The organism is Rhodococcus maanshanensis NBRC 100610 (assembly GCF_001894865.1).
Classification (GTDB): domain Bacteria; phylum Actinomycetota; class Actinomycetes; order Mycobacteriales; family Mycobacteriaceae; genus Rhodococcus_G; species Rhodococcus_G maanshanensis.
Map to the genome: position 1 here is coordinate 1 of NZ_BCXA01000031.1, position 56,117 is coordinate 56,117.

A 56,117-nucleotide genomic window follows, 5' to 3' on the forward strand; every position below is an offset into this window, starting at 1 on the left:
GGCTGCCCGCGCTTATCGCGGGCATCGTGACCTGGCTGGTGCTCAGCCGTGAGGTGGTGCCCCGCCTCGGCGCGGCGGCGCGTGCCAACCGGTTGGCCCTGTGGACCGGCGGGCTGGTCTTCCTCGCCGTCTGGCTCCCGTACAACAACGGGCTGCGCCCCGAACCGGTTGTCGCGGCGGGCGTGCTGCTGACCTGGTGCTCGGTCGAGCGCGCCATCGCCACCCGACGGCTGCTCCCCGCCGCGGTCGCGATCCTGGTCGCCGCCATGACCCTCTCGGTCGGACCGTCCGGGATCATCTGCTTCGCCACGCTGATCGCGGGCCTGCGCCCCATCGCCCAGATCGTCGTCGCCCGCGCGAAGACGGTCGGCTACCTCGCGCTGTTGCTGCCCCTCGTCGCGTCGGGCACCGCGATCCTGGCGGTGATCTTCGCGGGCCAGACACTGGCGGCGGTCTTCGAGATGCAGCGCGTGCACGAGGTCGCGGGGCCGAACATGAAGTGGTTCGACGAGTACCTGCGTTACCAGTGGTTGCTGAACATCTCGCCGGACGGATCGCTGGCCCGGCGGTTCGGCATCTTCCTCATGATCCTCGGGGTGGCAGTGAGCATCCTGGCGATGCTCCGCAAGGGCGGCCGCATCCCCGGTATCGCGGCAGGACCGGCGCGACGGATCCTCGGGATCACCCTCGGCGCCATGGTGTTGATGATGTTCACGCCGACGAAATGGACGCACCACCTCGGGATCTACGCCGGACTGGCCGGGGCGGTGGCCGTGCTGACCACGGTCGCCGTGAGCGTCCACGTGCTGCGGTCGCCCCGCAACCGTGCGTTGTTCGCAGCGGCGGTCCTGTTCGTGCTCACCATGTCGTTCACCGGCAGCAACGGCTGGTGGTACGTCTCGAGCTACAGCGTGCCGTGGTGGGACAAGCCGGTCTCGATCGGCGGACTCGGCGCGGGCACCGTTCTGCTCGGCGCCACGATGGCGATGCTGCTCGTCGCGGTCTGGTACCACGTGCGAGAGCCGCACTCCGGCAACGGTTCGCGGGAGGGCGGCCGACTCTGGGCCATGCCCCCGCTCACCGTCGCCGCCGCCGCGATGGTGCTCTTCGAGGTTCTCTCGCTCGCCAAGGGCGCCGTGGCGCAGTACCCGGCGTACTCCGTCGGCCGTGCGAACTTCAACGCGCTCGGCGGCCAGGTCTGTGGTCTCGCCAACGACGTGCTGGTCGAGACCGACCCGAATGCCTCCATGCTGCAACCGCTCTCGGGTAGCCCCGCGACCGCACTGGCCGGGCCGGGCACTGTCGGCTTCGAGCCGAACGGTGTCGCCGCCGACCTGAGTGCAGACAAGGAATCGGCCTCGGTCACGGCGAACTCGGTCGACTCGAACACCGACCAGGCGAAGACGGGCAACGCGGCGGGAACGGCAGGCGGGGCCGGGCGGGTCGGCATCAACGGCAGCGCGGTTGCCCTCCCGTACGGCCTCGACCCGGCGACCACGCCGGTGCTCGGCAGCCATCAGGCCGGCGACACCCCCGCCCTGACGACCGGCTGGTACCGGCTCCCGCCCGCGGGTTCCGACGGTTCGAGGGGCGACCTCATCTCCATCGCCGCGGCAGGCCGGATCCGATCCGTCGACGCCGACGGAATCGTCACGGAGGGGCAGAACCTCGTGGTCGAGTACGGAACCGGGCAGGGCGACGGCACGGCGGTCGCCCTCGGCGCGGTGGCCCCGCTCGACCCGGGCCCCGCGCCGTCATGGCGGAACCTCCGGGTCCCGCTCGACGCGTTGCCTGCCGAGGCCGACGTGGTCCGGATCGTCGCGTCCGACAACGACCGGGATCCGGAGCAGTGGCTCGCGGTGACCCCGCCGCGGGTGCCCCTGACCCAGACGCTCAACTCGGTGGTGGGGTCGCAGACGCCCGTCCTGGTCGACTGGTCCGTCGGACTCGCGTTCCCGTGTCAGCGTCCGTTCGACCATCACGACGGTGTGGCCGAGATCCCCGAATACCGCATCCTCCCGGACCGGGTCGGCGCCATGACGACGAACCTGTGGCAGGACCACTTCGGCGGCGGGCCGCTCGGCTGGACCCAGATGCTGCTGACGGCCAGGACCATCCCGTCCTACCTGGATCAGGACTGGGGCCGGGACTGGGGCGAGATCGAGCAGTTCACGCCGCTGGACCCGACCGCCGATCCCGCGACCCTCGACGTCACCACCACGCCGCGATCCGGGCTGTGGACCCCGGGGCCGATCAACACCACGTTCTGACGCGGGACCGCCTGCCGGCGGTCACGTCGCCGGTTGGGGCCCGCAGCTCAGGAGTGTTCGTTCCGTCGCGGATCGGACGACCTCCTCGACGCTGTGGCTCGAGGCCAGCCTCCGGCGCTGCCAGACCGCGCCGTTGCCGTGCGCGAGTTGGTGTTTGAGCGCGGACTCGACCCACGGGAACTCGCCGAGCTCGTCCAGCGCATCGTGCACGTGGTCGAGCAGCAGTTCCAGCTGGCGTGCATAGGGGACGGGGCTGGAGGTGCGCGGGTCGAGGCCCTCCCCGGTCAGGCCGTCCCTCGCGGCGATCCAATTGGCCACGCGCAGCGTCTCGAGTCCGACATCGGGCGGCATGTCGCCGCGTTCGACCGATCGCGTCGCCGTCATCACCAGGGCGCGAACCAACGTTGCCAGCAGGACGGTCTGGTCGACTGTCGGCATCACGTCACCGACCCGCACCTCGACGGTGGGCAGGTGGGATGAGGGACGGATGTCCCAGTAGATCATTCGCTCGTCCAGCAGGCTGCCGCTGTCGACCAGCATCGCGACGAACGAGTCGTAGCGCTCTGCCGAGGCGAAGAGGGGCGGCGGCCCCGAGACCGGCCACCGCGACCAGAGGATCGTGCGCCAGCTCGAGTAGCCGCTGTCGGCTCCCCGATGCAGGGGTGAGTTGGCGCTGAGGGCCAGCAGTGCGGGCAGCCAGGACCGGACGTGGTTGCAGACCTGGACGCCGGTCTCGCGGTCGTGGACGTCCACGTGGACGTGGCATCCGCAGATGCCCTGCTCGAGCGCGAGCGTCCCGAAGCGGCGCGCCATCCGCCGATAGCGCTCTGAATCGCTCACCGGCATGCGGGACGGTCCGAGGGGTGGGGTCCCGGCCGCGAGCAACCTGCTCCCGTTGCGGGCCGCGGCGTCGGCGGCGGTCGCGCGCATCGCGAGCAGGTGCCTGCGCAGCCCCTGACTGTCCCAGCACACCGGCGAGTTCGTCTCGACCTGACACTGCGAGAGCTCGAGCTGGAGGGGGACCCCGAGTTCCGTCGCCGTCGACACGACCTCCGCGTTACGCATCTGCGGTTGTCCCGTTGCTGGATCCACCAGCAGGAACTCCTCTTCGACCCCCACCGACGGATACACAGGAAAATTCATGCCGGACTCACGCTGATCGGACCCCATCTCAGATCCATGAGCGACGAACGCCCGAGGCGATCGCCCGATATGTCCAATTCAAACATGTGGGGTCAGGCGGTGGAAGTGGCCGACGCGGGTCAGTCGCGCCGATAGCGCAACGGAAGCACGATCCAGAAGTAGCCGAAGGCGAACGCGGCGCAGCCGCCTGCGATCGCGCCGACGATGGGGTCGACCACCGTTCCGACGATCAGCATGACCACTCCGGTCAGCGTCAGTCCGAGCAGGACCAGGCCCCACAGTTCGAGTCGGTGCGCGGACGCGACGAGGGTGCCCAGCTTTCGCCGCCGGAAGAGGATCCGATGCATACCAACCGGGGCGATCAGGAGCACGGTGGCCGCGATCGAGAGGAGCACCGTCGCCAGGTACACGCATTGTTCGTAGGTGGACAGCTCGCCGAATCGCTCCTGGAACGGGAGGATCAGCAGAAATCCGGTCAGCAACTGAACGCCGGTCTGCACGACACGGAGTTCCTGGAGGATGCTCGCCCAGTTACGGTCGAGCCGCTCCGTCTCCGTCTCGTGGCGTGCTTCTCTGTTCCACTCCGCGTCCCGTTCCGGGTGGTCGGCCGCGTCGTGGCCCATCGTCATTCTCGAAGCCTACGACGCCCGAGATCGCTGGGAGGCGTCCTCCGCGCAGCGGCAGCCGAGCGGGACGTCGGCGCAGTCCAGGACCAACGGATGCCGCATCAGGGCCAGGTCGGCGCAGTGCTCCTCGGTGCACTCGGCCGGGTCGGTGCGGTGCACGATCAGGGTTCCGTGGCAGTGGTCGAGCGAGTCGGCACACGCGGCGCAGGCCATGGGTGGTACCTCCGGGTCGGGGCGATCGGAATCCTGCCTCTGTTGGTACCACCTGTCGCCGACAGCGCGGGGATTCCCCTGGCGTGTCAGTCGACCGGAGAAATCGGGCCTGCCGCTTTCGCGGAGCCGCCGATGGGGCGGACAATCGAGGGACAAGAAATGAGGCCTCGACCACCGAAGGAGGGGCAGCGGTGAACCGGACCGAGCTCCCACAGACAGTGCGGCGATCGTCCAAGGAGGCGCAGGCGGCCTTCGCGGCGGCACGCGACACGGCGATCAAACGGTACGGGGAGGGCGAGGACGCCGAGCGTGCGGCGTACGGCGAGCTCAAACACCATTTCGAGTTGGAGGTCGATCACTGGGTGCCCAAACAGGGTTGACCTCGGCGCTACCGGGTCCGCGTCGCGGTGAGACCGCGACGCGGTGCGTCTGATCCTGTGCCGACGCGGTGCGTCTACCCTTGTCCGTATGTCAGTTCGCACCCAGCTCAGCCCCGGAACCGTCTCCGCGACGCTCGCCGTCCCCGCCAACATCGAGCGGCCGGAATATGCGTGGAAGCCGACCGTCAACGAGGGCAACGAGCCGTGGGTGCAGACGCCGGAGACCATCGAGGCCATGCGGGTGGCGAGCAAGATCGCCGCGCAGGCCCTGCAGGAAGCGGGCAAGGCGGTCGCGCCAGGCGTGACGACCGACGAGCTCGACCGCATCGCGCACGAGTACATGATCGACCACGGTGCCTATCCGTCCACGCTGGGCTACAAGGACTTCCCCAAGTCCTGCTGCACCTCGCTGAACGAGGTCATCTGCCACGGCATCCCCGACTCGACGGTCATCCAGGACGGCGACATCGTCAACATCGACGTCACCGCATACATCGGCGGGGTGCACGGCGACACCAACGCCACCTTCCTGGCCGGTGACGTGTCCGAGGAGAACCGCCTGCTCGTCGAGCGCACCCGCGAGGCGACGATGCGTGCCATCAAGGCGGTCAAGCCCGGCCGCGAGCTCAACGTCATCGGCCGGGTCATCGAGGCCTACGCCAACCGCTTCGGCTACGGCGTGGTGCGCGACTTCACCGGCCACGGCATCGGCGAGACCTTCCACAACGGGTTGGTCATCCTGCACTACGACCAGCCGAACGTGGACACGATCATCGAACCGGGCATGGTGTTCACCATCGAACCGATGATCAACCTGGGCACCGTCGACTACGACATCTGGGACGACGGCTGGACCGTCGTGACCAAGGACCGCAAGTGGACGGCCCAGTTCGAGCACACCATCGTCGTCACCGACACGGGCGCGGAAATCCTCACGCTGCCGTGAAGGGTGCGCTGCTCGTCGCCGGAACGACCTCCGACGCGGGCAAGAGCGTGCTGGTGGCCGGGCTGTGCCGGATGCTGGCCCGGCGCGGGGTGTCGGTTGCGCCGTTCAAGGCGCAGAACATGTCCAACAACTCGGTGGTCACCCTCGACGGCGGCGAGATCGGGCGGGCGCAGGCGCTGCAGGCGCGGGCCTGCGGGCTCGAGCCGAGCGTGCGCTTCAACCCGGTGCTCCTCAAGCCGGGCAGCGACCGCACCTCCCAGCTGGTGGTCCGCGGCCGGGCGGTGACGAACGTGGGGGCCCGCGACTACATCGAGCACCGGGAGTGGCTCAGGGGCGTCGTCGGCGACGAATTGGCCTCGCTGCGAGCGGAATTCGACGTGGTGATCTGCGAGGGCGCCGGCTCGCCCGCCGAGATCAACCTGCGCGCGACGGACCTCGCGAACATGGGGCTGGCCCGGGCGGCGTCGCTTCCGGTGATCGTCGTCGGGGACATCGACCGCGGGGGCGTGCTGGCACACCTGTTCGGCACCCTCGCCGTGCTCTCGCCCGAGGACCAGGCGCTGATCGCCGGGTTCGTGGTCAACAAGTTCCGTGGCGACGTGGGGCTGCTGGAGCCGGGTCTGGTCCAGCTGCGGGAGATGACCGGGCGGCCGACCCTCGGGGTGGTGCCGTTCGCCGAGGGACTGTGGATCGACGCCGAGGACTCGCTGTCCACGGTCGTGGACGCCCCGGTCGGCAGGCCTGCCGCGCCCGCGGGCCAGGGATGGCTGCGGGTGGCCGCGGTGCGACTGCCGCGGGTGTCCAACGCGACCGACGTGGAGGCGCTGGCCTGCGAACCGGGCGTCTCGGTGCACTGGGTCGGCGAGCCGTCGCGGTTGCAGGATGCCGACCTGGTGGTGATCCCCGGCAGCAAGTCCACCGTCTCGGACCTGGCCTGGCTGCGGTCGAGCGGGATCGCGGACGCGCTGCACGCGCGCGCCGAGGCCGGGCTGCCGATCCTCGGCATCTGCGGCGGATACCAGATGCTCGGCCGCACCATCGTCGACGACGTCGAATCGGGCGCGGGGACGGTGCCCGGGTTGGGCCTGCTGGACATGGAGATCGAGTTCGCGCCCGAGAAGGTGCTGCGGCAGGTCGCCGGGACCGCCGACTCGGTTGCGGTGTCCGGCTACGAGATCCACCACGGCCGCGTCGTCCGCAACGCGGACCCGCCGCTGCTGCGCGGCGCGGACGGCGATCCGGAGGGCAGCGTCCGGGGGCAGGTGTTCGGCACCCACTGGCACGGTCTGCTCGAGTCGGACGAGTTCCGCCGCGGGTTCCTGACCCGGGTCGCGGCCGTCACCGGGCGGCAGTTCACGGTCGCGCCCGACACCTCGGTGGCGGCGGAGCGGACCGCGCAGTTGGACCTGCTGGCCGACCTGGTGGAGCGGCACCTCGACGTGGACGCGATCGGGGAGCTCATCGATGGCGGTGCGCCGCGGGATCTTCCGGTGATCACCCATGGCCGCGCGGCGGTGGACCCGGCCCGCTGACCGCCGGCTCAGTCCGTCACGGGGTCGCCCGACGCAGCGCCAGCCAGGCGATGGCCGTCGCGATCGCGGTCGCGGCCAGGGGCAGCGCCACCAGGGGGAGTACCCGCGGTGAGTCGACGAACCAGTCGCCCACCGCGGACCACCACCCCGCCCAGGTGACCAGGATCGCGGCGAGACCACCGAGGCCGAAGACGCCGACGCCTGCGGCCAGCAGGCCGGTGGCCCGCCAGCGCTGATAGATCGCGCCCGCGGCCATGGCGACCGCCGTCGTCAGCAGCAGGGTCGAGAAGATGGTCAGGAACTGCAGGAGCGGGTTGTCGGTGAGGTATCGGGCCAGCCCGAACATCCGCATCCACACGCCCCAGCCGTCGGTCGCGGCCTCCACGACCGAGAGCAGGTAGAGCGTCGCGGCGAACACCGCGGACTGGGCGAGCGCCAACAACGCTGTGGCGGAGAAGAACTCGCGGCGGGTCACGCTCATGCCGAGCGTGAAGGGGAAGGTCTGGGCCATCGCCTGCAGGTAGAACGCCAGCACGAACCCGAAGACCGAGAACACGCTGCCGGTGAAGCCCTCTTCCTGATCGTTGTCGATCAGGAAGTAGATCGTGTAGCTGATCAGGAAGGAGGTGGCGAGGATGCCGACCGGCCAGGCGATCAGCAGCGGCCATGCCACGGTGTGCACTCGGAGCACGGCGCCGATTCGGGAGCCGGACTCCGGCTGGGTTCTCGACGATGTCGTCGTCACGTCGACGGTCTGCGTGGTCATGCGGTGATCTCCCTGGCTCCTGTGGTGGTCGCGATGACGAGGTCCTGCATCGACACCGGTTCGAGCTCGACGCCCGCAGCGCGCAGCCCGGCGCGTTCCGGCTCGGTCGCCGAGCGCTGGACCGTGGCGCGGACCTGCGAACCGAGCGATTCGCGATGCAGCACCCTTGCGCCTGCCGCGAAGGCGTCGACGGCCTCCGCCGGCCCGGTGGCGACCACGGCCCGGCTGCGCAGCTCGTCGGCATCGTCGTCGACGATGATCCGGCCGCGGTCGACGACGATGACGTGCTCGAGCAGATTGCTGACCTCGTCGATGAGGTGCGTGGACAGCACGATCGTGCGCGGGTGTTCGGCGTAGTCGGCGAGAAGTCGGTCGTAGAACAGGTGTCGGGCCACGGCGTCGAGGCCGAGGTACGGCTCATCGAACAGGGTGAGCGGGGCCCGCGCGGCGAGCCCGATGATCACGCCGAGCGTGGATTTCATCCCCCTGGACAGCTTCTTGACCTTGCGGCCGAGGGGGAGTTGGAAGTCGTCGAGCAGTCGGTCGGCGAAGTCGCGGTCCCAGCAGGGCATCAGGTGCCCGGCGGCGGTGAGCACGTGCTTGACCCGGAGGTCGTCCACGTACGTCTGACTCTCCTTGATGAAGCAGATGTTCCTCAGGACGCGCGCGTTCTCGAACGGCGTGTCCCCGAGAACCGTTACGTCGCCGGACGTCTGGGTGTCCTGCCCGGTCAGTATCTGCATCAGGGTGGTCTTGCCCGCGCCGTTTCGGCCCAGCAGGCCGTAGATCTTGTCGGGTTCGATGGTGAGGGAGATGTCGTCGAGCGCGGTGACGTCGCCGAAACGCTTGCTCATGCCGCGAACCGACACGATCGGTTCCGGATCGAGGGCGGTCACGGTCATCTGATTTCCTCCCGGTTGTCGAGCATGGACTTGAGTTCGGTGATCGACATGCCGAGCTTGTCGGCCTCCGCGATGAGCGGGTCGATGTACTGGCGCACGAAGTGCTCGCGGCGCCGGAATCGCAGCGCGTCCCGCGCGCCGATCGTGACGAACATCCCGATCCCTCGCTTCTTGTAGAGAATCCCCTCGGCCACGAGCTGTCCGAGCCCCTTCGCCGCGGTGGCGGGGTTGATCCGGTGGAATGCGGCGAGCTCATTGGTGGAGGGAACCTGTCCGTCCTCCGGCAGGGATCCGTCGATGATGGAGTTCTCCACGAGCTCGGCGATCTGCTGAAAAAGCGGCCTACCGTCGTCGTTCACCGGAACCGCCGCCCGCAAGGCTCACTGGTTCATTACTCATGTAATGAACCATAGAGCTGACGGGTGCGGTGCGCAACTGATGGTCGGCGGAGCTGCATGGCGTACCGTCCGTAGCCATGGAATTGACGCAAGTTCCCGTCGGGGAGGGCACCTACACCGTTCGCGTCGACGGCCCCGAGAGCAGGCACACCGTGCTGCTGCTCCCGGGTGCGGGGGAGTCCGCATCCGTGTTCGACGCGGTGTGCGAGAGACTGCACAACTCCGACCTGCGCACGGTCGTGCCCGAGTCGATCGAAGGACTCGACGAGACCGGTGCGATCGCGTTGCTCGACGCGCTGAAGCTGCCGTGGGTGAACCTCGCGGGCAACCGCGAGGGTGCCGCGATGGCCTGGCTTCTCGCCGCCAAGACCTTCGGTCGGTTCGCGAGTCTGGTCGTCGCGGACTGCCCGCACCCCGCGGTGCCGGATCTCGACGGCGTCGTACGTGAGTCCGGTTGTGCACCAGTGGAAATGCCGACGACGCTGCTGATCCGGAACTCGCTGGGCCGGCCGATGGCCGACACCAGCGGTCGGCACGTCTACTCCGATTTCCGGGTCGTCCAGCTCGACGGTGTCGACTCGGTGCCGCAGGGCGCGGCCGCCGAGATGGCCACCGAGATCGTGCTCCGCACCAGCAGCTGGTAGGCGCTCCGCGCCCGTGCGCGGTTGACGAGTCCCTGGACTCGTCAACCGCGCACGGGCGGCGCAGCCGCCTATTCCAGGCCGAGCAGGGCGTTCTCGACAACCTCGGGCAGGCCAGGGTGAATCCAGTACTGGCCCCTTGCCATGTCCTGCGCGCTCAGCCCGAAGCTCATCGCCTGGATCAGCGGCTGGATCACCGTCGGCGCCTGCGCGCCGATGACGTGGGCGCCGAGCAGCCGGCCCGTGCCGCGCTCGGCGATCACCTTGCACAGGCCCTCGGTGTCCTCCATCGCCCAGCCGTAGGCGACGTCAGAGTAGGTCTGCACCTTCACCGTGATGTCGAGGCCCTGATCGCGGGCCTGCTCCTCGGTGAGCCCGACCTCCGCGATCTGCGGGTCGGTGAACACCGCCGCGGGTACGAACCGGTGATCGGTGCGGACCAGGTCGGCGCCCTCCGCCCACGCGTTGCGCAGCAGGTTCTCCTGCACGACCCGGGCCTCGTGGTTCGCCACGTGCTTGAGCTGATAGGGCGAGGACACGTCGCCGAGCGCGAACACGCCCTCCGCGGTGGTGCGCTGGAACCGGTCCACCAGCACCCGTCCCTCGTCATCCACGTCGACCCCCGCGTTCTCGGCGCCGAGCCGGTCGCCGTTCGGGGCCCGCCCCACCGCGACCAGCAGGGTGTCTCCGGTGACGACGCTGCCATCCGTCAGTTCCACCTCCACGTGGCCGTCGTCGCCCCGCACGGACCTAACCGGATTGCCCAGTCGCACATCCCATTTCTCGCGCGCGAGGGCGGTGAAGTGTGCCGAGATGTCGCCGTCGAGGTGTCGCAGCAGGCGGTTGCCGCGGCCGATGATGGTGACCTTGCTCCCGAACGCGGAGAAGACGTGCGCGAACTCGGAGGCGATGAAGCCGCTGCCGATGATCACCAGGTGCTCGGGTAGCTCCGGCAGCCGCATGATGTCGTCGTTGGTGTAGTAGCGGACGCCGCTGCGGCTCACCACCTCCGGGATGATCGGCCGCGATCCGGCCGCGATCACCACCTGGTCCGCGGTGATCACCTCGCCGGTCCCGGTCTCCAGGCGTCGCGGTCCGATGAACCTCGCGTGGCCGGAAAACAGTGTGGTGCCAGGACTCTCGTCGCGCCGATAGCGTTCGCCGCCCGCGGAGATGGGATCGATCCGGTCGAACACCCGGCTGACGATGTCGGGCCAGCGCACCTTGTCGATGCGCGAGTCGATTCCGTACCTGCTCGAGTGCTCGATGGTGCGGGCGACCTCGGCGGCGTAGACGAACATCTTGGTCGGGATGCAGCCGACGTTCAGGCAGGTGCCGCCGAAGACGCCGTCCTCGAGCAGCGCGACCCGCATGTCGGCGTACCGGTCGTCGAGAATGGTGTTGCCGGAACCGGATCCGATGATCGCGAGATCGAAGTGGCTCATGCGCCGTGTCCGTGCAGCCAGGTCAGCCACAGGTCCACCTCGTCGAAGGCCTGCTTGCGCGGGACCTCGGTGGAGAGGAAGACGTCGTGCCGGGCGCCCTCGATCGGCACGATCGTGGTGCGGTCGCCGAGGCAGCCTGCCCAGCGGGCGATCTGCCTCACGTCGAGCACCAGGTCGGCCTCGTCGGACTTGGCGGTGTACCGGGAGGAGTAGTGCGTCTTCTGGGACCGCAGGATCAGCGAGGGGACCCCGACGTCGAGCCCGCGGTGCAGCTTCGCGTGCCCCTGCCGGATGGCCCGCAGCCAGCCGAAGGTCACCGGGAACCCGGTCAGCGGCTTCCACTCGAGGTCGTAGTCCCATTCGCCGCTCGCGCCGACGTGCAGGCTGCGCCCGTAGACGTCGATCGGCGGCTGCTTGACGGCGAGCCGGTTCTTGACCCGGCCGACCGCCTTGACGGCCACGGTGCCGACGGTGCGGAGATAGGACGGGCCCTGCAGGTCGAACCACGGGCTGTTGAGGATCAGTCCGGCGATGCCCGCGCCCGCGCTGCCGCCCGGCTGCTTGTTCAGCCGGTCGAGCCACAGCGGCAGGATCAGCCCGCCGGTGGAGTGCGCCACCAGCAGAACGGTGCCCCCGCCGATCTGTTCGCGCACCAACGCGAGCGCGCGGCCCAGTTCCTCGTCGTAGAGCGCGAGATCGGTGACGAAGTGCGGGGTCTGGCCCTGCTTCAGCGAGCGGCCGCATTTGCGCAGGTCCAGGGCGAAGAACGAGTAGCCCTGGTCATGGAAGTGCTCGGCCATGTGGTGCTGGAAGAAGTAGTCGGTGAAGCCGTGCACGTAGAGCACGGCCCGCGCGGGCGTGCGGTCGATCCCGCCCTCGGGCTGATACCGGACCAGTGTGGCGTCGATCTCACCTTCGCCGTCGGGATCGATTCCGAGTGGGATGGTCAACTGCTGATATCCGTCGCCGAGGACGTCGGGAGCCCAAGTAGTCACAGATCACAATGTAATGCGCAGGAATGCCCCCCGCAGTGGCGCACAATTGGGTGAGGTGAACGACGCGTATACGCGCGGGTAACCTATCCGCTGCAGTCGGCGCGACTGCCCACTGCCAATGGACAAGGAAGTCGATTTTCCAGTGTCAGACAACAACGCGGTAGAGACCAAGGCCGATGTAGTGCTCGTGGGTGCGGGCATCATGAGTGCGACCCTCGGAGCCATCCTGCGGCAGCTGCAGCCGGACTGGTCGATCAGCGTGTTCGAGCGGCTCGATGCCGCCGCCGCGGAGAGCAGCGACCCGTGGAACAACGCGGGCACCGGACACTCTGCTCTGTGTGAGCTCAACTACACCCCCGAGAACAAGGACGGCTCCGTCGACATCGCCAAGGCGATCACGGTCAACGAGCAGTTCCAGGTCTCCCGGCAGTTCTGGGCGCACGCGCTCGAACAGGGCATCCTCACCGCCCCCAAGGAGTTCATCAACCCCATCCCGCACGTGAGCTTCGTGCACGGGGCGGACAACGTGAAGTACCTGAAGGCGCGCTACGACGCCCTCGCCGGACACACGCTGTTCAACGGCATGGAGTACACCGACAGCGCGGACGAGTTCGCCCGCCGCCTGCCGCTGATGGCCAAGGGTCGCGACTTCTCCGACCCCATCGCCCTGAACTGGACCGAGGGCGGCACCGATGTCGACTTCGGCGCGCTGACCAAGCAGCTGCTCAACCACGTCGCCTCCTCCGGCGGCACCGTGCACTTCGGTCACGAGGTCACCGGCATCAAGAAGCAGTCCGACGGCAGCTGGACGCTCAAGGTGCACAACCGTCGGACCGGCGGCCGCAAGACCGTCAAGGCCAAGTTCGTCTTCGTCGGAGCCGGCGGCGGCGCGCTGCACCTGCTGCAGCAGTCCGGCATCAAGGAGGCCAAGGGCTTCGGCGGCTTCCCCGTCAGCGGCGCCTTCCTGCGCTGCACCAACCCGGAGCTGATCGATCAGCACCGCGCGAAGGTGTACGGCAAGGCGGCCGTCGGTGCCCCGCCGATGTCGGTGCCGCACCTCGACACCCGCGTCATCGGCGGAAAGCCGGGCCTGCTGTTCGGCCCGTACGCCGGTTGGTCGCCGAAGTTCCTCAAGGAGGGCCGGGTCACCGACCTGCCCGGGTCGGTCAAGCCGAACAACCTGCTGTCCATGCTCGGGGTCGGCGTTTCCGAGCTCGGCCTGGTCAAGTACCTGGTCAGCGAGCTCGCGAAGAACGCGGAGGGTCGCATCGAGACCATGCGCGAGTTCGTCCCCGAGGCGCTCGGCGCCGACTGGGAGCTGATCACGGCGGGCCAGCGCGTCCAGGTGATCCGCCGCGACAAGCGCAAGGGCGGCGTGCTCGAGTTCGGCACCGCGGTCATCAGCGCCGCGGACGGCTCGATCGCCGGTCTGCTCGGCGCCTCGCCCGGCGCCTCGACGGCGGTCCCGGCGATGCTCGACGTGCTCAAGCGTTGCTTCGCGGACCGGTTCGCCTCGTGGGAGCCGCAGCTCAAGCAGATGGTGCCCTCGCTCGGCGTGAAGCTCTCCGACGACAAGTCGCTGTTCACCGAGGTCTGGGACTGGTCCAGCCGCGTGCTCGAGCTCGACACCGAGGTTCAGGAGACCGCCTCCGCCGCGGTGTGATAGTCACACCGTATGACGGCAACAGCGGCGCTGCACCGTGCCTGGGCGCTCGATCTGGACCTCCGCACGCTCTATGACCTGCTGAGACTGCGGGTCGACGTGTTCGTCGTGGAGCAGGCCTGCCCGTACCCGGAACTCGACGGGCGGGACCTGCTCCCCGGCACCAGGCACCTGTGGATCGAGCAGGACGGTCAGGTCGTGTGCACGCTCCGCCTGATGGAGGAGCACGACCGCGGCACCTCGTACCGCATCGGACGGCTCTGCACCCGGGCGGATGCGCGGGGGCACGGGCACACCACCAGGCTGCTGCGCACGGCGCTGGCGGAGGTCGGGTCGGCGCCGTGCAGGCTCAGCGCGCAGAGCCACCTGGTGGACATGTACGCCAAGCACGGGTTCACGCCCGACGGCGACGAGTTCATCGAGGACGGGATCCCGCACGTGCCGATGCGGCGCGGTGGCGGCGAGCCCTGGCGCGAGGTCTAGAGTCAGCATCCGTAGTTCCCTGCCGCGGGGAAGTCCTGTGTGAACCAGGCACGGTCCCGCCACTGTGATGGATCCGGCCACGTCCGGATCCGGAGTCAGATCGCCGCGGCAGCGGGTCAAGGTCCGAACCCTCGGCGTGGACACCGGGGAGTGAAGGGAAATTCGCTGTGGCACAAGCTGGTACCGGGTCCGAACCGGGCTTTCCGTTCAGTGCGATCGTCGGTCAGGACACGCTCCGGCTCGCCCTGACCCTCTGCGCCGTCCACCCCGGCATCGGGGGCGTGCTGGTGCGCGGCGAGAAAGGTACCGCGAAGTCGACGGTGGTGCGCGCGCTCGCCGCGCTGCTGCCACCCGTCGACGACGGCAACGGTGGCAGGCCCGCCAGGCTGGTGGAGCTGCCGGTCGGCGCCACCGAGGACCGGGTGGTCGGGTCGCTGGACCTGGAGAAGGTGCTGCGAGACGGGGAGCGGGCCTTCCAGCCCGGACTGCTGGCCGCGGCCCACGACGGCGTGCTCTACGTCGACGAGGTCAACCTGCTGCACGATCACCTCGTGGACGTGCTGCTGGACGCCGCCGCGATGGGGCGCGTGCACATCGAGCGCGACGGCGTCTCCCACTCCCATCCCGCGCGGTTCGTCCTGGTGGGGACCATGAACCCGGAGGAGGGCGAACTCCGCCCGCAGCTGCTCGACCGCTTCGGCCTTGCCGTCGACGTGGCGGCCTCGCGCGAGGTGGACGTCCGCATGCAGGTGGTGCGCAGGCGCCTCGACTTCGAGGCCGACCCCGCCGGATTCGCGGCCCGGTACGCCGACGAGGATTCGGCGCTGGCCCGCCGCATCGCCGCGGCAAGGGCCGCCCTGCCCGCCATCGAACTCAGCGACACCGAGCTGCGCCGCATCGCCGCGTTGTGCGCGTCGTTCGATGTGGACGGCATGCGCGCCGATCTGGTGCTGGCCCGCACCGCCACCGCGCACGCCGCCTGGCGCGGCGCGGCGGCCGTCGCGGAGGAGGACGTGCGGGTCGCCGCCGAGCTGACGCTGCCGCACCGGCGCCGCCGCGACCCGTTCGACGAGCCGGGCCTCGACCCGCAGCAGCTCGAGGACGCGATGCGGGACGCCGCCGAGCAGGCGAACCAGCCCGAGCCGGAGCCCGAGCCCGATCCCGACGGACCCGGCGGCGGCGCGCCCGAGCCCGAGTCCGACGGGGCCGCGTCCCCCGACGGTGCCCAGCAATCCGCGGAGCCGAGCGAGAGCGAACAGCCCGGCCCGGTTCGTGCCCCCGAACGCCCGGCCGCGGCGCCCTCGGCGCAGTTCAAGACCCGGCTGCTGACCATTCCCGGTGTCGGCGAGGGCGCGCCGGGTCGGCGTTCGCGTTCGCGCTCTGCGCAGGGCCGGACCGTGCGGCCGACCACCGAACCGGGCCGCGGTCTGCACCTGGTCGGCACCCTGTTCGCGGCCGCCGAGCACCAGGTCGCCCGCGGACGGCGGGACGGCCGGATGGTGTTGGCGCCCGGCGACATCCGAGGAGCGCACCGCGAGGGCCGCGAGGGCAACCTGGTGGTCTTCGTGGTCGACGCGTCCGGTTCGATGGCCGCGAGGGACCGGCTCTCCGCGGTCACCGGCGCCGTCGTCTCGCTGCTGCGCGATGCCTACCAGCGCCGCGACAAGGTCGCGGTGATCACCGTGCGAGGCGCCGCCGCCGAGCTGGTGCTGCCGCCCACCTCGTCCGTCGACGTGGCGGTCCGGCGACTGCGCTCGTTGCGCACCGGCGGCAAAACCCCACTGGCGCAAGGATTCCTGAAGGCCCGCGAGGTGGTGCTGCGGGAGAAGGTGCGCGACCCCCAGCGTCGGGCGATGGTGGTCGCGTTGACCGACGGCCGCGCGACCGGCGGAGTCGACCCGGTCCATCGCGCCCGGGTGGCCGCGACCCTGCTCGCGGGCGAGTCGGTGGCCTCGGTTGTGGTGGACTGCGAGTCCGGCATGGTGCGCCTCGGCCTGGCCCGTGACCTGGCGACCGCGCTGCGGGGTGCCTACATCCGGCTCGGCGAGCTCTCGGCGGAGCAGGTGGCGGGCGTCGTCCGGGCCGGCACCGCGAAGCTCGCGGCCTAGAACGGAAAGAGGAGTAAAGACGATGCCCAAGGGTGTACCGCTTCCCGAGAACGTCCCCGACGACGGCCTGACCACCAGGCAGCGCCGCAACGCGCCCGTGCTGGCCGTGCACACGGGTCCGGGCAAGGGGAAGTCGACCGCCGCGTTCGGGATGGCGTTGCGGGCCTGGAACCAGGGCTTCGACATCGGGGTGTTCCAGTTCGTCAAGAGCGCGAAGTGGAAGGTCGGCGAGGAGTCGGCGTTCCGCGCGCTCGGCGAGCTGCACGAGTCCACCGGCGTCGGGGGACCGGTGCAATGGCACAAGATGGGCGAGGGCTGGTCCTGGACCCGCAAGAAGGGCGAGGACGAGGACCACGCCCGCGTCGCGCTGGACGGCTGGCGTGAGGTGGCCCGCCGGATCGCGAACGAGGAGCACAAGTTCTACGTCCTCGACGAGTTCACCTACCCGCTCAAATGGGGCTGGGTGGACGTCGACGAGGTGGTCGAGGTGTTGGGATCGCGGCCGGGGAACCAGCACGTGGTGATCACCGGAAGGGATGCGCCGCAGGCCCTGATCGACGCGGCCGACCTCGTCACCGAGATGACCAAGATCAAGCACCCGATGGACGCAGGACGCAAGGGCCAGCGGGGCATCGAGTGGTGAACGCCGTTCCGGCGGTGGTCATCGCCGCACCCGCTTCCGGTAGCGGAAAGACCACCGTCGCAACGGGTCTGATCGGTGCCCTGCGTGCGGCGGGTGATCGGGTGGCGCCGTTCAAGGTGGGGCCCGACTACATCGACCCGGGCTATCACGGCCTCGCCGCTGGGCGGGTCGGACGCAATCTGGACCCGGTGCTGGTCGGCGCGGACCGGATCGGCCCGCTGTACCGGCACGGCAGCGCGGGCTGCGACATCGCCGTCGTCGAGGGCGTGATGGGCCTGTTCGACGGCAAGATCGCGGACCCGGCGCCGGAGGGCGCCGCGGAGGGGTCGACGGCCCAGGTCGCCGGGTTGCTCGGTGCCCCGGTGGTTCTCGTCGTCGACGCCCGCGGCCACAGCCAGTCGCTGGCCGCGGTGCTGCACGGGTTCGCGACCTTCGACAGCGGCGTCAGGATCGGCGGGGTGGTCCTGAACCGGGTCGGCAGCGAGCGGCACGAGCAGGTGCTGCGTCAGGCCTGTGATCGGGTCGGGGTGCCGGTGCTCGGGGTGGTGCCCCGGCTCGCGGAGTTGGCGGTGCCCTCCCGGCACCTCGGCCTGATCACCGCGGTCGAGCACGGCAGGGCCGCCACCGACGCGGTCGACGCGATGACCGAGCTGATCGCCCGGCACGTCGACCTTTCCGCGGTGCGGGCGCTGGCCCGTGCGAGCGTCGCGGCACCGGCATGGGATGCCGTGGACGAGGCCGGTACGGACGAGCAGGGACCCGCCCCCGTGGTGGCGCTGGCGGGCGGCTCGGCGTTCACGTTCGGCTATGCCGAGCACCGCGAGTTGCTCGAGGCGGCGGGCGCCCGGGTGTGCACCTTCGACCCCGCCGTCGATCAGCTTCCCGACGGCGCGGCCGCGTTGGTGCTGCCCGGCGGGTTCCCGGAGGAACACGCGCCCGAGTTGGCGGCGAACATCCCGCTGCTCACCACCGTCCGGGAGCTGGCCCGCCGGGGTATGCCGATCCATGCCGAGTGCGCGGGCCTGCTTTACCTGGCGCGCCGCCTCGACGGGCACCCGATGGCGGGGGTGATCGGCGTGGATGCGGAGTTCGGCAAGACGCTGACGTTGGGCTACCGGGAGGCCGTTGCGCTGGGGGAGTCGGTGCTGTTCGAGCCGGGGACGCGGGTGGTCGGTCACGAGTTCCACCGGACCCGGCTGGAGTCGGCGTCGGTGGACGGCTGGGCCCCGGCCTGGGGCTGGCGGGCGGCGGGGACGTCGGCGCGGGAAGGTTTCGCGGGCGGCGGTGTGCACGCCTCCTACCTGCACACCCATCCCGCGGGGAACCCGGCCGCCGTGCGCCGGTTCGTCACTGCGGCAAGAGCTTTCGAGGCCGCCAATGGGTGATCTGGTGGTGGGCATCGGTGCCCGCGACGGGGTGGACCCCGACGCGGTGCTGGCCGCGATCAGCGCCGTCGTGGACGACCCGACCGAGCTGCACGCGCTGGCCACCCTCGAGCGCAAGGCCACCGAGTCCTCGATCGCCACGGCGGCGGCCGAGCTGGGTGTGCCGGTGCTCGGGTTCACGGCCGACGAACTCTCGGCCGTGGACGTACCGACACCGTCGGGACGGGTCGCGGCCGAGGTGGGGACGCCGAGCGTCGCCGAGGCCGCGGCGGTCCTCGGTGCGGGCGGCGGCGACCTGCTGGTGCGCAAACGCGCCCGAAATGGCGTCACCGTGGCGGTCGCCCGTAATGTTTGGTAGCCCGAGGACCCCGACATCCCAGTCAAGGAGTGTGAAGTGCCAGCAGCGGCCGGAGACGAGCCCAACTACCTCGTAGGGCTCAACCTGACCGATCGACGGGTTGTCGTCGTCGGCGGCGGCACCGTCGCGCAGCGGCGCCTCGGCCTGCTCGTCGCCTGTGGGGCGCGGGTACACGTGGTCAGCCGCGCCGTCACCCCCGCCGTCGAGGCGATGGCGACTGGTGGCCAGATCACCATCGACCTGCGCGCGTACGTCGACGGCGACCTCGACGGTGCCTGGTACGCGATCGCCTGCACCGACGAGCCGGACACCAACGCCGCCGTCGTCGCCGAGGCGGAGCGGAGCCGCATCTTCTGCGTCCGCGCCGACAGCGCCCGCAACGGCACCGCCGTCACCCCGGCGAGCGCCTCCTTCGACGGACTCGAGCTCGGCGTGCTGGCGGGCGGCGACCACCGCCGCTCGGCCGCGGTGCGCACCGCGCTCGTCGAGGCCCTGCAGTCCGGTGGCGTGGTGGATGTCGCCGAGCCGCACGCGCCCGGCGTCGCGCTGGTCGGCGGCGGACCCGGCGACCCGGACCTGATCACCGTCCGCGGTCGCCGGTTGCTGGCCCGCGCCGATGTCGTGGTCGCGGACCGGCTGGCCCCGCCGGAGCTGCTGGCCGAGCTCGGCCCGCAGGTCGAGGTCATCGACGCCGCGAAGATCCCGTACGGCCGCGCCATGGCGCAGGAGGCGATCAACGCCGCGCTGATCGACGGCTACAAGGCGGGCAAGTTCGTGGTCCGGCTCAAGGGCGGCGACCCGTACGTGTTCGGCAGGGGCTTCGAGGAGCTGCAGGCCTGCGCGGCGGCCGGGGTGCCGGTCACCGTGGTACCGGGCATCACCAGCGCGATCGCCGTGCCGTCCGCGGCCGGGATCCCGGTGACCCACCGCGGCGTCACCCACGAGTTCGTCGTCGTCAGCGGGCACATCGCCCCCGACCACCCCGATTCGCTGGTGGACTGGTCGGCGCTGGCGAAACTGCGCGGCACCCTGGTGTTGCTGATGGCGGTGGAGCGGATCGAGAAGTTCGCCGCCGTGCTCACCGAGGGTGGCAGGCCCGCCGAGACGCCGGTGACCGTGATCCAGGAGGGCACGACGCGCGCCCAGCGGGTGTTGCGCGCCGATCTGGCGACCGTCGCGGCCCGGGTCCGCGAGGAGAACATCCGCCCGCCCGCGATCATCGTGATCGGGCCGGTCGCGGGCCTGACCGCCGACGCGCAGTAACCTGGGCGACCGTGCCTGACTCCACTGTCGTGAAGTACCCCGTGACCACGCGAGCCTTCGGTCTCGCCATCGTCGTCCTCGGCGGTATGCAGCTGATGATGGTGCTCGACGGGACCGTCGCGTCGCTGGCCCTTGCCCGGATCCAGCAGGACCTCGACCTCAGCGACGCGGGCCGGAACTGGGTGATCACGTCGTACGCGCTGACCTACGGCGGCCTGATGCTCCTGGGCGGACGGCTCGGCGACGCGTTCGGACGCAAGCGGGTCTTCATCGGCGGCGTGGTGCTGTTCACGGTGGCCTCGCTCGTCTGCGGACTCGCGACCGGCGAGATCTCGCTGATCGCGGCGCGTGCGCTGCAGGGCGTCGGTGCGGCGATCGCGTCGCCGACGGCGCTGGCCCTGGTGGCGACGACGTTCGCGCCCGGCCCGGTCCGCAACCAGGCGATCGCGATCTTCGCGGCCATGACCGGCGTCGGCTCGGTGACCGGACTGATCGTCGGCGGCGCGCTGACCGAGGTGTCCTGGCGCTGGATCTTCCTGATCAACGTGCCGATCGGCCTGGTGATCATCGCGCTCGCCTTCCGTTCGCTGGTGGAGACCGGCGCCGAGCGGCTCAAGCTGGACGTGCCCGGCGCGGTGCTCGCGACCCTGGGCTGCACCGGCGTGGTCTTCGGGTTCACCGAGGGCGCGGAGATGGGCTGGACGAGCGCGCCGGTGGTCGCGGCGCTGGTCGTGGGCCTGGGCATGCTGGCGGCGTTCCTGATGGTCGAGCGCAAGGCGGAGAATCCGCTGCTGCCGTTCTCGCTGTTCCGGAACCGGAACCGGGTGGCCACCTTCATCGCGATCGCACTGGTCGGCGCGGTGATGTTCAGCCTGGCGCCGTTCGTGGCGCTGTTCGTGCAGGACATCCTCGGGTACAGCCCGCTAGCCGCGGGCATGGCGTTCGTGCCGTTCGCCTTCGGCCTCGGCGCCGCCGCATTCGTGGCGTCCAAGCTCGCCGTCCGCGTCCAGCCGCGGTGGCTGATCGTCGCGGGCACGGTCCTGACCACGCTCGGCCTGCTGTACGGCTCCACGCTGGACACCTCGGCGACGTACATGGGCAACCTGTTCATGCTGGTGGTCGGCGTCGGGTTCGGTGTCGGCCTCGCCGTGGTGCCGCTGCCGCTGTGTGCGATCGCGGGGGTGGGGCAGCACGAGATCGGCCCGCTGTCCGCGATCGCCCAGGTGGCTCAGGTGCTCTTCGGCCCGATCGGGCTGGCGATCGTCGGGGCGATGGCCACGTCCAAGACACTCTCGCTCGGCGGCACCTCCGGCGTGGCGTCGACCATGAACGCGAATCAGCTGTTCGCACTCAGCGAGGGCTACACGACCGCCCTGCTCGGCTGCGCGATCTTCGCCGCCCTCGCCGCCGTCGTGGCCCTGTTCATCCGGTTCACCCCGCAGCAGGTCGCCCAGGCGCAGGCCGCGGAGAAGGCGGCCCAGGAGTCGTAGGCGACGTGCCTCGGAGGTGTTCCTTGCGGGGAACACCTCCGAGTGCGTGACCAGACGTTCGGTCACGCCAACTGGGCGAAGAACTGGCGGATGTCGCCGACCAGGATCTCGGGTGCCTCGTGTGCGGCGTAGTGCCCGGCTGCATCGTTCGCGCCGCCGCTCGGCCCGGCGGTGTCGTAGGAATTCCAGCTGATGATGTTGCTGTGGTCGCGCTCGGCGAACCGGCGGATCGACTGGAAGTCACCGGCGAACATCGCCAGACCCGTTGGTGTGGTGGTCGGCGTGGTCGGGTGCTCGGTGGCGTGGGCATCCTCGTAATAGAACCTGGTCGAGGAGCCGGCGGTTCCGGTCAGCCAGTAGATCGCGACGTTCGCGAGGACGAAGTCTGCATCGAGGCCCTCGCCGAAAAGCTGCGCGTTCCATGCGAGTAGCCCGACTGGCGAGTCGGCGAGGGCGAACGCGAGGGTCTGCGGCTGCTGGCTGTGCAGCGTGTTGAACGCCATCTTGTTCGTGTGGAACCACTGCAGGTGCTCGAGGGCGGCCTGGTCGGCCTCGGAGAGTCCCTCGAATTCGGACGGATCGCCGGAGGGGAACGAGAACAGCTGGGTGACGTGCACGCCGACAACGTTCGACGGGTCGAGGCGGCCGATCTCGGGCGCGATCATCGACCCGCCGTCGTTGCCGACCGCGCCGTAGGACTGGTAGCCCAACCGGTGCATCAGCTCGATCCAGGCCTGCGCGGTGCGGTACCGATTCCAGCCGGTGCTGCGGGTGGGCCCGGAGAAGCCGAAGCCGGGGATCGACGGGATCACCAGGTGGAACGCGGGTGCGTCGGGGGACTCCGGTTCGGTGAGCGGGGCGATGACATCGAGGTACTCGACGATCGACCCGGGCCATCCGTGCGTCAGCACCAGCGCGGTGGCGTCCGGCCGTGACGACCGGATGTGCAGGAAGTGGATGTCCTCACCGTCGATCTCGGTGACGAACTGCGGGTACGAGTTGATCCTCGCCTCGAGGGCCCGCCAGTCGAAGCCTTCGAGCCATCGGGCGGCGAGCGCGCGGACCCGGTCGTTCGGCACGCCGTACGAGTCGGCGACGCCCGGCAGTTCGTTCGGCCACAAGGTGCGGCGCAGCCGGTCGTGCAGGTCGTCGAGCTGGGCCTGCGGGACGTCGACGGTGAAGGGGCGGATGTCGTTCACGGCTGCTCCTAATTAGAACGGAATGTTCGGTTCCGTTAGAACGTAACAGATCAGATCATTCCGTTCCAGTGTTATCGTCGGTTCATGCCGAGATCGACTGAAAGCGCAGTTCCTAAGGGTCGGACCGGTCTGCCGGGACGCAAACAGGAGGCGGCCCGCAACGACGGAGTCATCCTCGAGGCGGCGCGGGAGGTGTTCCTGGCTGATCCGAAGGCGCCCATCACCGCAGTGGCCCAGCGGGCCGGTGTCGGGATCAGCGCGCTCTACCGTCGGTATCCGGGCAAGGAGGACCTCCTGCGCACGCTGTGTCACGACGGCCTGCGTCGCTACATCGTCGAGGCGGAGAAGGGGCTCGAGGATGCCGACGCGTGGCGCGGACTGACCGGATTTCTCGAGAGGGTGGTCGACGCCGATGTGCACTCGTTGACGGTGCACCTGGCTGGGGCGTTCACCCCGACCGAGGAGATGGGCCACGACGCCATGCGCTCCCACGAGTTGACCGCCGCCCTCGTCGAACGGGCGCACGCGACGGGGAGATTGCGTGCCGACATCGTCACCCTGGATCTCGGGCTGCTCCTCGAGGGGTGTGCCGCCATCCGGATTCCGGACCAGGAGCGCACCCGGCAATTGCGCCGCCGTCACCTCGCTCTGCTCGTCGACGGTCTCGCCGCGAGCGGTGATCTGCCCGGCCCGCCACCGCAGGCGGGGGAGTTCGGGTCGCGGTGGAACCGGGAGGCGGGCGGCGCGTAACAACCGTCCAGTACGGCGCGACGAACAGGCCATGAGGGGGAGAGGACCTGCGATGACGGTCGAGCCACGTGAATCGGCACCGCCGACGAAGGTCCGCAGTCGGTGGCGTATCGCCCTTGGGGTGGCGATCATCGCCGTCGGAGTCGTGGTGGCGGTCATCGTCGGAGCCGTCGCGGTGGGCCTGGTGGCGCTCGTGGTTGACACCCCCGCGCTGTTCCTCGGCGCGGGACTGGTGGTCGTCGTTGCCCTCTGCTTCCTGATGAGCTGGTGGGGATTTCGGTTGACGGGGGCGCGTCGGACGAAGGTGGGCGCGGCCGTACTGAGCGCGGCGGTCGGCGTCGCGATCGCCGCGGTGGCAGCATCGACGATTCTCAGTCCGTTCCCCGCTCAGCCGGATGCCGCGGCCCCCTCGGCCGTCCGGTACTGGGACCTGCCGACGGGGTCGCGAATCGTCTACGTCCACGCCCCGGCCGCCGAACTCCCGACCCCGAAACCGCCGGTGATCTTCGTCCACGGAGGGCCGGGAACCCCGGGTGAGGGAATTCCGGTCGGCGGCGACGAACTCGCCGCCAAGGGATTCGACGTCTACGCCTACGACCAGGTGGGGGCGGGCCGCTCGACCCGATTCGACGATGTCACCGAATACACCGTGCAGCGCCAGGTGGACGATCTCGACGCGATCAGGCGAGAACTCGGTGCCGAGCAGCTCATCCTCGTCGGACGTTCCTGGGGTGGATCGCTGACGGCGCAGTACATCGCAGCGCACCCCGATCGGGTCGCGAAGGCCGTCTTCGTCGCGCCAGGGGCGATCTGGCCGACGGCCTTCCCCGATGGTGTGGGCGAGCCCTGGCGCGAGATGGATCCCGCCCGGCAGGCCCGTTACGACGAACTGATGGGCAACCCACGCATTCTCACCCAGTCATTGCTGATGGGCGTGAATCCCGATGCGGCGCATGCGTTCGTCCCCGACGCGGAAGCCGACGCGTGGATGCACGAGGTCGCCCTCACCGGACGCGACGGGGCCTCGTGCTCACGCGAGGTCACCACGCCACCCCACAACAACCTGCAGGGCTTCTACGTCAACCAGATGACGACCGCCGATTTCGATTCCATCCCGGACCCCAGGCCGGCCCTGACGCAGGCGCAGGTTCCCGTCCTGGTCATGGCGGCCCAATGCGACTTCCTGCACTGGCCGGTCTCGCGCGAGTACCGCGACACCTTCCCGAACTCCACGCTGGTGGACGTCCAGGGTGCCGGCCACGGGGTCTCGACGGACCAGCCCGAGGTCTACACGGGTCTCCTCGAGACCTTCCTGAGCGATCAGCCCCTTCCGCTCCCGGCCTACACCTCCATGGATCCGCCGCCCGGACGCTGGACCAGCTGATCGGATGGCCGGCGGGGCCGCTCACGTCAGGATGATCAGCTCCCGCTCGGAGGCGATCTCGACCCGCAGCCCGGCCTTTGCCGCGACCCGGGCGACGCCCTTCACGTCGGACGGCTCCGCCCGTGAGACGACCAGCGCACGGGCGAGCAGTCCCTTGTGGTGCTTGTTGAAGTGGCTGACCACCGATCGGCTGCCGTCCGGCTTCTCGGTGAGCACGGTGGCGATCACCGCGCCGGGCACCGGGCCCAGCTGCTGGTAGGTGCCCGAGCGCAGGTCCACCACCAGGCCGTCGGCCTCCGCCTCGAGCGCTGAGGTCAGCTCCGGCTTCCACACCGACTGCAGGGTGCCCATCCCGGGCAGCTTCGAGCCGCCGGACAGCCGGTAGGCCGGTATCGGGTCGCCCGCGCGGACCACCCCGAACAGCGCGGAGCCGACCGCGAGGCGGGTCAGGGCCTTCGCCTTCTGTGCCCGGGTGAACGACTTCGCATCGAGGGCGTCGAACAACACCCCCGTGTAGCGCTCCAACGCCGGACGCGTCGCCGAGGTCCACAGCGCCGCGTTGCGCGCGATCTCGTCGGACTGCCCAGCGCTCAGCCCCAGCGCGAGGCTCGACGCCTCGGCGTCGGCGGCCAGCTCGACGAGCGCGTTCACCAGCACCTCGCGGGTCGCGGTGAGCTTGGGCAGCGACAGCTCGCCCAGGTCGAGGGGGGCGCCCTTGCCGCCGTCGGACTTGGTCTCGGAGGGGGGGAGCAGCACCAGCACGAGCGGTAACGGTACCGGGCGCGGTGTGACGCACCGTGGGCCGACTATCCTGATACCCCGTGATCACCCGCCTGTCTCAGCTGTTCCTCCGCACGCTCCGCGACGACCCGGCCGATGCCGAGGTCGCCAGCCACAAGCTGCTCGTCCGCGCCGGCTACGTGCGGCGCATCGCGCCGGGCGTGTACTCCTGGCTGCCACTGGGCCTGCGGGTGCTGCGCGAGGTCGAGCGGGTCGTCCGTGAGGAGATGGATGCGATTGGCGCGCAGGAGATCCTGCTGCCCGCGCTGCTCCCGCGCGAGCCCTACGAGACGTCGAACCGCTGGACCGAGTACGGCGCCGGCCTGTTTCGCCTGAAGGACCGCAAGGGCAACGACTACATGCTCGGCCCCACCCACGAGGAGTTGTTCGCGCTCACCGTGAAGGGCGAGTACAACTCGTACAAGGACTTCCCGGTCACCCTGTACCAGGTGCAGACCAAGTACCGCGACGAGGAGCGTCCGCGTGCGGGCATCCTGCGCGGCCGAGAGTTCGTGATGAAGGACTCCTACTCCTTCGACCTCACCGACGAGGGCCTGGCGGCGTCCTACCAGGCGCACCGCGACGCCTACGAGCGCATCCTGCAGCGGCTCGGCGTCAAGTACGTCATCGTCTCCGCGACCTCGGGCGCGATGGGCGGCAGCGCCTCGGAGGAGTTCCTGGCCGAGAGCCCGATCGGTGAGGACACCTACGTCCGCTGCATCGAGTCCGGCTACGCCGCGAACGTCGAGGCCGTCAAGACCCTCGCGCCCGCCGCGATCCCGTTCGACGGGCAGCCGGAGGCGAAGGTGTACGACACCCCGGACACCCCGACCATCGAGTCGCTGGTCGACTGGGCCAACGGCGCCACTGGGGTGTCGAACGAGGCGAGCAAGACGTTTACCGCCGCGGACACGCTGAAGAACATCATGGTCAAGACCCGCGTGCCCGGCGGCGAATGGGAACTGCTCGGGATCGGCATCCCCGGTGACCGCGAGGTCGACGAGAAGCGCCTCGAGGCGGCGCTCACGCCCGCCGAGTATGTGCTCATCACCGAGACCGACTTCAAGAACAACCCGTTCCTGGTCAAGGGCTACATCGGGCCGAAGGCGCTGCAGGCCAACGGCATCCGCTACCTCGTCGATCCCCGCGTCGTCGACGGCACCAGCTGGATCACCGGCGCCGACGAGGAGGGCAAGCACGTCGTCGGCCTCGTCGCAGGCCGCGACTTCACCCCGGACGGCACCATCGAGGCCGCCGAGGTGCGCGACGGCGACCCCTCGCCCGACGGTGCCGGGCCGCTGGTCGCCGCCCGCGGCATCGAGGTGGGCCACGTCTTCCAGCTCGGCCGCAAGTACACCGACGCGTTCGGTGTCGACGTTCTCGGCGAGAACGGCAAGCCGGTCCGTCCGACGATGGGCTCGTACGGCATCGGCGTCTCGCGGCTGGTCGCGGTGATGGCGGAGCAGCAGCACGACGACAAGGGCCTGCGCTGGCCTGCCGAGGTGTCGCCCGCGAACGTGCACCTGGTGATCGCGAACAAGGACGATGCGGCACGCGAGGGCGCCGAGGCGCTCGCCGCGGAGCTGGACCGGGCCGGACTGTCGGTGATCCTCGACGACCGCAAGGCCTCACCGGGCGTGAAGTTCAAGGACTCCGAGCTGCTCGGTGTGCCGCTGGTGGTCGTCGTCGGTCGTGGGTTCGCCGAGGGCAACGTGGAACTGCGGGACCGCTTCACCGGGGAGTCCAGGGAGGTCCCTGCCGGGACCGCGCTCGCCGAGGTGCTCGCCGCCGTCCGCGGCTGACACGCGAGACAGCAGCACCGGACCGGGCCGTCAGCCGACGGCCCGGTCCAGTGCGTCGAGGCGGGCGTCCTCCGCCGCCAGCCGGCGCCGTTGCACGCTGACGTGGGCTACCCCGGCCGCCGCGGTCGCCGCGACGACCGCGGACAGCACCCAGCCGGCGCCGGGAACGTGCTGTGTCACGACGGCGGTGAGCGCGACGAAGCCGCGGAAACCCCCGATGCAGAAGTAGGCGAGTGCCCCCGCGGCCACCCAACGCGCCTGCAGCACGGCGACATTGACCAGTGGCCTGCGCGGTTCGAGGCCCAGCCGAGAGCGACGCGTGCTGTCGCGGACCGCGGCCCGGTCCTGCGCGGTGGCTCGGGCGGCGAGGGGGAGGACGAGCACTGCCGCGGATGCGAGGACCAGTGCGGTCTCGCCCGCCGGACCCCGCCACACCGCCACGGCCGCCAGCGTCAACAGTCCGGCCGCCAGCGCGTACGTCCGGACCCGGGCCCACAGGTCGGCGCGCAGCGCGGGATCGCGGCGCAGCCGTCGGTAGCCGAGGTAGCCGACCGCGGCAACGATCAGCAGTGCGACGGCGGTGAACATTGTTGAAGCGGTCCCTCGGCTCGAGTGGTGGTTCTGACACCGGATGCTCTCACACGCGTCGCCGCGCCAGGATCTACGTGGACCCGCCGCGGATCCGTGCGTCGTACGGGGCGCGGCCGGAATCGACGTCGAGGAACACCCGGTCGAGCCCGGTCGCCAGCCGCAGGAGGCGCGCGAGCGGCCGCGGGAACAGCGGCCACAGCAGCGAACCGGACAGCCGGCGCGGGACGACCGCCCGGCGCCGACCGGACCGCAACGTCGCGACGACGGCATCGGCGACCGTCTCCGGCGGGATCGGGGTGAGCAGTCGGCCGGGGTGGGTGCCGTCCAGCAGCGCGGTGTTCGTGAACGACGGCAGCACCGTCGACACGCGCACCCCGGCCGCGGACAGCTCGGCGTCGGCGGCGTCGCCAAAGCAGAGCACGGCGGCCTTGGTCGCGTTGTAGACGGCCATGCCGGGGACCGGGATGCAGCCGGCGATCGAGGCGATGTTGACGATCCGGCCGCCGCCTGCCGAGGCCATCGCCCGTCCGGCGGCGCGGGTGCCGTGCAGGACGCCGCGCAGGTTGACGTCCACCGCCGCGTCCATGACGGCGTCGTCCTGCTCGAGCAGCGCGCCGAGCGGCATGATGCCTGCGTTGTTCACCCAACCCCACGGGCGGCCGAGGGTCGATTCCACCTGGGCGAGAAACGATGTCACCGATGCCGGGTCGGTGACGTCCAGCACGGCGCCGAGCACGCCGAGTTGCCCGGCCGTACGGACCACTTCCGCCTCGTCGATGTCGCCGATCGCGACCCGGGCCCCCGCGGCGCGCAGCGCGGTCGCGGTCGCGCGGCCGATGCCGCGGGCCCCGCCGGTGACGACCACCACCCGGCCGGTCAGATCGATTCCCCTCATCCGTGCTCCTTCTGCAGTTCGTCGAGTGTGTGGCGGGTGAGCTTGCCCGTCGAGCCTCGCGAGAGGCGAGCGACGAACACGATCTCGCGCGGCATCCGCGATCGCGGCAGTTCCGCGGCGAGGTACCGGCGGACCGCCTGCTCGTCGAGCGCGTCCCGACCGGCGGGGGAGTCGGCGCGGACGAGGTACGCGCGCAGCCGATGCCCGAACTCGGCATCCGGCACCGGCGTGACGGCGGCGTCCGCCACCTCCGGGTGCGCGAGCAGCGCCATCTCGACCTCCTCCGGGAAGACGTTCTCGCCGCCGGAGACGATCATGGCGTCGGAGCGGCCCGCGACGTACAGGCGCCCGGCGGCGTCCAGGTGGCCGCGGTCACCGGTATCGAGGAACCCGTCGGAATCGCTTCTCCTGGTGCCGTCGGTGTACGCGTCGATCTGGCCAGGCGTGTGGACGAGGATCCGGCCCTCGGCGCCGACCGGTGCGCTCGCGCCGTCGTCGTCGGCGATGCGGACGACGGTGCCGCGCGGCGGGATTCCCGCGCAGTCCGGGGCCACGGCCAGGTCCTCCGGCGTCGCGATGCTGATGTACGAGGCCTCGGTGGAGCCGTAGAGGTTGTGCAACACCGGGCCGAGCGCCTCGGCGACCTGGGCGACCAGGGCGCCGTCGAGCCGCGCGCCGCCGCTCGCGACGATCCGCAGCGCGGAGAGGTCGGCCGCGGCAACCGCGTCACCGAGCGCGACCAGCCGCCGCAGCATGGTCGGCACCGCGACCAGGGCGGAGCAGCGCTGCCGCTGCAGGTCCGCCAGCACCCGACCCGCGTCGAACCGGCGGTGCAGCACCAGCGTCGACCCCAGGGTGAGGGTGAGCGTCGCGACGATCAGGCCCCAGCCGTGAAAGACCGGCGCGGACAGCAGCACGCGCTCGCCGCCACGCAGCGGGATCTTGGTCAGCAGGCCTGCGGGGACCAGCAGGGACGGGGCCTGTGACCGCGGGGCACCCTTGGGCAGCCCGCTGGTCCCGCTGGTGAGCACCACCAGCGCCGGGGGCCGGGGCGGCCGGGCAGGCAGCGCGGCGGACTCGCCGCTCATCAGGGTGGCCAGCGAGCTCTCCGCCCGGACGTCCTCGGTCCAGGCGCACCACCGCGGACCGTCGAAACCCGATGCCGCGGTGGTGAACTCCTCGTCGTAGACCAGCGCGTCGAGTCGCTCCCGCGCGGCCACCTGGGCCACCTGACGCGGGCCGAAATCCGAGTTGAGCAGCACCACTCGGGCGCCCGCCGCCGACGCCGCGCAGAGCGCGACGACGGCATCGGCGTGATTGCGGCACAGGATGCCGATCCCCGGCTGGGGCGCGGGCAGCCGGGACCGCAGCGCGTGTGCCAGCCGGTGGGTGCGCCGCGCGAACTCGGCGAACGTGAGCTGACCCCGGTCGTCCACGAGGGCGACGCGCTCCGGGTGGGCCGCCGCCCCGAAGGCGGGAAGACCGCCGAACGGCCCGAGCCGGGCGACCGCGCGGGAGCCGGCGGCCAGGGCCCGTGGGTCACGCGGTACCACGCCCGCTCGCCAGAGCGTGCCTGCGGCGAGCGCCTCGTCGAGGAATCGCATCGTGCTCCTCATGGTCGGTGTCGAATCGCGAGCAGCGCACGGGTTCCCGCGTTCATCGCGCGGAGCAGGGGCCCGCGGAATCGGTCGGGATAGGCGGTGGCCACGCGCTGGGTGGTGACCGTCTGCGGCTCGGTGTAACGGACGATGCCCTCGCGGCCGTGCCTGCGCCCGGTGCCGCTGGTGCGCATCCCGCCCATCGGCGCGCCGAGCGAGGCGATCGCGGACAGGTAGCCGTCGTTGACGTTCACCGCGCCCGCGACCACCTGGGCCGCGATCCGGCGCCCCCGCCGCAGGTCCCGGGTCCAGACACTGGCGCTGAGGCCGTAGTCGCCTTCGTTCGAGAGGCGGATCGCCTCCGCCTCCGAGGTCACCGGGTAGAGGGAGACCAGCGGCCCGAAGGTCTCCTCGGCATACACCGTCATCTCGACGGTGACGCCGGTCAGCACGGTGGGCTCGTGGAAGAACGGACCGAGGTCGGGCCGGGCCCGGCCGCCGGTCGCGACGGTCGCGCCCTTGGCGAGGGCGTCGGCCACGTGGCTCCGGGTGAGGTCCAGCTGCCTGCGCGAGGTGAGCGAGCCCATGTCCACGTCGTAGCCGTATCCGGCACCGAGTCGCAGCCGCGCGGTGCGGCGGACGAGCTCGTCGCGGAACCCGTCGAACACCTTCTCGTGGATGTAGATTCGCTCGATACCGATGCACATCTGCCCGGCGTTGGAGAAGGCGGCCTGCACGGCGCCGCGAGCGGCCGCCCGCAGGTCGGCGTCCGCGCAGACGATCATCGGGTTCTTGCCCCCGAGCTCGAGCGAGGTCCCGATCAGGCGATCGGCGCAGCGCCGCGCGATCTCCCGCCCCGTCGCGGTCGAGCCGGTGAAGCTCAGGTGGTCCACCGCGTCGATCAGGGCGGGCCCGAGCCGGCTCCCCGGCCCGGCGACCACCTGCCACACGTCCTCGGGCACCCCAGCCCGCACCGCCAGGTGTCGCGCGTGCAGCAGGGTGAGCGGTGCCTGCGAGTCGGCCTTGCTGAGGACCGCGTTCCCGGCGAGCAGTGCCGGGACCACGTCGCCGACCGCCAGGAACAGGGGGTAGTTCCACGGGGCGATCACCCCGACGAGTCCCTTCGGGCGGTACCCGACGCGGGCCGAGACGAGGCCGGGCACCGCGCCGAGTGCGCGACCTTCGCCCAGGTAAGGGCCGCCGCGGGCCGCGTAGTGCCGGGCCACGGAGACGACGCCCTGCACCTCGACGGCGGCGTGCACGCGGGCCTTGCCGGTCTCCCACTGCATGAGGTCGCAGAGTCGGTCGTGCTCGTCGACCAGCAGCCGCGCGAACCGCGCCAGCACCCGCCGGCGATCGCGCACGGGCCTGGTCGCCCAGTCGGGCTGTGCGGCCCGGCAGGCGAGCGCCGTGGTGGCCACCGCCTCGGTGCCGGTCTGCGGCACCTCGGGGAGCGGTTCGCCGGTGAAAGGGGCCGTGGCCGAGGCGAGCTCGGTGGACGGCGGCAACTGGCGCAGCAGCGCCTCGATCGACGCCGTCACGGTGTCACCACACCAGTCGGGCGAGGTACCTCTCGGCGTAGCGGCGCACCGCGTCGGGGTCGGTGGTGTCGAGGCGGCCGTGCGGGTGCAGCAGCAGCGACATCGAGATGCGGATCAGGATCTCCGAGACAGCGAGCAGGTCGTCCTCGGGCATGGTCGCCCCGCTGTGTCGCAGCGCGGCGGCGACCCGTGCCGCCGCGACCGCGATCGGCGCTCCCTCGGTGCTCGTGGTCACCTCGACCAGCATCTCCGGTTCGCTCTCGAGGATCCGGCCGAGCAGCGGAATCTCCCGCGTGAGCGCGATGCCCCGCGCAAAGCACTCGATGAGCGCCCGCGGCGGGTCCAGGTCCCTGGCCAGGGCGTCGAGCTGATCGAAGAACAGTCCCGCCTCGCGCAGCACAAGCACCTCGACCAGCGCATCCTTGTTCGGGAACTTCCGGTAGAGGGTGCTGCGGCTGATCCCGGCCCGCTTGGCCACATCGTCCATGTTGGTTCGACGGATCCCGTAGCGCTCGAACTCGTCCCTGGCGGCGTCGAGCATCGCCTGCTCCGCCGGGGGAGCAGGCGGCGCGACGGGGGCGGGGCGCGTGTTCATCGCGTGCCAGCATATCCGCGGTCACCGCGCCCGCAGCGTGACGGGCAGGTGGTCCTTCGGGACCGGCAGCGTGGAATTGTCGAGCTTCCAGGTGTAGTCCGCCGGTACCGACCACTCGTACTCGAGGAGCAGGTTGTGCATGATCGTCTTGATCTCCATCTGGGCGAAGTAGAGGCCGATGCACTTGTGCACGCCACCACCGAACGGCATCCACGCGTAGCGGTGTGACTTGTCCTCGGCGCGCTCGGGGGAGAAGCGGTCCGGGTCGAAGCGCTCGGGATGCGTCCACAGATCAGGGTTGTGGTGGTTGACCATGCCCACCGCGCTGACGTAGGTGCCCTTCGGGACGAAGTGTCCGTTGATCTCGGTGTCCTCCAACGCCCGTCGAGCCAGCCCTGGCACCGGGGAGTTCAGTCGGAGCGCCTCCTTCATCACGGCGTCGAGCACCGTGAACTCACCGAGGTTGTCATAGGTGATCTCGCGGGGCAGCGACAGTGACTGGGCACGCGCCCGGTCCTGCCATTCGGGATGCTTGGCCAGGTAGTAGGCCATGGTGGTGAGGGTGATCGTCGAGGTGTCGTGCGCGGCCATCAGCACGAAGATCATGTGGTTGACGACGTCCTCGTCGGTGAAGGTGTGTCCCTCCTCGGACCGCGCGTGGCAGAGCACCGAGAACAGGTCGGCGGTCTCGGATGCGCGTTTGGCCGGCAGGTGCCGATAGAAGAACTCCTCGAGTACGCGTCGTCCGGCCAGCCCCCTGGACCACTTGGTCCCCGGAATGTCCTTGCGGATGATCGACATTCCGGCGTTCACACAGTCGATGAAGGCCTTGTTGATCCGATCGGCCTCCGCGCGCGGCAGGTCCATCCCGAGGAAGATCTCCAGGGCCAGGTCGAGGGTGAGCGCCTTGAGCTCGTCCAGGACGAGCACTTTGTCACCGGTGGGGAGCCGCTCGACTCCCTTGCGCAGCATCGGCTGCATCTCGTCCAGGTAGCCGCGCAGCCGCTTGTTGTTGAAGGCCTGCTGCAGGATCAATCGATGGTGGCGGTGCTCCTCGAAATCCATCAGCAGGATGCCGCGGCGGAAGAACGGACCGATGAGGAAGCCCCACGCGGGTTCGGCGGCCAGTGCCTTCTGCTTGTTCATGGCCACTGACTCGGTGCCGTCGGCGGTGAGCGGGATGGCGAATTCGAGGCCGAACGCCTTGATGTAGGTGATGTCCCCGAAGGCCGCGCGGCGTTGTGCCACCAGCTCGATCGGGTGTCGGAAGAATCGGAGGAGCTCGATCACGCCGGGGTCGCCGGTGCCGTATATCGGTCGGAGGCCGCTGCCGGCCGGAGGTGCTGCCAATGTCTTGGTGCGCATGCGAACTCCTAGCGGGCGAGGCCGGTGGTGGGGGCATTCATCAGGGGTCGGGGATCGACGCCGACCCTGCGCCAGGCCTCGTAGGCCCATGGCAGGTAGAGCGCGCGCAGCGGCAGTCGGGTGACCAGCGGGTTGACCCGGCGGAAGAATGCCGCGAAGCGCTGGAATCGCCTCTCCTTCTTGGTATCCCAGTCGAGGTTGCACACCTCGCGCATCTGCGGGGGCAGCGTTCCGACGACGACGGTCCGGATGAAGGCGTTCAGCGGTGCCGACAGCACTCGCCACACCGGGGCCGGGATCCGTCGGGGACCGGGTACGCCCTTCCTGATGTACCCGGTGGCGTACCGGATGGTGCGGGTCGGGACGAACCGGTCGAGCATCTGCTGCCAGTACTCGAGAAACTCCTCGTAGGTCTGCGGCTGGCTGCGATCACTGACCCCGTAGAGGCGATACCAGGTCTTGCCCTCCTCGAAGATCTGGACCTTCTCCTCGTGAGAGAGACGCCGGATGAAGGTGTCGGTCACGTACAGGACCTGGTCGACGAACGTGGCGTGTGCCCAGTAGAAGAGCTCCGGGTTGAGCGCGTGGTAACGCGAGCCGTCGGCCACGGTGCCCTTGATCGGCTTGTGGAAGTCGCGGACGGTGCGACCCCAGTGATGCGGGTCCTCGCTGTAGACGGTCTTCATGATCGGGGGCCCGCTGCGCCGGGCCCGGCCGAGGGTGTCCGAGAAGATCACCGAATGGTCCTCGACCGCCTTGCCGAGTTGCTCGATGCAGTTCTCGGTCCCGGCGAGTCGCTGGAAGCCCAGCAGCCCGCGCACGTCGCCGTAGTACTTCCAGATCAGGGAATCGGGGCCAAGTCGCGGTGAGGTCGCGGTGATCTCGTCGTCGACCGGCATGGGGACGGCCTCGCGGATGGCGGAATCGAAGTCGAGCGGCATCGTGGGTTCCTGTCGGATTGGACGATGAAACAAAGTTGTCGCGCTGTGTCAGAACGTAGCATCGGAGTGACCCGCGCCACAAGGATGTGGATTTGCTACTCGCTGGTAGGTTCATGTCAGATGCGAGCTGATCTGCGAGAGAGGGGCACGCCCATGTCCGCGAACGGACACCTTTTCAACCCGACCACCTGCGACTTCGCCGAGTTCGACGAGGAAACCCGCCGGTTGCTGCGCGCGACCGTCGACTGGTTCGAGAACCGGGGCAAGAAGCAGCTGCTCCAGGACGACCTCGACGCGACCTGGGTGTCGGACTTCCTGGAGTTCGTGAAGAGCGAGAAGCTCTTCGCCACCTTCCAGACGCCTGCCGAGTTCGGCGGCGGCGACCCGAACCGTCGCTGGGACGCGGCACGCAACGCCGTCCTCAGTGAGATCTTCGGGTTCTACGGCCTGGCGTACTGGTACGCCTGGCAGGTCACCATCCTCGGTCTCGGGCCGATCTGGATGAGCGAGAACACCGCCGCCAAGCAGCGGGCCGCCCGCGAACTGGCGGACGGCGGCGTGATGGCCTTCGGTCTCTCGGAGCGCGAGCACGGCGCCGACGTGTACTCCACCGACATGCTGCTCGCTCCGCAGTCGGGCGATGACGGCGTCGCCTTCCGGGCCACGGGCGAGAAGTACTACATCGGCAACGGCAATGTCGCGGGCATGGTGTCGGTGTTCGGTCGCCGGACCGACGTCGAGGGCTCCGACGGGTACGTCTTCTTCGTCGCGGACAGCCAGCACCCGAACTACAAGCTCATCGACAACGTCATCCACGGACAGATGTACGTGAGCACCTTCCGGCTCGAGGACTACCCGGTGCGTGAGGAGGACATCCTGCACACCGGCGTCCAGGCATTCGAGGCGGCGCTCAACACCGTCAACGTCGGCAAGTTCAACCTGTGCACCGGCTCGATCGGCATCACCGAGCACGCCTTCTACGAGGCGATCACCCACGCGCAGAACCGGATCCTCTACGGCAACCCGGTCACCGACTTCACTCACGTGCGGGCGGCGTTCGTCGATGCCTACGCCCGGATGGTCGCGATGAAGCAGTTCAGCGCCAGGGCCGTCGACTACTTCCGCAGCGCGAGCCTCGAGGACCGCCGCTACCTGCTGTTCAACCCGATGACCAAGGCGAAGGTCACCTCCGAGGGCGAGCGCGTGATCGCGCTGCTGCACGACGTGGTCGCGGCCAAGGGGTACGAGAAGAACACCTACTTCCGTGAGGCCGTCGAGGTCATCGGCTGCCTGCCCAAGCTGGAGGGCACGGTCCACGTCAATGTCGGGCTGATCCTCAAGTTCATGCCGAACTACATGTTCAACCCGGCGAGCTTCCCCGAGATCGGGACCCGCCTCGACGCGGCCGACGACGAGTTCTTCTGGAACCAGGGCCCCACCCGCGGCGCGGCCAAGGTGCAGTTCCACGATTGGACGAAGGTCTACGAGCGCTTCGCAGACATCCCGAACGTGGTGCGGTTCTACGAGCAGGCGCTGGAGCTCAAAAAGCTGCTCACCACCGCGGCTCCGGATGCCGCGCAGCAGAAGGACCTGGACTTCCTGCTCAACGTCGGGCATCTGTTCTCGCTCGTCGTGTACGGGCAGCTGGTCCTCGAGCAGGCCGAGATCACGGGGCTCGACCGGGACCTGGTCGATCAGATCTTCGACTTCCAGATCCGCGATTTCTCCGGGTATGCCATTGCCCTGCACGGGAAGCCGTCGTCGACGCTCGCGCAGCAGGAGTGGGCGCTCGGCGCGGTCCGCAAGCCGGTCGTGGACGAGGACCGATTCGGCCGGGTGTGGGAACAGGTGCGGGCCTACGATGGTGCCTACGAGATGACGCCGTAGCGTCGGCTGGGGGGCAGGGACGATGAGAATTACTCGGGCAGTTGTGGTGTCGGTTGCGGTGGCGGCGTCGCTGACAGGGGGGACCGCAGCGGCGTCGACCGGGTCGTCGTCCGACCCGGTGGGGATCTCGCCGACCTACACACTCGGTGGCGGGGCCCTCGGGTGCGTCGGGACCGTGGACGCGCACTACGACCCGAACGCCCTCTTCTTCGGGCAGAACCCGACGATCTGGGTGCGGCCGGAGTTCACCTTCGTGCCGGACCCCTTCCAGGGGGTGTACTGCGGCGTCGAAGCCACCCTGCGTTGGAAGAACCTGGACACCGGAGCGAGCGGAGTCTTCCCGGGACCGCCGGTGCCGCTCGGCGACGACACACCGCTGTCGCCGACCGACGGCCCGTGGGTGCCGATGACCGCGGACACCGGGGTCGGGCGGATCGAAGTACAGATCGACACGAACTTCCCGCATGTCCAGGGGCGCGGCACCATCGTCGTCCAGTAGCCGCTGTCCGTGCGGGCGGGCGGGGTGGATCGCTTGCCGCGCGATGCCGTGGACCAAGGTTGAGGGCGTGACGCCCGGTGGTGATGCCACCGGGCGTCGCGCCCTTTTCTGTGCGGCGCGAGGCGCCGGTACAGGCGCCATTCGGCACGGTGAACGTGTGTCACGATTCGCGCGGTCGGCGGGAGAAGATGGCAGGTCCCGGCCTGGCGTGGGGGTATGAACCAGTTCTAGATTCGGATGGAGACCGATCGGTCTGGACACCTTGCCAAACAACTGTCCGGCAAATAGTCTCGATCTGATTCGAGTGCTCGCTCACGGTGGCAAGGGAGACCCTGGTGAAGTTTGGCATCACGCTGTTCACGAGTGATCGTGGGATCACACCGGCTTCGGCCGCTGCGGCCTCGGAACGCTGCGGCTTCGATTCCTTCTACGTCCCTGAGCACACGCACATCCCGGCCCGGCGGGACGCCGCGCACCCGCAGACCGGTGATGAGACGCTGCCCGACGACCGCTACATGCGCACGCTCGACCCCTGGGTGGCGCTGGCGACCGCGGCCTCGGTGACCGAACGCATCGCGCTCGGCACCGCGGTCGCGCTCCCGGTCGAACACGATCCGATCACCCTGGCGAAGACCATCGCCTCGCTCGACCACCTGTCCGGGGGGCGAGTGGTGCTCGGCGTCGGGTACGGCTGGAACCTCGACGAGCTCACCGACCACGGTGTGCCGCCGGGGCGGCGCCGGACCATGCTGCGCGAGTACCTCGAGGCCATGCAGGCGCTGTGGTCGCAGCAGGAGGCCGAGTACGACGGCGAGTTCGTCAAGTTCGGCCCGAGTTGGGCGTGGCCGAAAACCATTCAGCAGCCCCGTGTTCCGGTGATCGTGGGCGCGGCGGGCAACGAGAAGAACTTCAAGTGGATCGCCCGGTCCGCGGACGGCTGGATGACCACCCCGATCGAGCAGGACATCGACGACAACGTGCTGTTGCTGCGCCGCATCTGGCAGGAGGCGGGCCGCGAGGGCGCGCCCCGGATCGTGGTGCTGGCGGGCAAGCCCGACCACGAGAAGCTCGCCCGCTGGGAGGACCTCGGCGTGACCGAGGTCGTGTTCGGGGTGCCCGACAAGTCGGAGGCCGAGGTGGAGGCCTACCTGGAACGGCTCGCGGGCAAGCTGAACCGGGAGCCGGTCGCGCGCTGACCCGCGACGGGCGGGTTCAGCCCAGCGCCGCAACCCGCCCCTGCTTACGGGCCTTCGCCAGCCCGCGCCGGGCCAGGAAACCGTTGGCCAGCAACAGGATCGTCTTGTTCGCGGGCGCACGGAACCCGGTCTCGGTGTGCGGTGCATACCGCGCCTCGTCGCCGGCGACCTCGAGCCAACCGGTGTTCTGGCGGGACTCGAGGCCGACGAGTTGGGCGCGGTAGGAGTGCGCGAGCAGGCCTGCGCGGCGGCCGCCCGGCGGCACCCAGGTGGGCACCCGCAGCCGGACGCCCTCGGCGTCGGCGTCGATCACCCCGACCGGGGCGATCGCCGGATATCGGTCCGCGTCGCGGTAGGCGAGCAGCAGGTGCGGGAGCCTCGCGGCGCGCTCGCCTGTCTTCGCCGCGTCCACCCGTGGGCCTGTGCCCTTCTTCGGTGGCGGCTGCGGCGCGGCGGCGGCCTCGGGTCGCGGTGTGCCGAACACTGCACACTCACCGTCCGCGTTCGGCGCGGGCCAGGCCACGACCCGGGTTACGGTCACCGTCACCAGTACCCGGTCCTCGTAGTACGCGTGCAGCCACCGGTCCCAGAACCGTCCCCGCTTGGGTGCGCCCATGAACGGCTCCGAGTGCGTGCCGATCTCGTCGAGTGTCGCGCGGTCGGGATGTGGGGCGAAGCGCGCCTCGCCCTGGACCAGGACGAACCCCGTGGCGCGGTCGCCGACACCGTGTTCGCGGGCGTGGTACGCCAGCGCGACCCTGGGATCGACCTTGATGCGCTCGAGTTTGCGGCCGAAGCCGAGTGAGGTGGTGAAGCCGACCGTGCCGAGCTCGCGGTCGCGCAGCCCGATCGGCGCCACCGTCGTCACGACCGCTCCGCCCGCAGGGGTGAGGCAGGCGAGCCCGCAGGTGAGGTCGCCGCCGAGAATGGCGTCGACCTCGTCCGACCAGGTGACCGGCATGGTTCAAGGCTAGCGCCTGTGCGCTGTTGACGAGTGCAGGGACTCGTCAACCGCGCACAGGCGGCGCAGCCGCCTACCTACCCCTTGGCGGCGCTGACGCCTGCGCGCCTGCCGTAGAAGCTGCCGTCGCCCAGCGATGTTCCGCTCGCGTAGCCGCCCGCACAGACACCTGAGGTGCAGCGGCCCGCCGCGAACAGGCCGGGGATCGGCTCGCCGCTCACGTGCAGGACCTCCGAGTTGATCGTGGTGCGCAGTCCGCCGAGGGTGAACCCGGCGGTGAAGTTGCGCAGGTCGAGCGCGGCGATGGGGGAGCCGATCGGCTTGCACCATTCGGGCTTCTTGCCCAGCACCGGGTCCTCGCCGTTCTCGGCGTGCCGGTTGTACACCTCGACGGTCGAGACCAGCGCGCCGGCGGGCAGGCCCATCTCGGACTCGAGCTCCTCGACCGTCTCCGCCACCCACTTCGGCTGGAACCGGAAGAACGGTGTCGAGCTGTCGGCCGCGATGCCCTCCTCGTAGGCGGCCTCGTCGATGATCAGGTAAGCCTGGTTCTCGTTGCGCAGCAACGTCTCCTGACCGATCCGGCCCGGGTAGGTGTCCTCGTTGACGTAGCGCTGGCCGCGGCCGTTGACGAGGATGCCCCTGACCATCAACTGCGGATCGCCGAAGAACGCGACCTCGGTGGCATCCATGTGCGCCAGGTCCGCGCCGAGGGCCTGCGCCATCCGGATCGCCCTGCCGTCGTGCTCCTCGATCGAGGCGCCCGGCTTGCCGATCAGCCGCGGCGCGTAGTTCTGCACCATCTCCTTGTTGTAGGCGAAGCTGCCGGTGGCCAGCACCACGCCGGTGCGGGCGCGGACCGCGATCTCCTTGCCGTACTGCTTGGCGATGATCCCGACGACCCGGCCATCGGCATCGACGATGAGGCGCTGCACCCGCATGTCGTATTCGGCACGGACGCCGAGCTTCTCGGCGGTCTCCACTAGCGGCTTCATCAGCATGTAGCCGCCGCCCTTCTCCCCGGTCCGCTTGTCCGCCATCTGCGGGACGTGCCCGCGCGGCGCCGGGGTCGCGATGGCGTTGAACGGTGCCGCGTTCTCGCCGCCGGAGTACATCAGTCCGTCGTCGAACGGGGTCTCCCAACCGGGCTGGCCGTAGAAGGACTCCTTGAACGGCACCCCGTTGTCCACGAGCCAGTTGTAGTGCTCGACGCTGCCCTCGCAGTAGTCGGTGATCTTCTCCTCGTCGGCGCCAGGGCCGAGAGCGGCCATCATGAAGGCCTTCATGTTCTCCGGCGAGTCCTCGAAGCCGAGCGCCTGCTGGAGCGGCGTGCCGCCGCCGAGATAGATGAACCCGCCGGCCAGCGCCGCGGCGCCGCCCCAGCCGCTGGTCCGTTCGAGCACCAGGACGTCCGCGCCTGCACGCGCGGCCTCGATTGCGGCGCTGACGCCCGCGATGCCGTAGCCGGCGACGACCACATCGGCTTCGTACTGCCACGTCTCGATGGTGTCGGCGGGCTGTGGACGGATGGGAGTGGCCTCGGCCATGAATCGGGTCCTTCTCTCGAGAGTTGTTGCCTTGAGTGCAGTATTTCCGGTCCGGCCTCAGCCGGTGGCGGTTTCCGAGGAGTTCGTCTCGGCGGCCTTCGCCGCGGCCCTGGCGGCCTTGCGCCGGTCCGCCTTGACGGCGATCAGGGCATTGTTGAGTCCGGTGCCCAACGGCCAGCCGACGTAGTGGCAGAGGAAGATCGCCGCCTCCTCGACCTGTTCCTCGGTCAGTTCCTCGTTGTGCAGCGCCGCGTTGATCTGGATCTTCGCCACGTCGCCCTGGCCCTGCGCGGTGATGGCGCCGAGCAGCAGCAGCCGGCGGTCGCGCAGGGTGAGCCCCGGCCTGGTCCAGATGTCGGCGAACAGATGGTCTGCGGTGACCGCGAAGAAGTCGCCGGGGACGTCGGCGGGCATCTCCCAGCCGTACACCTGGTTCATCATCGCGACCCCGCGAGCCCGCGCCTCGCTCGGACCCCTGCCGTTCTCGTCGGTCATGCGTGCTCCTTGGTTGCGGATTCGGACAGTGCGCCGGTCCCGACCCCGAGTCCCGGGCCGAGATCGGAGAGGGCGCGCCGGGCGAGCGGCAGGTCGACGTCGAGCCGCTCACCGAGGTCGAGCGCAAGGGACAGGTCCTTCTCGCCGAGGTTGCGGACGTGCCCGAGGATCGGGTGCCAGAAGTCGTCCTCGGCGACCGGGGCGGTGGTCTCGCGCAACATGATCGCGCCCGCGCCCCCGGTGATGGCGTCGGTGTGCCGGACGATCTTGCCGAGCTCGCGGATGTCGAGGCCCGCGGCCTCGGCGAGGCGCTGTGCCTCGCTCGCGGCGGTGAACGAGACGAAGTGGAGCAGGTTGCGCGCCAGCTTCATCCGGGTGCCCGCACCGACCGGCCCGGCGTGCACGACCAGCTCGGCCCAGCACCCGAACGGCCCGCGGACCGCGGCGAACGCCTCCTCGGATCCGCCGACCATGACCGCGAGCCGACCCTGCTTGGCCCCGGGCGCGCCGCCGCTGACGGGCGCATCGACCAGGTCGACTCCCCGTTCCCGGCAGCGCTGGGCGAGGTCGGTGGCGGTCAGGTCGCTGATCGTCGAGTGCACCGCGATCACCGTGCCGGGCGCGGCGGCGGTGAGGATCCCGTCGGGACCGTCGACCACCTCCCGTACCTGTGCGTCGTCGAGGACGGTCACCGAGATCACCTGGGACTGAGAGGCGACCGCGGCAGGCGTGTCCGCCGCGGTGGCACCCGCATCGGTGAAGGGTGTCAGCGTCTCGGGCCGCGCGTCGCACACCACCAGGCCGCCGGGCCAGTCGAGCAACCGGGTGGCCATCGGCGCGCCCATGTTGCCGAGGCCGATGTAGCCGACCGTGATGTCGGTGTCGTTCGCGGTCACGACCGGTACACCTGTCCGCCGTCGACGTTGAATATCTGCCCGGTGACCCAGCCGGCATCGTCGGAGAGCAGGAACAGGCACATGCCGACCAGGTCCTCGGTGGTTCCCATGCGCTGCAGGGGAATCCGCCTGACGATGTCCTTGACGATGTTGCCGGGCGTGACCGTGCGGGTGGCCTCGGTGTCGATCGGCCCAGGCGCGATCGCGTTGATGCGAATGTCCGACCAACCGAGCTCGGTGGCGAGCTGCTGGGTGAGGCTGTTGATGCCTGCCTTCGCCAGTCCGTAGTAGTTCGAGTACAGCCAGGCGGCGGTGGAGGACTGGTTGACGATCGATCCGCCGTTGGCCCGCATGTGCGGGACGACCGCCCGGCACACCTGCAGGGCGCCGTCCATGTTCACGCTCATGAACCGTCGGTAGTAGTCCCAGTCCACCGTGAGCAGCGAGTCGATCTTCATGCCGCCGTAGATCGCGGCGTTGTTGACCAGGTGCTCGATGCTGCCATACCGCTCGACCGCGAAGTCGGCGAGGGCGACGGCCGAATCCGCCTCGGCCACATCGACTTCCTTGAACGCCGCGGAGCCCCCGTCCGCGGTGATCTGTTTGGCCACGGTCTCGCCGAGCTCGCGGTTGAGGTCGGCGACCACCACGTTGGCGCCCTCGGCCGCGAGTGCCCGTGCGTAACCCTCGCCGATGCCCTGCGCCGCGCCGGTGACGATGGCGGTGCGTCCGTCGAAACGTCCCATGTGTCTGCTCTCCTCGCTAGGTGTACTCGGCCGGCTGTGGATCAGGTCGTCGCGGGGGAGGCGACGAGTTTGGTCTCCAGGTACTCCTCGAAGCCGGCCACGCCCATCTCGCGGCCGATCCCGGACTGCTTGTAGCCACCGAACGGGGCGTCCGCGGAGTACCAGACCCCGCCGTTGACGCTGAGCGTTCCGGTGCGCACGCCCGCGACCACGCGGTTCACCCGCTCCGGGTCGGTGCCCCACACCGAGCCGGACAGCCCGTACGGCGAGTCGTTGGCGATCCGGACGGCGTCCTCGTCGCCGTCGTGCGGGAGGATGACCAGGACCGGGCCGAAGATCTCCTCCTGGGCGACCCGTGCGGAGTTGTCCACCCCGGCGATCAGGGTCGGCTCGACAAAGAACCCGCGGTCCCGGTCGGCCGGTCGGCCACCGCCGGTGACGATGGTGCCGCCCTCCTCCACGGCGAGCTTCAGGTAGCCCTCCACCCGCTCGCGTTGGCGCGCGGAGATCAGTGGCCCGCAGACGGTTCCTGGCTTGCTGGGGTCGCCTGCGCGGATGCCGGACATGGTCGCGGCGGTCGCGGCGACCGCCTCGTCGTAGCGGGCCCGCGGGACCAGCAGCCGGGTCGTCAGCGCGCAGCCCTGACCCGCGTGCACGCATACCGAGAAGGCCGCGACCGAACAGGCGCTCGCCAGGTCGGCGTCGTCGAGCACGATGAACGCGGACTTGCCGCCGAGTTCGAGGAACACCTTCTTGAGGCTGTCGGCCGCCGAGGCCATCACCGTGCGGCCAGTGGCGGTGGACCCGGTGAACGAGACCAGATCGACGCGCGGGTCGGTGCACAGCCGGGCGCCGAGTGCATGGTCGGTGGAGGTCACGATGTTGACCACGCCCGCGGGGATCTCGGTCTCCTCGGCGATCACCCTGCCGACCAGTGCCGCGCACCACGGGGTGTCGGGCGCGGGCTTGAGCACCACGGTGTTGCCCGCGGCAAGGGCAGGCCCGAGCTTGGCGAAGTTGATCTGGTGGGGGAAGTTCCACGGGGTGATCGCGCCGACGACACCGACGGCCTCCTTGAACACCCGGCGAGCGGTGGGGATCCCCATTGGCGCTGCGGCCCCGAGATCCTCTTCCCACGAATAGTTCTCGGCCAGGTCGGCCCAGTAGCGCAGGTCTTCGATGGGGCCCTCGAGCTGCGGTCCGCTGGTCAGCATCGCGGGCGCACCGACCTCGGCGATGGTCACCTCGCGCAACTCCTCGATGTGCGATTGCAGGGCGTCGCACAGCTGGCGCAGGCAGCCGGCGCGGAACGCGTGATCGCGGGACCAGGTGCCCTCGTCGAACGCCAGGCGAGCGGCCGCGATCGCGGCGTCCATGTCGGCGGCGGTGGCCTCGGCCGCCGATCCGAGCACCTCCTCGGTGGCGGGGTTGAGCACCTCGAAGGTGCCGCCGGAGCCGGGGACGAGCTTTCCGTCGATCAGCAGGGCCGAACTGTCGGTCGGACGAAGCGCCATGCTCAATTCCTCCACATCTGGACAGGTGTCTGGACTATAGTTCGCACAGAGATACCTCGCAACGCTTTCAGGCAGAAGCACGTCGAACGTTCCATCGATTGCAGGGAGTGATCCGATGAATCGAGTCGCAGGCAAGGTCGCGTTCGTGACCGGCGCAGCACGGGGGCAGGGCCGCAGCCACGCGGTCCATCTCGCCGAGGAGGGCGCGGACATCATCGCGTTCGATCTGTGCGCGGACATCGCGAGCAACGAATATCCGCTCGCCACCGAGGCCGACCTGGAGGAGACGGCACGGCTGGTCGAAAAGGCCGGTCGCAGGGCGGTCGCTGCGCGCGTCGACGTCCGCGACCGGGCGGCCGTCGAGGCCGTGCTGGCCGAGGCGGTGGGCAAGTTGGGTGGTCTCGACGTCGTGGTGGCCAACGCGGGAATCTGCCCCCTGGGCAACCACATCCCGAATGCCGGCTTCGTCGACGCCTTCGACGTCAACTTCGTCGGCGTGGTGAACACCGTGCACGCGGCGATGGAGTACCTGGGCGAGGGCGCCTCGATCATCGCGATCGGTTCGGTCGCAGGTCTGGTGCCGCAGACCGGGATCAACGGCCAGCAGGCGATGCAGGGCCCCGGCGGCGACGGGTACGGGCTGGCCAAGAAGCTGATACAGGCCTACACGAACTCGCTGGCGCTCACCTTGGGGCCGAGTTCGATCAGGGTCAACGCGATCCATCCGACGAACGTGAACACCGACATGCTGCAGAGTCCGCCGATGTACAAGACGTTCCGGCCCGACCTCGAGAACCCGACCGCCGAGGATGCGGCGCTGACCTTTCCGTTCATGCAGGCCATGCCGATCCCGTGGGTCGAGCCCGAGGACATCTCGCACGCGGTGGTGTACCTGGCCTCGGACGAATCGCGGTACGTGACCGGCCAGCAACTGCGGGTCGACGGCGGCGCAGGAATGAAGATCGGGCTCTAGGCGATCGGCTGCTGACCGGCCGCGAACGGCCGAATCGAACGCGAAAACGGGTACCGCCGGACGGGAGACCGTAGTAATGTCCAGACACGTGTCCAGTCGTAGTTTCGAGTCGACCCGCAGACGGTTGACCGAGAAGCAGGCCGACACCGTCGAGCGACTGACCGGTGCCGCGGTCGAGGTGCTGCGCGAGCAGGAGTTCGGCGGCCTGACCGTGCGCGCGGTGGCCGCGCGGGCCGGTGTCGGCCCGGCGACCGCGTACACCTATTTCTCCTCGAAGGAACACCTCGTCGCCGAGGTCTTCTGGCGACGGCTCGAGGCCTCCGAGATCCCGGACGACACCGGCCTCGGCCGCACGGAACGGGTGCTGTCGGTGCTGCGCGGGATCGCCCTGCTGCTGGCCGACGAGCCGGAGGTGTCCGCCGCGGTGACCGGCGCCCTGCTCGGCGCCGATCCGGACGTCGAGCACCTGCGCGGCCGGATCGGGTTCGAGATCCACAACCGGCTCGGGCATGCACTCGGCCCGGGATTCGACCCCGAACTGCTCGAAACCCTCGAACTCCTCTACGCGGGAGCCCTCCTGCGCGCGGGCATGGGATACGGGTCCTACCCGGAGCTCGCGCAGCGACTCGAGGCCTCCGCCAAACTGATCCTGGAGCCACGATGACCGAAGCCCTGATCACCCCTGTGGTCTTCAATCCGTACGACTACGACTTCCACGACGATCCGTACCCCACGTACAAGCGGCTGCGCGAGGAGTCGCCGATCTATCACAATCCGGACATCGGGTTCTGGGCGCTCTCGCGGCACGGCGACGTCGCGGATGCCTTCAAGGACAGTCGCAGGCTCTCGAGCGCCAACGGCGTCTCGCTCGACCCGGCCGCCTACGGACCGCACGCGCACCTGGTGATGTCCTTCCTCGCGATGGACGATCCGCGGCACATGCGGTTGCGGCAGTTGGTCTCTCGTGGGTTCACGCCCCGCCGGGTGGCCGAGCTCGAGGGTCGCATCCTGGAGCTGACCGATCAGCACCTGGAGCCGGCGCTGGCGGCGGGCGAGTTCGATTGGATCGCCGAGGTCGCGGGCAAGCTGCCGATGGATGTGATCTCCGAGCTGATGGGCGTGCCGGAGCCGGACCGCGCGGAGCTGCGACGGATGGCGGACCTGGTGGTGCACAGGGAGGACGGCGTTCAGGACGTCCCGCAGGCCGCGGTGGAGTCCTCGATCAGCCTGATGGGCTACTACCGGGACATGATCGCCGAGCGCAGGCGGTCGGCGACCGAGGACCTGACCTCCGCGCTCCTCGAGGCCGAGATCGACGGGGACCGGCTCACCGACGCGGAGATCCTCGGGTTCATGTTCCTGATGGTGGTGGCTGGCAACGAGACCACCACGAAGCTGCTGGGGAACGCGCTGTACTGGGGTTCGCGTCACCCCGGACAGGTCGCGCCGGTGCTCGCCGACCCGGACCGGGCGCCGGACTGGGTGGAGGAGACGCTGCGCTACGACACGTCGAGCCAGATCGTTGCGCGCACCACCGCGGTGGATCTCGAGTACTACGGCCAGACCGTGCCTGCGGGGGAGAAGATGCTGCTGCTGATCGGCTCCGCCAACCGGGACTCCGAGGTGTTCGAGGAGGCCGACGAGTTCCAGATCGGCAGGAACTCGACCAACAAGCTGGCGAGCTTCGGTGGCGGCGTGCACTTTTGCCTCGGTGCCCACCTGGCAAGGCTCGAGGCGAACATCGCGCTCGCCGAGTTCGCCAGGAAGGTGTCCGGCTTCGAGGTCGACGAGTCCGGGATCGAGCGCGTCCATTCGACGAACGTCAGGGGCTTCGCAGCCCTGCCGCTGAAGGTGCAGGTGCGCTGATGCCACGATTCGAACCGAACCCGGAGCGCAGGCCGGCGGTGATCTCAGGGGCGTCCTCGGGGATCGGCACCGCCACCGCCTATGCCCTCGCCGATCTCGGCCACCCGGTCGCGCTCGGCGCCAGGCGCGTCGCGGAGTGCGAGGCGATCGCGGAGAAGATCCGGGCGGGCGGGGGCGAGGCGTTCGCGCACTTCCTCGACGTCACCGACGGCGCCTCGGTCGACGAGTTCGTCTCGGCCGCGGAGGATGCCCTGGGGCCGACGGAGATCGTGCTCTCCGGCGCGGGCGACCTCGAGTTCGGTGCCGCCGACCAGATGGAACCCGAGCGATTCCTCAAGCAGGTCGAGGTGCACCTGGTCGGTGCGCAACGGCTGGCGCACCGAATCCTGCCCGGCATGCGAGAGCGGCGCCGCGGCGACTTCGTGCTGATCGGATCCGACTGCGCCGACCGTCCACGACCACTGATGGGCGCCTACGACGCGGCCAAGGCCGGGCTCGAGGCGATGGGGCGGCAGATGCGAATGGAGCTCGAGGGCACGGGAATCCGCGCCTCCATCGTCAGGCCGGGGCCGACCCTGACCGGGATGGGGATGGATTCCACCCCTGAGGTCATCGGTCCGCTCGCCGAATCATGGAAGACCTGGGGCTTCGCCAGGCACGGCTACTTCCTGCGCGCGTCCGACATCGCCAACGCCGTCGTCGCGGTGGTGTCGGCACCGCGTGGCGCGCACCTGGTGCTGATCGAGGTCCAACCGGAGGCGCCGCTGAGCGTCCGCGAGCCCGAGAACCATACCGACCCGAAGGAGGCGAAGTGATGAGTCCGCAAGACCCGCCGCGCGTATCCGGCGGCGAGCACGAGCACGGTCACCTCGAGGAACTGCGCACGGATCCGATCGCGTTGATGCGCCGTGTTCGCGAGGAGTGCGGCGATATCGGGACCTTTCGGCTCGCCGACCGCGAGGTGGTGCTGCTCTCCGGGGCCGAGGCCAACGAGTTCTTCTTCCGCTCGTCGGACGAGGACCTCGACCAGCAGGCCGCGTACCCGTTCATGAAGCCGATCTTCGGGGCGGGGGTGGTGTTCGACGCCAGCCCCGAGCGGCGCAAGGAGATGCTGCACAACCAGGCACTGCGTGGTGAGCAGATGAAGGGCCACGCCGCGACGATCGGTGCCGAGGTGGAGGCGATGGTCGCAGGCTGGGGCGACGAGGGGGAGATCGACCTGCTCGACTTCTTCGCCGAGCTGACCATCTACACCTCCTCGGCGTGCCTCATCGGCAAGAAGTTCCGCGATCAACTCGACGATCGGTTCGCCAAGCTCTACCACGAGCTCGAACAGGGCACGGACGCACTCGCCTTCGTCGATCCGTACGCACCGATCGAGAGTTTCCGGCGCCGCGACGAGGCGCGCCTCGCGCTGGTCGCGCTGGTGCAGGAGATCATGACCGGACGGATCGCCAACCCGCCACAGGGCAAGGACGACCGGGACATGCTCGACGTGCTGGTCTCGATCAAGGACGAGTCAGGGGCGGAGCGGTTCAGCGCCGACGAGATCACCGGCATCTTCATCTCGATGATGTTCGCGGGTCACCACACCACCTCCGGCACCGCGGCCTGGAGCCTCATCGAACTGCTCCGGCACCCGGACGCCATGAAGCAGGTGGTCGGCGAGCTCGACGAGCTGTACTCGGACGGCGCGGACATCAGCTTCCATGCGCTGCGCCAGATCCCGGTGTTGGAGGCGGTGGTCAAGGAGACGTTGCGATTGCATCCGCCGCTGATCATCCTGCTGCGACTGGCGCGCGACGACTTCGAGGTCGGTGGCTACCGGATCGAGAAGGGCAACCTGGTCGCGGCGACCCCGGCGATCTCCAATCGGATCCCGGAGGACTTTCCGCGCCCGGACGACTTCGACCCGGGTCGCTATATCGATCCGAACCAGGAGGACATCGTCAACCGGTGGACCTGGATCCCGTTCGGTGCGGGAAGGCACCGCTGTGTCGGGGCCGCGTTCGCCCAGATGCAGCTCAAGGCGATCTTCTCGATCCTGTTGCGGGACTTCGAGTTCGAGATGGCGCAGCCGTCGGAGTCGTATCGGAACGACCACAGCAAGATGGTGGTCCAGCTCGAGCAACCGTGCCGGGTCCGGTATCGCAGGCGGCGAGTCCGATGAGGATCGAGGTCGACGCGGACCTGTGCCAGGGGCATGCGGCCTGCGAGATGGAGGCCCCCGAGGTCTTCTCCGTGCCCAAGCACGGAACCGTAGAGATCCTCGACACCGACCCGTCCGAGTCCCTGCGCCCGAGTGTGGAGAACGCGGTGAAATTCTGCCCGACCCGTGCGCTGAGAATGTCCGAATCCGAAGGAGACCAGTGATGTCCCAGTTCGATCGCGCGGAGCTCGACGAGATGGTGCAGCGATGGGTCGAGGAGAACAAGCGTTGCGAGGCGGCGGGCGACTGGAAGCCGTTGGCGCAGATGTATACCGAGGACGCGACCTACGGCTGGAACTATGGCCCGCAGCAGGATTTCATGGCCGTCGGCCGCGATGAGATCCGTGACATCGCGCTCGGCCAGGAGATGTTCGGCCTCGAGGGCTGGCAATACCCTTATCAGGAGTTCGTGGTCGACGAGCGCAGCGGCAACGTGATCGGCCTGTGGAAGCAGGTCGCCGACGCCACCCGCGTCGACGGCAGCCACTACTCGGTCCACGGCATCGGTGGCAGCTGGTTCCGCTACGGCGGGGATTTCCAGTGGTCCTGGCAGCGCGACTTCTTCGACTTCGGCAACGTCTCGGCGCTGTTCATGGAGATGATCACGGACGGTGCGCTCTCGGACGGCATGAACGCGCGCATCCAGCGGTCGGTCTCCGGGGAGAAGCTCCCCGGCTGGTACCCGGCCGGCGGCGCCCCGGTTCCACTGTGGTGAGCGCGGTGACTGTCGGCGATTCGTTCGCGGCGCGCTCGCGGGCCGATCTCGCGGCACTGGTGCCCGAGCTCCTGCTCTGCGGCCAGCTGATCGATCGTTCGGGGATGGCGCACCTGATCGTGGAGTTCGGGCGCGAGGGCATGGCGGCCGTCGCGATCGAGGAGTGGCAGGCGTCGAGTCCGTGGTACACGCGCAGGATGCAGAAGGCGCTCGGGTACGAGGGCGACGACGTGGTCACGATCTTCAAGGGACTGCAACTCGACATCGGGGCACCGCCCCAGTTCATGGACTTCCGGTACCGGGTCGACGATCCCGCGCACGGCGAGTTCTGGCTCGACCACTGCGGTGCCCTGATGGACGTCGAGCCGCTCGGTGACGAGTACGTGACGACGATGTGCCACGACATCGAGGACCCCACCTTCGACGCGACCGCGCTGGCCACCAACCCACACGCCCAGGTGCGACCCATCCACCGCCCGCCGCGCCGACCGGCGGACCGCAAGCCGCACTGCGCGTGGACGGTGACCATCGACCCGTCGCACGTGCCGCCCCAGATGACTGCGCACACCGAGCAGATCGGCCGCACCGCGGCCAACGCGGTGGAGCTGAGCCTCATCGACCGCACGGGCGAGGGTGCGCACGACTACTCGGGTCCGCTGCTCTCCGACATCCGGTTCGCGGACTTCTCGCATTCGGCCCTGGTGCGGATCGCGGAGGAGGTCTGCCTGCAGCATCACCTGCTCGCGCTCGGGTTCCTCCTCGCTGTCCGCAAGAGGGCGGCGCAGGACAAGGCACTCGAGATCGCCCGCAAGCAGCTCACCGGGATCGCCGGGGTGGCCGCGCAGCGGATCCGCGAGGCGCTCGGGCTGCCCCGTGACCTGGCAGGCCTCGCCGCGGTGCTGTCGGTGCACCCGCTGCTGAACCCGAGGCAATACGTGGACAGCGACATCCGGCTCGGGGACGGGAGGCTTGAGCTGCTGCTCGGTCGCGGCGGAGCGGTGGACGCCGACGGCGGTTGGCCGGCCCTGGTCGACGGCGACCACCTCGAGCCCCTGCACGCGCTGGTGCGCGGCGTCGATCCCCGGTTCACCGTCCGGCTGCTCTCGGAGGACGTCGACTCGCTTCTCGTCGAGGTGGTCACCGAGGACGAGCCCGCGCCCGAGTGCGTCGAGGTCGCCATCACCCGGGTCAGTACCGGGGCCGGGTTTGCATTCGCAGATCGTGGAATCCCCTTGCCGCTCACGGTGATCTGAGCGCCCAACGCCGGAAGGACTCGCATGGCATACACGTTCGCGGACCTGTTCGAGCACGCTGTCGACGCCATGGGCGACCGCGTCGCCCTGATCGCGGGAGAAGGGCAGGTGACCTACCGGGAACTCGACGAGCACGCGAACCGGCTCGCTCACCATCTCGAGTCCGTCGGGCTCGGTGCGGGAGTGCACGTCGGTATCCAGATGCACAACTCGATCGAGACCATGACGGCGGTGTTGGCTGCCTTCAAGATCCGGGCGGTTCCGCTGACAGTCAACTATCGCTACACGGCCGACGAATTGGCGTACCTGTACGACGACGCCGATCTGGATGCGGTGGTCTATCACCGCGGGTTCGGCGATAGGGTCGCGGAGGTCGCGCCCGCCATGCCGCGGATCCGGCATCTCATCGAGGTGCCGGATGAGCTGGCGCCTGCCGCCCTCGACGCACCGGTGCTCGTTCCCGGCGCGGTCCGATATGGGGATGCGCTGGCCGCCGCGTCGCCCGCGCGTGGTTTCGACGAACGCAGCGGCGACGATGTCTACATCCTGTACACCGGCGGCACCACGGGGAGGCCGAAGGGTGTGGTGTGGCGGCAGGAGGACATGTGGAGGGTCCTCGGCGGCGGCCTCGACTTCTTCACAGGGGAACCGGTTGCCGACGAGTACCAGCAGTCCCGTATCGGGGCGGCGGGCGAGCAGATCCGGATGCTGATCCTGCCGCCGCTGATCCACACCTCAGCGCTGATGCCGACGTTCACCGCACTGCTGGCGGGTAACGCGGTGATCTACGACGCGAAGTTCGACGCCGAACGCACCTGGGACCTGGTCGCCCGGCACCGGCCGACGGCGATGGTCATCACCGGCGACGCGATGGGGCGGCCGCTGGTCGAGGCGTACCGGCACACCAAGGCGGACACGTCGAGCCTGGCCGTGGTGGCTTCGGGCGCGGCGCTGTTCTCCGCGTCGGTCAAGGATGCGTTCTTCGAGGCCATCCCGAGCCTGATGATCTCGGACTCGGTGGGTTCGTCCGAAACCGGTTTCGGCGGTATCGGATTCGCCACGAAGGGTTTCGAGCAGCACGGCGGGCCGAAGGTGGGCTCGCACCGGCACACCGTGGTGGTCGACGACGAGAACCGGGTGCTCGCACCGGGATCCGGCGGGGAGGGCTGGCTGGCGAAGCTCGGCTACGTCCCGCTCGGCTACTACAACGACCCGGTCAAGTCGGCCGAGATCTTCCGCGAGATCGACGGCTGTGCCGATGAGCATTCCGCAGGCTCCACGCTGCGCGCCGTGGTGACCGGCGACCGGGCCCGGATGGAGGACGACGGGTCGATCACGCTGCTCGGTCGCGGCAACATGGTGATCAACACCGGCGGCGAGAAGGTGTTCGCGGAGGAGGTCGAGGCGATCGTCAAGGCCCATCCGGACGTGTACGACGCGATCGTGATCGGGGTGCCCGACGAGCGCTGGGGAAACCGGGTGGCCACGGTGCTGTGCCCCCGCGCAGGTGAACCCGACTTCGAGAGCCTCGAGAAGCACGCCCGCAGCCACCTCGCCGGATACAAGATCCCGCGGTCGTTCTGGATCGCCGCGGAGGTCGAGCGGACGCCGAGCGGCAAGCCGGACTACCGCTGGGCCAAGGACCACGCGGCCGGCCGTGCGCCCGATCACCGAATCGACTGACCCCGCCCGAAAGGCCTGCCATGACCGATCCGCACGTCCCGGCGCTCGACCTGCCGAAGGGCTTCGACGTCACCGACCCCAAGCTGTACGGCGAACGCATGCCCTTCGCCGAGTTCGCTCAACTGCGCCGCTGCGCCCCTGTGTGGTGGAACGAGCAGGAACCCGGCACCGGCGGCTTCCACGACGGCGGCTGCTGGGTGGTCTCGCGGCACGCCGACGTGCGCGACATCTCGCGCCGCCCCGAGCACTTCTCGAACCACGTGAACGGATCGATCCCGCGGCACCAGGACGACATCTCCGCCGAGGAGTTGGAGGTGACCAAGCACGTCCTGATCAACAAGGACGCGCCCGAGCACACCCAGCTGCGCAAACTGGTCTCGCGGCTGTTCACCCCGCGCGCGGTCGAGTCGATGCGGGCCGCACTCGACGAGCGCGCTGACCTCATCGCCCGCACCGCGGTGGCGAACCCGAAGGGGGATTTCGTCTCCGAGGTCGCCAGCGAACTTCCGATGCAGGCGATCTCGGAACTGCTCGGGGTGCCGCAGGATGCCAGGAAGCAGCTCTTCGAGTGGTCCAACCAGATGACCGGATACGACGACGAGACCCTCGAGGGCGCGTCGCGGATGGCGTCGGCACAGATCCTCGGGTATGCCTACCAACTCGCGGAGGCGCGCCGCACGGAGCCGCTCGAGGACATCATCTCCACGCTCGTGCACGCCGATGTCGACGGGGAGGCACTGACCCCCGAGCAGTTCGGCTTCTTCGTGATCATGCTCGCGGTCGCGGGCAACGAAACGACCCGAAACGCGACCACGCTCGGCATGATGGCGTTCATGGAGCACCCCGAGCAGTGGGAGCTGTACAAACGTGAGCGTCCCCGCACCGCGGCGGACGAGATAATCCGCTGGGCGTCGCCGTTGACCTCGCTGCAGCGAACGGCGCTGGTGGACACGGAAATCAGCGGAACCGCCATCAAGGCGGGACAGCGAGTGGTACTGCTGTACGGGTCCGCGAATTTCGACGAGGACGTATTCGACAACCCGCGCACTTTCGACATCACCAGGGATCCGAACCCGCACCTCGCCTTCGGCGGGACCGGGCCGCACTACTGCATCGGGGCCAATTTGGCCCGAATGGAACTGGACTTGATCTTCAACAAGATCGCAGATCACATGCCCGACATCTCGAAGCTCGGTGACCCCCGCCGCCTGCAATCCGGATGGATCAACGGGGTCACGAGCTTCGAGGTCGGCTACGGTCCCCGCGCGTCTGGGTGTCCCGTAGCTCACTAGCAGGGCGTGCACACGACGAGGGGAGGGCTCGTGGCGAGTACGACGCTGAAGGGGCCGATGCGCGAGCTCGGCCACTTCTACCGGATGGGGGCGGACGTCGCGGTCGGGTTGGTGCGCACCCGATTCCAGGTCCAGGAGTTCCTGGAACAGAGCTGGATGATCGCGCGCGTGTCGATCGTGCCGACGGTGCTGGTCGCGGTGCCGTTCACCGTGCTGGTCAGCTTCACACTCAACATCCTGCTCCGTGAGATCGGGGCGGCCGACCTCAGCGGGGCCGGGGCCGCGCTCGGCGCGGTGACCCAGGTGGGCCCGGTGGTGACCGTGCTGATCGTTGCGGGTGCCGGGGCCACCGCGATCTGCGCCGACCTCGGCTCGCGCACCATCCGCGAGGAGATCGACGCGATGGAGGTGCTCGGCATAGACCCGGTCACCCGGCTGGTGATCCCGCGGGTGGTGGCGTCGACGGTGGTCGCGCTGCTGTTGAACGGCCTGGTGTGCGTGATCGGCATCGCGGGCGGTTTCGTGTTCTCGGTGTTCCTGCAGGGGGTCAACCCCGGCGCGTTCGCGGACGGCATCACGCTGCTGACCGGCCTACCGGAGGTGGCGATCTCGATGGTGAAGGCGGCGCTGTTCGGTCTGCTCGCCGGCCTGGTCGCCTGTTACCGCGGACTGACCGTGCGCGGTGGGCCCAAGGGCGTGGGGGAGGCGGTCAACGAGACCGTGGTCTACGCCTTCATGGCGCTGTTCGTGGTCAACACCATCGTGACCGCGGTCGGCATCCGGCTGACGGCGGGCTGACGCGATGGCACTGGCGACGACCGGCAAGTTCGGCCGTACCCGCAACAGGGCCGCGGGCCTGTCCCGAGCCGTGGACGACATCGGCCGCCAGGCGGTGTTCTTCGTCCGCGCGCTCGCGCACGTGCCGTGGGCGCTGCGCAAGCATCCCAAGGAGGTGCTCCGGCTGATCGCGGAGATCAGTATGGGCACAGGGGCATTGGCCCTGATCGGCGGGACCGTGGCGGTGGTCGGGTTTCTCACCCTCGCGTCCGGCGGCACGATCGCGATCCAGGGCTTCAGCTCGCTGGGCAACATCGGGGTCGAGGCGCTGACCGGGTTCTTCTCCGCCTTCATCAACGTGCGGATCGCGGCGCCGGTGATCGCGGGCATCGGCCTCTCGGCCACCATCGGCGCCGGTTCGACCGCTCAGCTCGGTGCGATGCGGATCAGCGAGGAGATCGACGCGCTCGAATCGATGGCGATCAGTTCCGTTCCGTACGTGGTCAGTACCAGGGTG

At 69.6% G+C, this 56,117-nt stretch carries 54 protein-coding genes and 1 riboswitch (1 of these 55 running past the window's edge); of the genes, 31 read left to right on the top strand and 23 right to left on the bottom strand.

Annotated elements, in window-relative coordinates; all coding sequences use genetic code 11:
• On the top strand, positions 1 to 2,270 hold a 2,270-nt coding region (locus RM1_RS15780; protein WP_072752648.1), incomplete at its 5' end, for an arabinosyltransferase.
• A 21-nt stretch (positions 2,271 to 2,291) separates the two neighbouring features.
• On the opposite strand, the gene RM1_RS15785 is transcribed toward RM1_RS15780, so the two are convergent.
• The 3 genes from RM1_RS15785 to RM1_RS15795 all read right to left on the bottom strand — a co-directional run bounded on the left by RM1_RS15785 (position 2,292) and on the right by RM1_RS15795 (position 4,252).
• A complete protein-coding gene (locus tag RM1_RS15785) occupies positions 2,292 to 3,440 on the bottom strand; it encodes a carboxylate-amine ligase (protein WP_072752650.1) in 1,149 nt (382 codons plus the stop codon).
• A 92-nt stretch (positions 3,441 to 3,532) separates the two neighbouring features.
• Entirely contained in the window at positions 3,533 to 4,036 is a 504-nt protein-coding gene (locus RM1_RS15790; protein ID WP_072752773.1) for a DUF6328 family protein, read from the bottom strand.
• A 15-nt stretch (positions 4,037 to 4,051) separates the two neighbouring features.
• Positions 4,052 to 4,252 (bottom strand): hypothetical protein, encoded by a 201-nt coding sequence (locus RM1_RS15795; protein ID WP_072752652.1) that lies wholly within the window; start codon positions 4,250 to 4,252, stop codon positions 4,052 to 4,054.
• Positions 4,253 to 4,443: 191 nt separating this feature from the next.
• On the opposite strand from RM1_RS15795, the gene RM1_RS15800 reads away from it, so the two are divergent.
• The 3 genes from RM1_RS15800 to RM1_RS15810 all read left to right on the top strand — a co-directional run bounded on the left by RM1_RS15800 (position 4,444) and on the right by RM1_RS15810 (position 7,110).
• A complete protein-coding gene (locus RM1_RS15800) occupies positions 4,444 to 4,632 on the top strand; it encodes a ChaB family protein (RefSeq protein WP_072752654.1) in 189 nt (62 codons plus the stop codon).
• A gap of 88 nt (positions 4,633 to 4,720) precedes the next feature.
• Positions 4,721 to 5,578 (top strand): type I methionyl aminopeptidase, encoded by an 858-nt coding sequence (gene map, locus RM1_RS15805; protein WP_072752656.1) that lies wholly within the window; start codon positions 4,721 to 4,723, stop codon positions 5,576 to 5,578.
• Complete coding sequence (locus RM1_RS15810; RefSeq protein ID WP_072752658.1) at positions 5,575 to 7,110, top strand: cobyric acid synthase; 1,536 nt, start codon at positions 5,575 to 5,577, stop codon at positions 7,108 to 7,110. The genes map and RM1_RS15810 overlap by 4 nt, the downstream gene beginning before the upstream one ends.
• 16 nt (positions 7,111 to 7,126) lie before the next feature.
• Here RM1_RS15810 and RM1_RS15815 read toward each other — a convergent pair whose 3' ends face one another.
• The 3 genes from RM1_RS15815 to RM1_RS15825 are packed head-to-tail and all read right to left on the bottom strand — an operon-like array spanning position 7,127 to position 9,137.
• Complete coding sequence (locus tag RM1_RS15815) at positions 7,127 to 7,876, bottom strand: ABC transporter permease (RefSeq protein ID WP_072752659.1); 750 nt, start codon at positions 7,874 to 7,876, stop codon at positions 7,127 to 7,129.
• On the bottom strand, positions 7,873 to 8,778 hold the full coding sequence (locus RM1_RS15820) for an ABC transporter ATP-binding protein (protein ID WP_072752661.1): 906 nt from the start codon (positions 8,776 to 8,778) through the stop codon (positions 7,873 to 7,875). The genes RM1_RS15815 and RM1_RS15820 overlap by 4 nt, the downstream gene beginning before the upstream one ends.
• A complete protein-coding gene (locus RM1_RS15825; RefSeq protein ID WP_072752663.1) occupies positions 8,775 to 9,137 on the bottom strand; it encodes a GntR family transcriptional regulator in 363 nt (120 codons plus the stop codon). Before RM1_RS15825 ends, RM1_RS15820 begins: the two co-directional genes overlap by 4 nt.
• A 116-nt stretch (positions 9,138 to 9,253) precedes the next feature.
• On the opposite strand from RM1_RS15825, the gene RM1_RS15830 reads away from it, so the two are divergent.
• The gene (locus tag RM1_RS15830) at positions 9,254 to 9,820 is read left to right on the top strand and encodes an alpha/beta fold hydrolase (RefSeq protein WP_072752665.1); all 567 of its coding nucleotides are present in this window, start codon (positions 9,254 to 9,256) and stop codon (positions 9,818 to 9,820) included.
• Between the two features lie 68 nt (positions 9,821 to 9,888).
• Here RM1_RS15830 and mtr read toward each other — a convergent pair whose 3' ends face one another.
• Together mtr and RM1_RS15840 are read right to left on the bottom strand one after the other, a co-directional pair.
• Positions 9,889 to 11,262, bottom strand: coding sequence for a mycothione reductase (mtr, locus tag RM1_RS15835; protein WP_072752667.1), 1,374 nt, complete (start codon positions 11,260 to 11,262; stop codon positions 9,889 to 9,891).
• Entirely contained in the window at positions 11,259 to 12,257 is a 999-nt protein-coding gene (locus tag RM1_RS15840) for an alpha/beta hydrolase (RefSeq protein ID WP_072752669.1), read from the bottom strand. Before RM1_RS15840 ends, mtr begins: the two co-directional genes overlap by 4 nt.
• A gap of 118 nt (positions 12,258 to 12,375) precedes the next feature.
• Here RM1_RS15840 and mqo point away from each other — a divergent pair, with 118 nt between their 5' ends.
• The 8 genes from mqo to RM1_RS15880 all read left to right on the top strand — a co-directional run bounded on the left by mqo (position 12,376) and on the right by RM1_RS15880 (position 21,650).
• On the top strand, positions 12,376 to 13,920 hold the full coding sequence (gene mqo / locus RM1_RS15845; RefSeq protein WP_072752671.1) for a malate dehydrogenase (quinone): 1,545 nt from the start codon (positions 12,376 to 12,378) through the stop codon (positions 13,918 to 13,920).
• A gap of 12 nt (positions 13,921 to 13,932) precedes the next feature.
• Positions 13,933 to 14,403 carry a GNAT family N-acetyltransferase gene (locus RM1_RS15850; protein WP_072752673.1) on the top strand — a complete coding sequence of 157 codons (471 nt, stop codon included), beginning with the start codon at positions 13,933 to 13,935 and terminating at the stop codon, positions 14,401 to 14,403.
• Position 14,404: 1 nt separating this feature from the next.
• Positions 14,405 to 14,559: riboswitch (adenosylcobalamin (AdoCbl) riboswitch) on the top strand.
• 11 nt (positions 14,560 to 14,570) lie between these two features.
• A complete protein-coding gene (locus RM1_RS15855) occupies positions 14,571 to 16,511 on the top strand; it encodes a magnesium chelatase subunit D family protein (protein ID WP_072752675.1) in 1,941 nt (646 codons plus the stop codon).
• 22 nt (positions 16,512 to 16,533) lie between these two features.
• Entirely contained in the window at positions 16,534 to 17,154 is a 621-nt protein-coding gene (cobO, locus tag RM1_RS15860; protein ID WP_072752677.1) for a cob(I)yrinic acid a,c-diamide adenosyltransferase, read from the top strand.
• Positions 17,148 to 18,539, top strand: a complete 1,392-nt coding sequence (locus RM1_RS15865; protein WP_245816375.1) for a cobyrinic acid a,c-diamide synthase CobB — start codon at positions 17,148 to 17,150, stop codon at positions 18,537 to 18,539. Before cobO ends, RM1_RS15865 begins: the two co-directional genes overlap by 7 nt.
• On the top strand, positions 18,532 to 18,897 hold the full coding sequence (locus RM1_RS15870) for a cobalamin biosynthesis protein (protein WP_072752679.1): 366 nt from the start codon (positions 18,532 to 18,534) through the stop codon (positions 18,895 to 18,897). Before RM1_RS15865 ends, RM1_RS15870 begins: the two co-directional genes overlap by 8 nt.
• 36 nt (positions 18,898 to 18,933) lie before the next feature.
• Positions 18,934 to 20,160: a uroporphyrinogen-III C-methyltransferase gene (cobA, locus tag RM1_RS15875; RefSeq protein WP_072752681.1), complete on the top strand. Its 1,227-nt coding sequence runs from the start codon at positions 18,934 to 18,936 to the stop codon at positions 20,158 to 20,160.
• Between the two features lie 86 nt (positions 20,161 to 20,246).
• Positions 20,247 to 21,650, top strand: coding sequence for an MFS transporter (locus tag RM1_RS15880; protein ID WP_083576763.1), 1,404 nt, complete (start codon positions 20,247 to 20,249; stop codon positions 21,648 to 21,650).
• Positions 21,651 to 21,712: 62 nt separating this feature from the next.
• On the opposite strand, the gene RM1_RS15885 is transcribed toward RM1_RS15880, so the two are convergent.
• Positions 21,713 to 22,849 carry an epoxide hydrolase family protein gene (locus tag RM1_RS15885; protein ID WP_072752685.1) on the bottom strand — a complete coding sequence of 379 codons (1,137 nt, stop codon included), beginning with the start codon at positions 22,847 to 22,849 and terminating at the stop codon, positions 21,713 to 21,715.
• A gap of 84 nt (positions 22,850 to 22,933) precedes the next feature.
• On the opposite strand from RM1_RS15885, the gene RM1_RS15890 reads away from it, so the two are divergent.
• Both RM1_RS15890 and RM1_RS15895 read left to right on the top strand, forming a co-directional pair.
• Positions 22,934 to 23,599, top strand: a complete 666-nt coding sequence (locus RM1_RS15890) for a TetR/AcrR family transcriptional regulator (protein ID WP_072752687.1) — start codon at positions 22,934 to 22,936, stop codon at positions 23,597 to 23,599.
• 52 nt (positions 23,600 to 23,651) lie between these two features.
• The gene (locus tag RM1_RS15895; protein ID WP_169922330.1) at positions 23,652 to 24,983 is read left to right on the top strand and encodes an alpha/beta hydrolase; all 1,332 of its coding nucleotides are present in this window, start codon (positions 23,652 to 23,654) and stop codon (positions 24,981 to 24,983) included.
• A gap of 21 nt (positions 24,984 to 25,004) precedes the next feature.
• On the opposite strand, the gene yaaA is transcribed toward RM1_RS15895, so the two are convergent.
• The gene (gene yaaA, locus RM1_RS15900; protein ID WP_072752692.1) at positions 25,005 to 25,745 is read right to left on the bottom strand and encodes a peroxide stress protein YaaA; all 741 of its coding nucleotides are present in this window, start codon (positions 25,743 to 25,745) and stop codon (positions 25,005 to 25,007) included.
• A 59-nt stretch (positions 25,746 to 25,804) separates the two neighbouring features.
• Between yaaA and RM1_RS15905 the strand changes: the two genes are divergently transcribed.
• Positions 25,805 to 27,565 (top strand): proline--tRNA ligase, encoded by a 1,761-nt coding sequence (locus RM1_RS15905; RefSeq protein ID WP_072752694.1) that lies wholly within the window; start codon positions 25,805 to 25,807, stop codon positions 27,563 to 27,565.
• A 30-nt stretch (positions 27,566 to 27,595) separates the two neighbouring features.
• Here RM1_RS15905 and RM1_RS15910 read toward each other — a convergent pair whose 3' ends face one another.
• From RM1_RS15910 to RM1_RS15940, 7 genes are all read right to left on the bottom strand, one after another.
• Entirely contained in the window at positions 27,596 to 28,153 is a 558-nt protein-coding gene (locus RM1_RS15910; protein ID WP_072752696.1) for a hypothetical protein, read from the bottom strand.
• Between the two features lie 73 nt (positions 28,154 to 28,226).
• Positions 28,227 to 29,051, bottom strand: coding sequence for an SDR family NAD(P)-dependent oxidoreductase (locus tag RM1_RS15915; RefSeq protein WP_072752698.1), 825 nt, complete (start codon positions 29,049 to 29,051; stop codon positions 28,227 to 28,229).
• Positions 29,048 to 30,667, bottom strand: coding sequence for an AMP-binding protein (locus RM1_RS15920; protein ID WP_072752700.1), 1,620 nt, complete (start codon positions 30,665 to 30,667; stop codon positions 29,048 to 29,050). Before RM1_RS15920 ends, RM1_RS15915 begins: the two co-directional genes overlap by 4 nt.
• Positions 30,664 to 32,190, bottom strand: coding sequence for a succinic semialdehyde dehydrogenase (locus RM1_RS15925; protein ID WP_072752702.1), 1,527 nt, complete (start codon positions 32,188 to 32,190; stop codon positions 30,664 to 30,666). The genes RM1_RS15920 and RM1_RS15925 overlap by 4 nt, the downstream gene beginning before the upstream one ends.
• Positions 32,191 to 32,194: 4 nt before the next feature.
• Positions 32,195 to 32,785: a TetR/AcrR family transcriptional regulator gene (locus tag RM1_RS15930; protein ID WP_072752704.1), complete on the bottom strand. Its 591-nt coding sequence runs from the start codon at positions 32,783 to 32,785 to the stop codon at positions 32,195 to 32,197.
• Positions 32,786 to 32,806: 21 nt separating this feature from the next.
• On the bottom strand, positions 32,807 to 34,150 hold the full coding sequence (locus RM1_RS15935) for a cytochrome P450 (protein WP_072752706.1): 1,344 nt from the start codon (positions 34,148 to 34,150) through the stop codon (positions 32,807 to 32,809).
• 8 nt (positions 34,151 to 34,158) lie between these two features.
• Positions 34,159 to 35,091: an oxygenase MpaB family protein gene (locus tag RM1_RS15940; RefSeq protein WP_072752708.1), complete on the bottom strand. Its 933-nt coding sequence runs from the start codon at positions 35,089 to 35,091 to the stop codon at positions 34,159 to 34,161.
• A 153-nt stretch (positions 35,092 to 35,244) separates the two neighbouring features.
• Between RM1_RS15940 and RM1_RS15945 the strand changes: the two genes are divergently transcribed.
• The 3 genes from RM1_RS15945 to RM1_RS15955 all read left to right on the top strand — a co-directional run bounded on the left by RM1_RS15945 (position 35,245) and on the right by RM1_RS15955 (position 38,673).
• Positions 35,245 to 36,978 carry an acyl-CoA dehydrogenase family protein gene (locus tag RM1_RS15945; protein ID WP_072752710.1) on the top strand — a complete coding sequence of 578 codons (1,734 nt, stop codon included), beginning with the start codon at positions 35,245 to 35,247 and terminating at the stop codon, positions 36,976 to 36,978.
• Positions 36,979 to 37,000: 22 nt separating this feature from the next.
• Positions 37,001 to 37,477, top strand: coding sequence for a hypothetical protein (locus tag RM1_RS15950; protein ID WP_143069381.1), 477 nt, complete (start codon positions 37,001 to 37,003; stop codon positions 37,475 to 37,477).
• 335 nt (positions 37,478 to 37,812) lie between these two features.
• Positions 37,813 to 38,673 (top strand): LLM class F420-dependent oxidoreductase, encoded by an 861-nt coding sequence (locus tag RM1_RS15955; protein ID WP_072752775.1) that lies wholly within the window; start codon positions 37,813 to 37,815, stop codon positions 38,671 to 38,673.
• A gap of 16 nt (positions 38,674 to 38,689) precedes the next feature.
• Here RM1_RS15955 and RM1_RS15960 read toward each other — a convergent pair whose 3' ends face one another.
• The 6 genes from RM1_RS15960 to RM1_RS15985 form a co-directional block, all read right to left on the bottom strand.
• Positions 38,690 to 39,634, bottom strand: a complete 945-nt coding sequence (locus tag RM1_RS15960) for a pyridoxamine 5'-phosphate oxidase family protein (RefSeq protein ID WP_072752714.1) — start codon at positions 39,632 to 39,634, stop codon at positions 38,690 to 38,692.
• Between the two features lie 77 nt (positions 39,635 to 39,711).
• Positions 39,712 to 41,181 (bottom strand): FAD-dependent oxidoreductase, encoded by a 1,470-nt coding sequence (locus RM1_RS15965; protein ID WP_072752716.1) that lies wholly within the window; start codon positions 41,179 to 41,181, stop codon positions 39,712 to 39,714.
• 57 nt (positions 41,182 to 41,238) lie between these two features.
• Positions 41,239 to 41,676: a carboxymuconolactone decarboxylase family protein gene (locus RM1_RS15970; protein WP_072752717.1), complete on the bottom strand. Its 438-nt coding sequence runs from the start codon at positions 41,674 to 41,676 to the stop codon at positions 41,239 to 41,241.
• Entirely contained in the window at positions 41,673 to 42,572 is a 900-nt protein-coding gene (locus RM1_RS15975; RefSeq protein WP_072752719.1) for an NAD(P)-dependent oxidoreductase, read from the bottom strand. The genes RM1_RS15970 and RM1_RS15975 overlap by 4 nt, the downstream gene beginning before the upstream one ends.
• Positions 42,569 to 43,318 (bottom strand): SDR family oxidoreductase, encoded by a 750-nt coding sequence (locus RM1_RS15980; RefSeq protein ID WP_072752721.1) that lies wholly within the window; start codon positions 43,316 to 43,318, stop codon positions 42,569 to 42,571. The genes RM1_RS15975 and RM1_RS15980 overlap by 4 nt, the downstream gene beginning before the upstream one ends.
• A gap of 41 nt (positions 43,319 to 43,359) precedes the next feature.
• Positions 43,360 to 44,832 (bottom strand): aldehyde dehydrogenase, encoded by a 1,473-nt coding sequence (locus RM1_RS15985; RefSeq protein ID WP_072752723.1) that lies wholly within the window; start codon positions 44,830 to 44,832, stop codon positions 43,360 to 43,362.
• Positions 44,833 to 44,947: 115 nt separating this feature from the next.
• Between RM1_RS15985 and RM1_RS15990 the strand changes: the two genes are divergently transcribed.
• The 12 genes from RM1_RS15990 to RM1_RS16045 form a co-directional block, all read left to right on the top strand.
• Positions 44,948 to 45,805: a mycofactocin-coupled SDR family oxidoreductase gene (locus RM1_RS15990; protein ID WP_072752725.1), complete on the top strand. Its 858-nt coding sequence runs from the start codon at positions 44,948 to 44,950 to the stop codon at positions 45,803 to 45,805.
• Positions 45,806 to 45,881: 76 nt separating this feature from the next.
• A complete protein-coding gene (locus RM1_RS15995; protein WP_072752727.1) occupies positions 45,882 to 46,469 on the top strand; it encodes a TetR/AcrR family transcriptional regulator in 588 nt (195 codons plus the stop codon).
• Positions 46,466 to 47,671, top strand: coding sequence for a cytochrome P450 (locus RM1_RS16000; RefSeq protein WP_072752729.1), 1,206 nt, complete (start codon positions 46,466 to 46,468; stop codon positions 47,669 to 47,671). The genes RM1_RS15995 and RM1_RS16000 overlap by 4 nt, the downstream gene beginning before the upstream one ends.
• The gene (locus tag RM1_RS16005; RefSeq protein ID WP_072752731.1) at positions 47,671 to 48,486 is read left to right on the top strand and encodes an SDR family oxidoreductase; all 816 of its coding nucleotides are present in this window, start codon (positions 47,671 to 47,673) and stop codon (positions 48,484 to 48,486) included. The genes RM1_RS16000 and RM1_RS16005 overlap by 1 nt, the downstream gene beginning before the upstream one ends.
• Positions 48,486 to 49,841: a lanosterol 14-alpha demethylase gene (cyp51, locus tag RM1_RS16010; protein ID WP_072752734.1), complete on the top strand. Its 1,356-nt coding sequence runs from the start codon at positions 48,486 to 48,488 to the stop codon at positions 49,839 to 49,841. Before RM1_RS16005 ends, cyp51 begins: the two co-directional genes overlap by 1 nt.
• A complete protein-coding gene (locus tag RM1_RS16015; RefSeq protein ID WP_072752735.1) occupies positions 49,838 to 50,044 on the top strand; it encodes a ferredoxin in 207 nt (68 codons plus the stop codon). The genes cyp51 and RM1_RS16015 overlap by 4 nt, the downstream gene beginning before the upstream one ends.
• Positions 50,044 to 50,595 carry a Cif family virulence factor gene (locus RM1_RS16020; protein WP_072752737.1) on the top strand — a complete coding sequence of 184 codons (552 nt, stop codon included), beginning with the start codon at positions 50,044 to 50,046 and terminating at the stop codon, positions 50,593 to 50,595. Before RM1_RS16015 ends, RM1_RS16020 begins: the two co-directional genes overlap by 1 nt.
• A complete protein-coding gene (locus RM1_RS16025; protein WP_072752739.1) occupies positions 50,589 to 51,848 on the top strand; it encodes a hypothetical protein in 1,260 nt (419 codons plus the stop codon). Before RM1_RS16020 ends, RM1_RS16025 begins: the two co-directional genes overlap by 7 nt.
• A gap of 24 nt (positions 51,849 to 51,872) precedes the next feature.
• Positions 51,873 to 53,531, top strand: coding sequence for an acyl-CoA synthetase (locus RM1_RS16030; RefSeq protein WP_072752741.1), 1,659 nt, complete (start codon positions 51,873 to 51,875; stop codon positions 53,529 to 53,531).
• 20 nt (positions 53,532 to 53,551) lie between these two features.
• Positions 53,552 to 54,823, top strand: coding sequence for a cytochrome P450 (locus RM1_RS16035; protein ID WP_072752743.1), 1,272 nt, complete (start codon positions 53,552 to 53,554; stop codon positions 54,821 to 54,823).
• 57 nt (positions 54,824 to 54,880) lie between these two features.
• Entirely contained in the window at positions 54,881 to 55,621 is a 741-nt protein-coding gene (locus tag RM1_RS16040; protein ID WP_083576757.1) for an MlaE family ABC transporter permease, read from the top strand.
• Between the two features lie 4 nt (positions 55,622 to 55,625).
• Positions 55,626 to 56,117, top strand: partial view of an MlaE family ABC transporter permease gene (locus RM1_RS16045; RefSeq protein ID WP_072752746.1) — the 5' portion only. The gene runs 360 nt beyond the window's last position; 492 of the gene's 852 nt are visible here — the first part of the coding sequence; its start codon is at positions 55,626 to 55,628; its stop codon lies off the right edge, out of view.

Bases quoted from the DNA above. Each gene is read 5' to 3' on its own strand.
- RM1_RS15915 (WP_072752698.1), bottom strand. From the start codon at position 29,051: ATGAGGGGAATCGATCTGACCGGCCGGGTGGTGGTCGTCACCGGCGGG.
- RM1_RS15930 (WP_072752704.1), bottom strand. From the start codon at position 32,785: ATGAACACGCGCCCCGCCCCCGTCGCGCCGCCTGCTCCCCCGGCGGAG.
- RM1_RS15950 (WP_143069381.1), top strand. From the start codon at position 37,001: ATGAGAATTACTCGGGCAGTTGTGGTGTCGGTTGCGGTGGCGGCGTCG.
- cyp51 (WP_072752734.1), top strand. From the start codon at position 48,486: ATGAGTCCGCAAGACCCGCCGCGCGTATCCGGCGGCGAGCACGAGCAC.
- RM1_RS15795 (WP_072752652.1), bottom strand. From the start codon at position 4,252: ATGGCCTGCGCCGCGTGTGCCGACTCGCTCGACCACTGCCACGGAACC.
- RM1_RS15920 (WP_072752700.1), bottom strand. From the start codon at position 30,667: ATGAGGAGCACGATGCGATTCCTCGACGAGGCGCTCGCCGCAGGCACG.
- RM1_RS15790 (WP_072752773.1), bottom strand. From the start codon at position 4,036: ATGGGCCACGACGCGGCCGACCACCCGGAACGGGACGCGGAGTGGAAC.
- RM1_RS15945 (WP_072752710.1), top strand. From the start codon at position 35,245: ATGTCCGCGAACGGACACCTTTTCAACCCGACCACCTGCGACTTCGCC.
- RM1_RS16035 (WP_072752743.1), top strand. From the start codon at position 53,552: ATGACCGATCCGCACGTCCCGGCGCTCGACCTGCCGAAGGGCTTCGAC.
- RM1_RS15980 (WP_072752721.1), bottom strand. From the start codon at position 43,318: ATGGGACGTTTCGACGGACGCACCGCCATCGTCACCGGCGCGGCGCAG.
- RM1_RS15935 (WP_072752706.1), bottom strand. From the start codon at position 34,150: ATGCGCACCAAGACATTGGCAGCACCTCCGGCCGGCAGCGGCCTCCGA.
- RM1_RS16005 (WP_072752731.1), top strand. From the start codon at position 47,671: ATGCCACGATTCGAACCGAACCCGGAGCGCAGGCCGGCGGTGATCTCA.
- RM1_RS15990 (WP_072752725.1), top strand. From the start codon at position 44,948: ATGAATCGAGTCGCAGGCAAGGTCGCGTTCGTGACCGGCGCAGCACGG.
- RM1_RS15960 (WP_072752714.1), bottom strand. From the start codon at position 39,634: ATGCCGGTCACCTGGTCGGACGAGGTCGACGCCATTCTCGGCGGCGAC.
- RM1_RS16040 (WP_083576757.1), top strand. From the start codon at position 54,881: ATGCGCGAGCTCGGCCACTTCTACCGGATGGGGGCGGACGTCGCGGTC.
- RM1_RS15965 (WP_072752716.1), bottom strand. From the start codon at position 41,181: ATGGCCGAGGCCACTCCCATCCGTCCACAGCCCGCCGACACCATCGAG.
- RM1_RS15830 (WP_072752665.1), top strand. From the start codon at position 9,254: ATGGAATTGACGCAAGTTCCCGTCGGGGAGGGCACCTACACCGTTCGC.
- RM1_RS15820 (WP_072752661.1), bottom strand. From the start codon at position 8,778: ATGACCGTGACCGCCCTCGATCCGGAACCGATCGTGTCGGTTCGCGGC.
- RM1_RS15910 (WP_072752696.1), bottom strand. From the start codon at position 28,153: ATGTTCACCGCCGTCGCACTGCTGATCGTTGCCGCGGTCGGCTACCTC.
- RM1_RS15970 (WP_072752717.1), bottom strand. From the start codon at position 41,676: ATGACCGACGAGAACGGCAGGGGTCCGAGCGAGGCGCGGGCTCGCGGG.
- RM1_RS15890 (WP_072752687.1), top strand. From the start codon at position 22,934: ATGCCGAGATCGACTGAAAGCGCAGTTCCTAAGGGTCGGACCGGTCTG.
- RM1_RS15985 (WP_072752723.1), bottom strand. From the start codon at position 44,832: ATGGCGCTTCGTCCGACCGACAGTTCGGCCCTGCTGATCGACGGAAAG.
- RM1_RS16020 (WP_072752737.1), top strand. From the start codon at position 50,044: ATGTCCCAGTTCGATCGCGCGGAGCTCGACGAGATGGTGCAGCGATGG.
- RM1_RS15940 (WP_072752708.1), bottom strand. From the start codon at position 35,091: ATGCCGCTCGACTTCGATTCCGCCATCCGCGAGGCCGTCCCCATGCCG.
- RM1_RS15815 (WP_072752659.1), bottom strand. From the start codon at position 7,876: ATGACCACGCAGACCGTCGACGTGACGACGACATCGTCGAGAACCCAG.
- RM1_RS15785 (WP_072752650.1), bottom strand. From the start codon at position 3,440: ATGGGGTCCGATCAGCGTGAGTCCGGCATGAATTTTCCTGTGTATCCG.
- RM1_RS16015 (WP_072752735.1), top strand. From the start codon at position 49,838: ATGAGGATCGAGGTCGACGCGGACCTGTGCCAGGGGCATGCGGCCTGC.
- RM1_RS15880 (WP_083576763.1), top strand. From the start codon at position 20,247: ATGCAGCTGATGATGGTGCTCGACGGGACCGTCGCGTCGCTGGCCCTT.
- mqo (WP_072752671.1), top strand. From the start codon at position 12,376: ATGGACAAGGAAGTCGATTTTCCAGTGTCAGACAACAACGCGGTAGAG.
- cobO (WP_072752677.1), top strand. From the start codon at position 16,534: ATGCCCAAGGGTGTACCGCTTCCCGAGAACGTCCCCGACGACGGCCTG.
- RM1_RS15895 (WP_169922330.1), top strand. From the start codon at position 23,652: ATGACGGTCGAGCCACGTGAATCGGCACCGCCGACGAAGGTCCGCAGT.
- map (WP_072752656.1), top strand. From the start codon at position 4,721: ATGTCAGTTCGCACCCAGCTCAGCCCCGGAACCGTCTCCGCGACGCTC.
- RM1_RS16030 (WP_072752741.1), top strand. From the start codon at position 51,873: ATGGCATACACGTTCGCGGACCTGTTCGAGCACGCTGTCGACGCCATG.
- mtr (WP_072752667.1), bottom strand. From the start codon at position 11,262: ATGAGCCACTTCGATCTCGCGATCATCGGATCCGGTTCCGGCAACACC.
- RM1_RS15850 (WP_072752673.1), top strand. From the start codon at position 13,933: ATGACGGCAACAGCGGCGCTGCACCGTGCCTGGGCGCTCGATCTGGAC.
- RM1_RS15995 (WP_072752727.1), top strand. From the start codon at position 45,882: ATGTCCAGACACGTGTCCAGTCGTAGTTTCGAGTCGACCCGCAGACGG.
- RM1_RS16000 (WP_072752729.1), top strand. From the start codon at position 46,466: ATGACCGAAGCCCTGATCACCCCTGTGGTCTTCAATCCGTACGACTAC.
- RM1_RS15870 (WP_072752679.1), top strand. From the start codon at position 18,532: ATGGGTGATCTGGTGGTGGGCATCGGTGCCCGCGACGGGGTGGACCCC.